Raw genomic sequence first — 48,306 nt, 5'->3', positions numbered from 1 at the left:
AAGGGTTAGCCGCCCACCCGTATCGAGTGTTGATCTCATTGCGGAGCAGGTAACTGCGAACAATATTATGAGGTAAGCGTACACAGAGAATCCAGTAGGCCGTAGGGGAGATCGCGCTCCCTGAAGAGCCGTTACAGCTTCGAAACGTCGTCGAGGTCGCCGAGGGCTTTAACGCACTCGAAGGCAACAGTTCAAGCGGGCACCTGCCCGCTTGTGTATCCCGAAGCCGTCCATCAGGCCATGGGCGAGGAAGCGATTGGTGTATGCATGAGTAGCCCGTCGCGAAAGCGAGTACAACCAAGGAACCGGATGCGGGAAAACCGCACGTCCGGGACTTTGGCGGGGGCGCCCGGTAATGGGCGTTCCTACGCCGGATGCAGTTACCGGCTTGTATCTATCCACTTCAAAGTTTCACGAATATTTGGTACTTTTGTCTTTTGGATTCATAGCTAAGGATAGGGAATATGTCTAAATTTTGGGTGATCGACACGAAGGCAAAAATTGCACCGGAGAGCTCTTATGAGCAAGATGGTAGTGAATGGTACTACGGTCGTTCAATAGTTCCTGCCAAATCAGCTGAGGAGGCGATAGAGCTTCTAAAAATGGCGTTGCGAGATAAGCATGTTGAGGTAAATGCTGTTCTCGCTGTCGTTGAGTATGCTCATCAAAGCTGGGATTCAGATGACGATGAGCTCTACGAAACTGTAGAAAATTATGAGAAATCAAAAGCAAGTAACGAGGTGGTAACTGGCGTATTTGCATCAGGAATGTATTTGGAGAGTGAATAACTATGTCAAAGGGAGCAATGACATTAGCGGAAGGAAGCCAGAAAAATAAATTCAAAACTGATGCCACATTGGTTCTGAATGGCAGTCAAGTGAGAGAGTACGTTTTACGAACAGCGTACGACAAGCTATCCGTTTGGAAAGCAAAGTACGCAGTAAGTGTATCGCCATTTTATCCGCGCCTAAAAACGTCAATTAAAGAAGCTGCATTAATTGATAATGAGATATGGGTTTTCGGTGTTGATGGAACAAATTCCAGTCATATCATTGATGCCGTGCAAATCGCTACTCAGTTTTACCAAGTTAATCCTAAAGACATTCTCAGTAGCATTTATATTAAAAATCTAAATGCGGAAGGCCGGCATGAAGGAAACATGCCATTGTTGGTAAAGCTCAATAAAGCGCTTTATGAAAATACAACCAAGGCGATAGCACAAGCTTGTAAGCACTTCGGAATCAATTCTGGCGTCAATATTCACATATATAGTTCAAATATCAATCCAAAAATTTCAAAGTCTGAGCTTCATGAGGCGCTAAAGGCTGGTGGCGCACGATCAGTAGAAACCGATAGCAGAAAAATTCGTCATAAAGTGGGCAGTAATAATGGCGAAGATTCTGTCCCCCTCGTAAGTAATCTACATGTGGCCGCATTAGACCTTTAAGATCTATTGCATAACGGGCAATGCAGCCAACGGCTAAGTTTGTGCACTTTTTACGCGGTCGCTGCGCTCCCATGATCGCGCAAAAAGCGCACAAACTTAGCCGCGACTGATTACGGCGTTATCGCGCTGGGCAAAGCCCGGCGTATTTTGCGGGGTGAAAGTCCCCGTCGGGTAATGGTTAGCCACCCGCCCGTATCAAGTATTGATCTCATTGCGGAGCAGGTAACTACGAACAATGTATGAGGTAAGCGTACACAGAGAATCCAGTAGGCCGTAGGGGAAACCGCGTTCCCTGAAGTGCTGGCACAGCTTCGAAAGTTCGTTGTGGTCGCTGAGAGTTTTAACGTGCTCGAAAGCAATAGGAAGCATCTGTTAACGGCGCTGCAAGAAAGTGTTACCACATTTTCTTGCAGCGTCGTTGATGTTCGTGCAAACAGGCAGATTTCCTTGATATTCAAGCTTGGTCGTTGACTGCCACACTCAAGCCTTTGCGGTCGTCTCAGAGAAGAGCGTCTCCGCAAATCTGCGATAGCTGTGCAGCGGTCGGCCGAGGATTCGGGTCAGACGCTCGACATCGCCAGACTGGGGGATCATGCCGTCGCTGACATAGCGTTCGGCCATCAGGCGCATTTCATAGGCGGTCCATTTCGGCATGAAGGCCGCCATGTTCTGCTCGAATTCGCTGGGATCGTCGCCGCCATAGCTAACTGGGCGGCCGAGAATTTCCGACCAGATAGCGGCCACGTCCGAACCCGTCAGCGTGTCAGGACCGACCATATTAATGGTGTCAGTAGGCAATTTGTTCGGGGCCTGATCGCGACGGATCAATTCGATCGCGGCAACTTCGGCGATGTCGCGGACGTCGACCATGGCAACACCCTTGCCACCGATCGGCATCGGGTAAACGCTATAGTTGAAGATCACATCCTTAATCATCTGCTCGTTATCGATAAAGTAGGCCGGCCGCAGGATGGTCGCACTGAAACCCATCTGCTCAAGCATACGCTCAGCGCCGTACTTCACCGCAAAATGAGGCACATTGACAGCTTGATCGGCGTCAAATACCGACAGGTAGACGACGCGTTCAACCCCCGCCTCGCGAGCGATGTTCAAAGTGATAAGAGCCTGAGTGAACTCGTCGCCGGTGACGGCATTGAGCAGGAACAGGCTAGTAATGCCGCTAAAAGCATTGCGTAGCGAGTCAATGTCGAGCAAATCGCCTTTCGCGACTTCCACTCCGTCCGGGAATGTAGTCTTGGATGGGTCACGGGTCAGCACGCGCACATGGGCGCCGCGATTGACGAGTTGGTCTACGACGTGGTGGCCGACACGGCCAGTGGCTCCAATTACGAGAATAGTCATGAAGTTTTACTCCTGATAAAAGTTAAGGTGTTGCCTTAAGACGACTCACACTCTATTTGTTTCAAATTCGATCCGATAGATGCTATATTTGGACAGAGTGTCTCACTGGCGGAACATCATGGATCTACTTGCTCTCGCTGATTTCAATCTGGTCGCCCTGCATGGCGGGTTTGGACGAGCTGCACGGGCGACTGGGCGCCCCAAGGCAACCTTGTCCCGTCGGGTTGCCGAGATGGAGAGCAGCCTTCAACTGAGGCTCTTCGAGCGCGGATCGCACAAACTCAAGCTGACTCAGGAGGGAATGGCACTTTACGAGCGGACCAGAACCTTGCTTACCGACCTGGATGAGACTGTCAATGCCATTGCTTCCGGCGCAGCCCGGCCCTCAGGACGCTTGCGCATCAGTGCGCCACTGCTGTTCTGCCAACTCGCGATGGGTAAGCTTGCTGCCGAGTTCGCCGTGAAGTATCCGGACGTGCAACTTGAAGTCACGACAGAAGATCGGCCTGTCGATATGGTTGAGGAGGGTTATGACCTGGTGATTCGTGTGAACCCCGACACGGATGAAAACCTCTACGGGCGCACATTTCTGCGGGATCGATTGGTGGTTGTCGCCAGTCCCGACTTGATACGACCCTCTGTAAATCAACCGGTCCCGGCTGTTGTCCGAGGGTCCAGCCAGCAGACGTCCGTATGGAATTTAATCACGGCTGGCGGGAAAGAGCGCTTGGCAGTGAATCCAGTGCTTCAGCTTTCGTCGATGATCATGGTGCGAGATGCGGTGCGTGCCGGCGCTGGCGCCGGTCTGCTTCCGGTTTCACTGGTCAGCCAGGATCTGGACGCCGGGCGACTCGTGTCCTGGGGTGAAGTCGAGGGCCCGGAAATCGCCCTGTGGGCGCTCTATCCGTCACGCCGGCTGCTCAATGCCCGTGTTTCGGCTTTTCTGGAATTTCTAAAAGAAGTGTTTCCCTCGGGTGAGCCCGAGGAACTCGCTGCGTATGTCGGTGCGTAGCCCTAGCTTCATAGAACTTACATCCTGTATCAATGGGAACATTTGGGCGGCCTTCCGGGATAGTCAGAAAAAATTCGGCGGCTTCGTTCTTCGTGCTGCCTTCCAGCAAGGATTGAACATGAAATTCCTGAGCTACGCTATCGCTCTGCAAAGCTCGCTGTTTCTGGTGCGTGTCGACGTGCCTTACAAGCAAAAGCAGGCGAACGCATAAATGCGCCAATATTTTGAGCGTTATATGTCAGAGCTACCCACAGAAAGTGGATAGTCTATGAAACAGGGAACTGCTATTTGGGTGTCAACTTTTCTTGCACTTGTAGTGCCTTTGGCCATTTTTTATGGCATTGATAGCCCTCTTCAGAAAATCTGCCTTTCGGATGCTAATTGTAGAGTTATAGGGCTAGAGAAATTCCAAAAGTTGATTATGTGTGGCGTGCTTTCTGCATCTACAGTTCTTGTAGTTTTTTATTCACTAAATCGGAAAATTTTACTCAGATTCAGTAAGTCCTTGCTTGTAGCAACGACATTCGTCGGGCTTTTACTCGGACCTGTCAGTGATTCTTTTATAAACAATTACCCAATTTTACTAGGGGTGACATTTTCTTGGATCTTTATCTCAGCCGCGGCAGCGCTAATATCACTTTTGGTGGTAAAATATATAACGAGCTAATGAGCTTCGGGCGGGATAGACGCGCGCCGGACAGCCTACGCTACGCTTCGGCTGCCGGTTATTAGAACGTTATGCAAAAATTAGGAACATCAGCATGAAGTATGTTTTATCTGCACTTATTTTAGGTTTCTCTGTCTCTGCTAATGCAGAAAATGATTCAAATTTTTCAATAGGTCTAGGTTCGGATCATGGGGGAATCGGTGCAAAGTATTCAATAAATCACGGAAAGAATAAGTATTTTGGCTCACTGGGTCTATTAAGTTATGTGGAGAGTTCTGGGGAATCAATCGGCTACGGCTTAGGTTGGGAGCATTTGGTGTCACCTAAAAAAAATGCATTAGGTGTATTTCTGGGTTCCGTAGATTCAAAGCATTTCGGTAAAGATGTTGCCATTTATCAGGGGATTGCTGCAACTTACAATTATTATTTCTCGGGTTTTACTGAAAAATCCTTTGTTATAGGCGCTTCTATATTTTCTGGTACCACCTCAAAGAATGAAGAGTTCTTAGACAAAAACACTAGCGGAGTGAACATTAAGCTAGCTTACCAATGGTAGTGCATAACGAGGCCAAGAACAGCGACAGCTTTTCCGTTGCGGCTTCGCCTCCACTACAAAGCTGCCCGTGTTGGCGGCGTTCTGTGCAACAAAAATTTGATATATGAATTCAAAAAAGAAGCAGAAAAGAAGAAGGCAAGGAAAAGCATGGGTTGCCAACTATAGCGGCAACAAGGTAGTTATTGATTATCAGAGAAAGTTTAAAGTAGAGAAGATAACTGCTATAAACGATTTGCAGGCTATTGGAGTTGATCTAGATCCGGCTGAGGTCGCCAGAGTTAAGATTGATCGGCATTTCTATGGCTACCAGCAAATGAAAAAATCTGACCTTAAAGAAGCAATAAAAACTCTTAAGGGTGAGAGCGAGATTTATGATGAGTTCTATGAGCCCAATCAGTTCTAGGCTTCGAGAGATAGAGGGCCGAGCCTCAGATTTCCAGGCACCCGCACAGAACCATTCGTTCCAGGGGACAGCTTACAAAATGCACCTTTTTGTGTGGTTCGCAACGCTCGCATATTCACGCAAAAATGCACATTTTATAAGTTGCCCCTGAACTCAGCGTTCTGTGCCCAGAGTTACCCGGGAAAAATAGCAAGAAATGGGGAATTGATGAAATGGCGCCTTCTGAATTTTTAGCGTGGTTTGGTGCTTGCGCACTAATAGGGCCTATTCTGTATTTTCAGTTTTTTGGGAGCCCCAGCGAAAAGCATAAGCACCAGAAGGTATTTGGTGTGAAGAGTATTCTTCTGGGCAATAGCTCTGCTGTAATTCCGAAAAAACTGCTTTGCTACTCTTTTGGGATAGCTTTTTCCCTGTTTACGGTAGCACTATTTCTTAATCACAATGGTTATTAGCTGGTGATGGGAGCACAGAACAAGGCCAGTCAGTACGCTCCGGCGCTACGCGCCTCCGCAGGGCGGCGGTATGTGCGTGCATAAGGGCCGGCTTACAATAAGTTCCGATCCAGAGACAAAGCCACCAGTGTATGCGCAATCCAAGTGTCGCCGACGCAAGGGAGGGGCACGGTCGCCAGGTATCGATTACAGTGACCAATGGCCACACCGCGACAGACTGAATGAAGCGACGCGTCGACAGCCAGGAAGGAAAGGTGATCTACGGGCACCGAATGTCCGTGGTGGAGCCGGTATTTGGCAATACAGGCACCAACAAGGGCCTAAATCGATTCACGTTTTGCGGCCTGGACAAGGTCCAGGGGCAATGGCGGATGTTCTGCTTGGTGCATAACATTGAAAAGCTGATGAATTATGGAGCGATTCACTGAGCCAGAAGGCTCTTGACGAAGTCTCTCGATTGACTGCGCAGATTGGATGACTATGTGGAAGGACTGTGTTTAAATCGGGCTCAATGATCAATCAAAATATGGCTGGAAGAGCTGATTCTCCGAAATAGTTTTTCTACAGCCTCGTTAGGTGCGCATGACACAGTCCAGCAAGCTCGAAAGCTACAAGAAGCACATGGCAGCTGTGGGCGTCGGCGAGGCCACTGCGTTCCCGCCTGCCTGGAACCTGCTCTGGTCCTTAGGGGCCAAGGTTCCGCCGCCTCCCTTCCTGGGCTTCGTTCCGCTTGTCCTGATCAGTGGCGGCTTTTTCGGGCCGCTGTTTGGGCTGGGTGTTTGGCTGCTCGGGAACCGCGGGCTACGGGAAATGCCGGCCAGTGAGGCTCTCTGGGTCGCGCTCATCACTGGCGTCGCATTTGGACTCGCCATGGCCGCGTACTATCGCCATCTGGCGCGCAAGCACCGTTTGGGTTCGTGGGCTGCGTTCTCTGCCACCCGGCTGCACACCTAACAATTCGTCCAAGCCGACGCCGCTTCGCGGCCCGGCTTAACTCAGGCGTTCAGGCTGTAGAAAAACTCGAGCACTTCTTGAAGTGGCAAATTTTCCTTGCGAAGAGTGCTTTGAAATGTTTTTCGCCATACAAAGCAGATCCAGAATTCACGTAGGAGCGGGGTTTTCTAGGAAAAATGTAACCAGAACGAAAGGCCGGAGTTTTTCTACAGCCTCGTTATGTCAGGAGTAACATGAATAAGGTGAATCTATTTATTGCGTCACCGGCATTATGCGGTCTTATTCTGCTGGTTGTTTCAATGATAGATTTGGCCCTGTTCAAAGATGGAGTAGTACCGGTGCGTGCGATGTTGGCCTGGGAGCTTCTGCTCGTACTGACTTGTTGGGCTTTAGCTCTATCTGTGTTTATATTTTCGCTTGGACTATTGTTCCTTCGTCAATGGAAACGGCTAGCATTTTCAACGCTAAGCGTATTGGCTATGTTTGCTTTCTATATCACTGCTGGTGTTAATGGAGCTGCTTTTTTGAATGCAACTTAGAGACATCGTTTAGTGTCAACTTTGAACCGCGAGCAGGAATACCACGCGGCGCATCTATACGGGTGTAGTCCGCCTCGGTGCCGCGGATGGCGTCACCGAGTTCGCGGGACATGGAGCGCGCGGACGCAAAGCTATCGGCGTTGAGTTCGGTCATGGTCGGGAATCCACTGCGCTGTCCGGGTTACACCTCCGGACGGATTCCCGAGAGAGTACGATTTACTGCTTCAACCAATAGTCCATTCCGTCGATCGACAGCCGGCGGGGTGGAATAGTAAATCGTCGAGTAGGCTTCGGACTAGTGCTCACGCCGAGAACTCTATCCCCACCAGGCTACAACTCTGCGCCAGGGCCTTCGGGCAATAGGAGTTGCCAGCGGTATTCCTGTCAGTGGCCGAGCAGCAACCGCACGGCAACGCTGAACATCATAATGGCGACTCCCAGATCGAGCAGGCGCCAAGTCGCCGGACGCGCCAGCCAGGGCGAGAGCCAGGCGGCGCCGAGGGCGAGGCCGAAGAACCAGGCCAGCGATGCGCTGGTGGCGCCCAGAGCATAGGCGCCCGGTTCGGGCTGCTGGGCGCCGAGGGAGCCGATCAGCAACACGGTGTCCAGATAGACGTGCGGGTTGAGCAGGGTCACCGCCAGGGCGGTGAGTAGCACCGCGCGACGCGAGCGCGGGCCTGCGTCCGCGGCCTGTTCGAGCCCCTGCGGGCGAAGGGCGCGGAGCAGGGCCTTGAGTCCGTACCAGAGCAGGAAGGCCGCGCCGCCCCAGCGCGCCGCGGCCAGCAGCGCCGGACTCTTCAGCAGCAGCGCGGCCAGGCCGAATACGCCGGCGGAGACCAGCACCGCGTCGCACAAAACGCAGAGCGCGGCCACCGGCAGGTGGTGTTCGCGGCGCAGGCTCTGCGCCAGCACGAAGGCATTCTGCGCGCCGATGGCGACGATCAGCCCGGCGCCCAACAGCAGTCCGTTGAGGTAGCTCTGCCACATATCGATATTCCTCCGGGTTGGCCTGCCGGTAAGCGGTGAGGCGGGCAGTGGTGATGCTGGCGAGTCTGGACCGGACGGTGCTATAAGGAAAACGAATCTTCCTGATTACTCATTAGGAAAATCGATATGTTCGACTACAAGCTGCTCTCCGCGCTCGCCGCCGTGGTGGAGCAGGCCGGTTTCGAGCGGGCCGCGCTGGTACTGGGCCTGTCGCAGTCGGCGGTGTCGCAGCGGATCAAGCTGCTCGAGGCGCGGGTCGGCCAGCCGGTATTGGTGCGGGCGACGCCGCCACAACCCACTGACCTGGGCCGGCGTCTGCTCAACCATGTGCAGCAGGTACGCCTGCTCGAGCGCGACCTGCAGGGCCAGGTCCCGGCGCTCGACGAAGGCGGCCAGCCGGAGCGGCTGCGCGTCGCGATCAACGCCGACAGCCTGGCGACCTGGTGGGCGTCGGCAGTGACCGATTTCTGTGCCGGACACCGGGTATTGCTGGACCTGGTGATGGAGGATCAGGATGTCGGGCTCAAACGCATGCGCGCCGGTGAAGTGGCGGCCTGCGTCTGCGCCGCCGAGCGCCCGGTGGCCGGCGCGCGCAGTGTCGCGCTGGGGGCGATGCGCTACCGGGCGGTGGCCAGCCCGGCATTCATCGACCGCCATTTTCCCGTCGGGGTGACGCCCGCCGCGCTGGCACGCAGCCTGGCCATCGTCTTCGGGCCGGACGATTTTCTCCAGCATCGCTACCTGGAATCGCTGGGCGTTGCCGGTAATTTTTCCTATCACCTCTGCCCGTCTTCCGAGGGATTCGTTCGCCTAACCTCGGGCGGCCTCGGTTGGGGGCTGGTGCCGGAGTTGCAGGTGGCCGGTGAGTTGGCCCGTGGCGAACTGGTCGAGCTGTTGCCGGAGCGGTCGGTGGATGTGCCGCTCTACTGGCACCACTGGCGCAACGGTGGCGAACTGCTGGGTGAGCTCACTCGCCAGCTTTTGCGGGCGGCGGAAGGGCTATTGGTGCGCTGAAAGCGATACTGTTGAATTAAGACTCAGTCCGCTGTAGGAGCCTGCTTGCAGGCGAATTGGAACGGAACTCCGTAGCTGTTCGCCTGCAAGCAGGCTCCTACAAAAGAGGTCCAAATCAACGGCATTGGGCTAGAGGGGGATATCAGGCCGCGAACTCGATTTCCACCAGGCTGCAGCTCTGCGTATAGCCCATCGCCCGCTTGATGGTGGGATACACCGAGGCGGTGGCCACGCAGACCCCCAGTTCGATGCGCTGGGACTTGTCCAGCTGCGCGTCGATGCGCTCCTCCAGTTGTGGATCGATATTGCGGTAGCTGGCCACCGCGGTGGCGAAATCGAAAATATCCTTCAGGTTCTCCGGCAGCCGGCTGCCGCCCTGGAGACAGGCCTGCACCAGCGGCCTCTCGATACCCGCCTCCAGCGCCATGCGCACATTGAGCTGCAAACACTCGCCGCAGTCCGCCACCTGCATCGCCGCGAGTTTGCTCACCCAATAGACCTCCAGCGACAGGAACTCCCGGTGGTAGGACAGCGGGCGGAAGTCGGCGAACTTTTGATAGCCCTCCGGCGAGCTTTGCAAAAACTCCTTCAGGTAGTTCATGTTGTAGCGGTAGTGGCTGGAAAAGCTCTCCAGGTTCTGCAGGTGCTCTTCGGTGGTCATTGTGTTTCTCCTAACATTGGTGAGGAGATCGCATCATCCACCAGCAAAGTTGCCGGTAAAAGTTAGATTCCATCAGCTATTTCGATAGGTAGGCTGTAGTAGTTGCCGTACAGGCGCCGGGCCTCCCGGGCGAACCAGCGCGCGGCGGTGCCCTGGGGTGTTTTGCCGGACCACAGCAGGTCCACGCCCAGGCTCCAGGCGCTCAGTGCGTTGGTCAGGTTCAGTTCCACCAGCTTGCCGCTCTTCAGGAAATGGCGCGCCAGCTCGTAGGGGGCGTTGACCCAGCCCACGCCCTTGCAGGCCAAGTCCAGCGCCTGCAGCAGGGAATCGCTGCTCCAGGTCTGCGGGGACAGCTGCCAGCGGCGGTTGCCCGATGGGGAGGCGGTGATGATCTGCCGGTGCCTGGCCGCCTCGTTGAGGGAGGCGGCGGGGGTCTGTGCCAGCGGGTGGTCTGGACTGGCGAGGGTGAGAATCCGCTGCTGGCCCAGGTTGTTGAAATCCAGTTCGTCCGGATAGCCGTTGCGGGCAGTGACAAAGGCGAAATCCGCACCGCCGTCGGCGATCTGGCGGATGGCCTGTTCGTCGGTGGCGGTGCTGGCGTGGATCTGGGTGTGGGGAAAACGCTCGGCGAAAGCCGCCAGCATGTCATTGAGCTTGTCGGGCATCACCAGCTCTTCAAACAGAACCCGCAGCAGTGGCTCCTCGCCTCGCTGGTAGGAGTCCGCCGCCTGCTGGAAGCGGCGCAGCTGGCCGATGGCCTGGCGCGCCAGCGGCAGCAGCGACTGCGCCGCCGCCGTCGGGGTCGGGTACTTGCCGCTCCGGTCGAACAGCTCCAGCCCCAGGTCCAGTTCCAGGTTCTGGATCTGTGCGCTGACCGCCGACTGGGCGCGCCCCATCTCCCGCGCCACCGCGGAGAAGGAACCCTTTTCACAGGCGGCGACGAAGGTGCGCAGCTGGTCCAGGTTGAGGTTGTTCATTGGGGGGGTCTCTGAGTACGAATTTGTAGGAGCGGCCGCTGGCCGCGACAAATTTGTCCGGAACAAATTTGGACGCCGAAGGCGCCCGCAGGGTGAGCGCCCTGGATGGTGCGAATTAGCAGCAGTGCTACGTAGCCGAGGCCGATCGCGGCCATGGGCCGCTTCCTACAAGAAGGGATATTGCCGGTTCAGGGCTGTTCGTGTTCGGTCAGGTACTGGTTTTTCAGTTTTACGTAATTGTCGGCGGAGTAGCGGAAGAATTCCCGCTCCTTGTCCGACAGCGGCCGCGCCTTTTTACAGGGCGCGCCCACGTAAAGGTAGCCGCTTTCCAGGGTGCGCCCGGGCGGCACCAGCGCGCCGGCGGCCAGCACCACCTCGTCCTCGATCACCGCGCCGTCGAGCACAATGGCGCCGATACCGATCAGCACGCGGCTGCCGACGGTGCAGCCGTGCAGGCAGGCCTTGTGGCCGATGGTCACGTCGTCGCCGATGGTGAGCGGCCAGCCCTCCGGATTGAAGGGGCCGGCGTGGGTGATATGCAGCACCGAGCCGTCCTGCACACTGGTGCGCGCGCCGATGCGGATCCGGTGCATGTCGCCGCGCACCACCGCCATGGGCCAGACCGAGCTGTCGTCGCCGAGGGTGACATCACCGATCACCGAGGACTGCGGGTCGATATACACCCCGTTGCCGAGCTGGGGAAATTTCTCGTTGTCGCCGTCACCGTGGGGACGCAGTGGGGACATAATTCACCTCCTGTACAATGCGTCCCCTATCATAGCCGTATCCATTTATTTGCGCAGGTTGCCGTATGTCCAATCCGCTGTTGACCTTTCCCTTGTCAGATAGCCCCCTCCTTCCACCCTTCGACCAACTGCTACCGGAGCAGGTGGAACCCGCTATCGCTGAATTGATTGAGCGCTGCCGCGCCGAACTGGAGAGCGGCCTGAAGAATCCGGGCTGGGACACCACCCTGGCCCCGCTGGAGGAGGCCCAGGACAGGCTCAACCGGGCCTTTTCCCCGGTCAGCCACCTGAACAGCGTGCTCAGCGGCCCCTGGCGGGCGCCCTACGAAGCGGCGCTGGCCAAGGCCACCGATTACTGGACCGAACTGGGCCAGAACCGCGATCTCTACCGGGTCTACCAGCAGCTGGCCGAGGCGAAGGAATTCACCGGCTGGCCCCAGGCGCGCCGGCAGGCGGTAAAGCTGGGCCTGCGGGATTTCGTGCTCGGCGGTGTGGGCCTGGAGGGCGGGGCGCGGGAGCGCTTCGCCGCCAACAGCCGCCGCTTGGCGGAGCTGGGCAGCCGCTTCGCCAACAATGTGCTGGATGCCACCAACGCCTGGACCTACCACACAGAGGACGAAGCGGAGCTGGCCGGGCTGCCGCAGACCGCGCTCGCGGCGGCCGCCGCTGCGGCGCAGGCGAAGAACCTCGCCGGCTGGCTGATCACCCTGGAGGGGCCCAGCTACCTGGCGGTGATGACCCATGCGGACAACCGCCAGCTGCGCGAGCGGGTGCACCTGGCATTTGTCAGTCGCGCCTCGGAAACCGGGCCCCAGGGCGGGCAGTTCGATAATTCCGCAGTGATGGAGGAGATACTGGCGCTGCGCGCCGAGCAGGCCAAATTGCTGGGCATGTCCAGTTACGCCGAGCTGTCCCTGGCCAGCAAGATGGCCCCGGATTGCGAAAAAGTACTGGAATTTCTCGAGGACCTGGCGGCGCGGGCCAGACCCGCCGCCGAGCGCGAGTTCGCCGAGCTGCGGGAATTCGCCGCGGAAAAACTCGGACTGGAGGCGCTGCAACCCTGGGATATCGCCTGGACCGCGGAGAAGCTCAAGCAGGAGCGCTACGCGGTCAGCCAGGAGGAACTGCGCCCCTATTTCCCCTATGAAAAAGTGCTCGCCGGGCTCTTCGCGGTGGTGGAAAAGCTGTTCGGCGTCACCGTGGAGGGGGACACCTCGGTAGCCACCTGGCACCGCGACGTGCAGTTCTTCTGGCTGCTGCGCGGCGGCGAGCGCATCGCCGGCTTTTATCTCGATCCCTTCGCCCGCGAGAACAAGCGCGGCGGTGCCTGGATGAATACCGTGTGCGTGCGCCGGCAGGGGGCCGCGGGCTTGCAATTGCCGGTGGCCTACCTGGTGTGCAACTTCTCATCTCCCGCTGCAGGCGCCTCTTCTCCCGCTGCGGGCGCCTCACCCGCCGCGGGCGCTTCTGCTTCCGCTGGTGGCGCTCCATCGCTGCTGACCCACTACGAGGTCACCACCCTGTTTCACGAGTTCGGCCACGGCCTGCACCATATGCTCACCCGGGTGGATGTGGCCGAGGTGTCCGGCATCAACGGCGTGGCCTGGGACGCGGTGGAGCTGCCCAGCCAGTTCCTGGAGAACTGGTGTTGGCAGCCCCAGGCCATCGCGATGATCTCCGGTCATCACGAGACCGGCGAGCCGCTGCCGAAAGCGCTGCTGGACAAAATGCTGGCGGCGAAGAATTTCCAGTCCGCCATGTTCACCGTGCGCCAGCTGGAATTCGCCCTGTTTGATTTCCGCCTGCACTGTCGCGACAGCGGCGCCAGCGCGGCGGAGATTCAGCAACTACTGGACTCGGTGCGCGCACAGGTGGCGGTGGTGCCGGTGGCGGAGGAGAACCGCTTCCAGCACGGCTTCAGCCATATCTTCGCCGGCGGTTATGCGGCCGGCTATTACAGCTACAAGTGGGCCGAGGTGCTGTCCGCGGACGCCTTTTCGCTGTTCGAGGAGAAGGGCATTTTCGACCGGGATACCGGCGACAGATTCCTGCACAGCATCCTCGAACAGGGCGGCAGTCGCGACGCACTGGACCTGTTCACAGAATTTCGTGGCCGCGAACCTAAAATAGACGCGCTGCTGCGCCACAGCGGCATCGCGGAGTGCGACGAGACTGCCCATGAGTGAAGACAGTAAAAAACCGGTAAAAAAGCGCTTTATCGCCGGCGCCGTGTGTCCCCGCTGCGGGGAGATGGACCGGATCGTCAACTACCGGCGAGAGGGCAGGAATTTTCGCGAGTGCGTGGCCTGCGGTTTCGAGGACGAAATCCGCCTGCAGTCCGCGCCGCGGGTGCCGGGTACGCGGGTCGACAACCGTGAAACCGCGACAGAGACCGAGGTTCCGGTAAGAATCATTCAACCACCCAAAAAATAAAGCGTGAAAAAATACTATCCACTGCTGGCTTTCCTGCTGGTTATCGCCATCGCAAGTCTCTACGGCCTGGATCACTACCGCGAACTGCGCGAGCGGCAGCGGGAGCAGACCGCGCTGCTGCTGGCCCGCTGCGTCAACCAGGGCATCCTGTCGCTGTTCAAGCTGCAGGCCAACGACTGGCGTGCGCGGCCGGACTTCTACCGGGAGCAAGAGGAAAAGCTGGAAGCGGCGGTGGCGCAGTTGCCGCAGCAACTGCTGGAGGGCAGCCCCTTCGCCGAGTGGCAGGCGGCGGTGGAAATCTGCGGCAAGCTCACCCGTCACAGCAACCTGCAGCACAGGACCATTTTCCGCCCCCTGGGGGAGTTCGCGTCGCGGGAAATATTCGCCCCCACGGCCCTGAAGGACCGCAGGGCCCAGGGCCAGCGCCGGCGGGTCATCGGCAAGCTGCAGGTGTCCGCCCAGGCGGCGGAACGCTACCTGGAGGACTTGCGCGCGGATATCCGCAACCAGGTGAACAGCGGCGGCCTGTCGCCGGAGAGCCGGGAAAAGGTCCGTTCGGAAATCGACGCGCAGGTGCTGGATTACTACCGCCGCGGCAACTTTTCCCCGCGACAGGTCAACGCCCACCTGGAGCGGGTGGCGCGCTACTACCAGCTGCTGGCGGACAACCCGCGCGGCTATACGCTGCGCGGCGGCAGCCTGTACTTCTACGATAAAAACCTGCGCCGGGAGATCGACGATCTCAACAGCGCGATTTTGCAGGGCGAGGCGGAATTCTACGCAAACTGGCAGCAGATACTGCAGCACCAGCAGGTGCGTATCTGAGAAGCTATTCGCAATCGAAATGGCACTTACTTAAGCGAATCCTCTTCGTAGGATGGGCAAAGCGCAGCGTGCCCATCTTCCGCCACGTTGATGGGCACGCTGCGCTTTGCCCATCCTACGAAAAATGCCGGGCTTACGCTTAAGTCAGTGCCATTTGGCTTTGGACGCCCTGATTTATTAGAGCTTGCCGCCCGATTGCTTCGAGCGGTGGCGGCGGCCCGGGGATGGTATCAGGTCGCCGCCGCCGCTTCCTTTGGGTCGAATATCTGGGGCTCGTCCTGGGACGGCTCCACCTTTTCCTCGGGGACCAGGGCATAGCGCTCCCCGTTTGGAAATGTCACGCGCAGATCGAGTTTGCCACCCAACCCCTCGATGAAAGCGACCAGCGTCTGTAGCATAACGCTGCTGACTTCGCTGTTTTCCAGCTTGCTGATAGTCGCCTGTTTCCTTTCCAGTATCCTGGCGATTTCGATTTGTTTCATGCCGCGGCTGCGGCGTAGCTCTGCCAGAGTGTGAGCCACATATTCTTCCGCAAATGCTTCGTCACCTCTGCGGACTACCTCTGGATCGAGTTGTTTCCGTACCTCTGACCAGGGTGTTGTCTTTTTCATAGTGCTACCTCTTAAACCTCACAGGTTCATAGCGCTTTTCGCGGGTAAGTTTATAGCGCTTATCAGGCGCTTACCGTTATTTATTGTTATAGCGTCTTTCTAATTGCAGGTGCCTGCCAAGCGCCTGAATTACTGTCGATCGAGTCGGTCTACTGTTTCGCCCGGCGCTTCCACGTATTCCGCGTAGAGAGCCTCGGCCTGTTTAGTCATAGAGCGATAGAACCTCCTTTTGTTCAGCCCCTGCTTATCACCGGCACACAGGATGTAACCATTGCGCGCCGGATCGAAGACGTAAAAAATTCTGAACACATGCCGCCCGGCACTGACCCGCAACTCTTTAAGGTTGTTCAGTCGGCTGCCCGACACCGTATCCGCTCGCGGCCTGCCCAGGTTTGGGCCCTCGGCCTCCAGCCAGTCGATTGCCTGCACGACCTTCTCCTGTGCCTTGCTCGTGAGACCATGCAGCCATTCGATAAATTCGTCGGTTGTTTCGATGTTCCAGGGCATACGGTCCCTCGTTGTTATTTTCTGCACCCATCCAGTGAGACAAGGATAAATATAGATCACAGGCAATATAGATTGCAAGCTATAGTCCGACAGCCTGCTAGGCTGAGAGATGGAACCTCGAAAAGGAAGCTCGACGGACGGAGTCGATGGAGAGACTCGGGGAGTATCGCCGCAAGCGCGACTTCACACGCACCCGCGAACCCACCGGGGAGGCGCACGGCGACTCGAGTTCCGGGGACCTTTACGTCATGCACAAGCATGCTGCGAGCCACGATCACTTCGACCTGCGCCTGGAACAGGATGGCGTTCTCAAAAGCTGGGCACTGCCCAAGGGGCCGAGCCTGGAGCCCGGCGAGAAGCGCCTGGCGGTGGAGGTCGAGGACCACCCCCTCGGCTATGCCGACTTCGAAGGCGTAATCCCCAAAAAGGCCTACGGCGGCGGCACCGTGATGCTCTGGGATCGCGGCACCTGGCGGGTCAAAGGGCGCCCGAAAAAGGATCGCATCGATATCGAGCTCAACGGCGAGCGGCTGAAGGGAAGCTGGGTCCTGACCCGCATGACCGGCAAGAACCAGGACAGGCAGGGGCGCAACTGGTTGATGATCAAGCGCCACGATGACAGGCCGCGCATGGATGCCTCGCTCAGCGTCGACGAAGACAGCAGCATCGCCAGCGGGCGCAGCATGGCGCAGATCGCCGAGGATCGCGACACCACCTGGACCTCGGGCCACGCCGAGACTTCGGCTCTCCCCGCCCCGCCCGATCCGTCGGAACTCGACGGCGCCCGACGCGCAAAGCTGCCCCGCGGGATCAAGCCGCAGTTAGCCACCCCGGCCCGCGAAGTCCCCTCCCGGGGCGAGTGGATCTACGAGATAAAGCTCGACGGCTACCGCCTGCTGGCCCGCGTCGAGCGCGGCGAGGTCCGCCTGATCACCCGCAATGGCCAGGACTGGACCGGCCGTTTTCCCGCGCTGGCCGAGGCCCTGGAGGCGCTGCCGGTGGATTCGGCGCTGCTGGACGGCGAGGTGGTGGCGATGGACAGCAATGGCATCTCCCGCTTCGGGCGGCTGCAGGAGGCACTCTCCAGCGGCCGCACCGCCCATCTCATCTACCAGGTCTTCGACCTGCCCTACCTCGAAGGGTACGACCTCGCCGGCGTGGCGCTGCTCGAACGCAAACGCGCTCTTGAGGCGCTGCTCGGTGCCGCCGGTATGAAGGGCGGCACCATTCGCTACTCCGACCATCTCGAAACAAAGGGGGCAACTTTCTTCGAGCGTGCCTGCCAACTGGGGCTCGAGGGCGTCATCTGCAAGCGCGCCGACAGCCACTATCAACAGCAGCGCAGCCGCGACTGGGTCAAGGTCAAGTGCGTCAGCCCGCAGGAGGAGTTCGTGGTCGGCGGCTATACCGACCCCGGCGGCGCGCGCCCCGGCTTTGGCGCGCTGCTGATGGGCGCCTATGGCGACGAGGGGCTGGTCTACGCTGGACGCGTGGGCACCGGCTTCAGCCAGCGCCTGCTGGAGCGCCTGGGCGAGACCCTGCGGGCACTGGAAATCGATCGCTCGCCCTTTCACGGCGCCGTGCCGGACAGCCATTCGGTGCACTGGGTGCGCCCCGAGCTGGTGATCGAGGTGGAGTTCACCGAGCGCACCCGGGACGGCCGCCCGCGCCACCCGGTGTTTCGCGGGCTGCGCGAGGACCGGAATCCCCGGGAAATACGCATGACCAACTCCAGGGAGTTGGCCGCCGGCAACGGGGAGGCCGACGAGCGCAAACCCGCCCGACGCAAGGCCGGTGTCAGCCGCAAGGGCGAGACGTCGCTGCTCGGAGTGCGCCTGACGCATCCCGACCGGGTGCTGTTTCCCGAACTGGGACTGACCAAGCTCGATCTGGCGCGCTTCTACGGGCAGATCCAGGACTGGGTTCTGCCGCACCTGGCCTGGCGGCCGCTGGCGCTGCTGCGCTGCCCCGAGGGCCGCGATGGGGAGTGCTTTTTCCAGAAGCATCCCCGCACCGCCATTCCCGGGCGGGTGCCGCGGGTCGATGTGCCCGGGAAGGAGGGCAGCAGGGAGTACCTCTACGTCGAGTCCGCCGCCGATCTGGTCGGTCTGGTCCAGGCCGACACGCTGGAGATCCACCCCTGGGGCAGCCGCATCGATCATCTCGAGCAACCCGACATTCTGGTGTTCGATCTCGATCCGCACGAGGACGTCGCCTGGCGGGAGGTTCTGCGCGTCGCCGGGACCCTGCGCGAGCGCATCGAATCGCTGGGGCTCACGCCGTTTCTGCGCACCACCGGCGGCAAGGGGCTGCACTTGGTAGTGCCGCTGGAACCCGACGCCGACTGGGATCGGGCCAAGGCCTTCGCCCGCGCCATCGCCGAACAGCACGCCAGGGAGGACCCCAAACGGCTGACGGCCAACCTGTCCAAGGCCAAGCGCGAGGGGCGCGTCTTTATCGACTACCTGCGCAACGGCCGCGGGGCCACGGCGGTGGCCTCCTACACGGTGCGCGCCCGCGAAAACGCCCCGGTGGCGGTGCCCATCCGCTGGGACGAACTCAACGGGGCGCTGCGCGCCGACCGCTACAACGTCGGCAACCTGCGCCGCCGGCTCGCGGCCCTGCGCCGGGACCCCTGGGACGGCTTCAGCGAGGCGGCCCGCCCGCTCGACGCGGGGCTGCTCGCATCGGTGGGCGTGCAATGACCGCAAACGGGAGGTGATATGAGCGAAGCACCCTGGTGGCTGGAAGCCGGCCCGGAAATCTGCCAGTCCTGCCTGTGTCCACAATGCCACGGGGAGGACGTCTGATGGCCGCACGGGCGATATGGAAGGGCGTGATCCGTTTCGGCGAGGTGAAAGTGCCCGTCAAACTCTACTCGGCGGTGCAGGACCGCAGCGTGCACTTCCGGCTGTTGCACGCCAAGGATCACTCGCCGGTGAAGCAGGCCATGGTCAACCCCGAGACCGACGAGATAGTTCCCTACGCCGAGACCCGCCGTGCTTACCGTATTGACGAAGGCAGCCTGGTGATGTTCGACCAGGAGGAACTCGATGCGCTGGAACCGGAGTCGGAGCGCGATATCGAAGTCATCCGCTTCATGCCGCCGGAGGCGATCGACCACCGCTGGTACGACCGCCCCTACTACCTGGGCCCGGACGGCAGCGAATCGGCCTATTTCGCCCTGGCCGAGGCGCTCGAGCACAGCGGCCGGGAGGGCCTGGCGCGCTGGGTCATGCGCAAGAAGTCCTATGTCGGCGCCCTGCGCCTGCACCGCGGCGTGCCCATACTGATGTCGCTGCGCCACGAGGAGCAGGTGGTGCCGATGGACGCCCTGGAGCCGCCCAAGGGCAAGGCGCTCGATGCCAGGGAGCTCGACATGGCCCGCCAGCTCATCGGCATGCTGGAGGCCGAGTTCGAACCCGAGGAATATCACGACGAATACCGCGCCCGGGTGCTGGAGTTGATCGAGGCCAAGCGGCAGGGTAAGAGCGTCAAGGTCACCCCCTTCCGCCGCCCCGAGCCCTCCGAGGATCTGTCCAAGGCCCTGGAGGCCAGCCTGAAGAAGGAGCGAAAGCGTGCCTAGCCAACGCCAGAGCAAGCGCAGGTCGAAGGACGAGGCGGCGGGGCGCAAAGAGAAAAAGCGCTTCCACCCCAGCGCCCCCACTTCACTGTGGTCGGGCACCATCACTTTCGGTCTGGTCAGCCTGCCGGTTAACCTCTACCCGGCCAACCGCCCAAAGCCGGTGTCGCTGCGTATGGTCGACCGCGACGGCACGCCGCTCACACGGTGCTACTTCTGCGAGAAGGAGGAGCGCGCGCTCGACAACGACGAACTGGTGCGCGGCTACGAGATCGGGAAGAACGAATTCGTGGTGATCGAGGATCGTGAACTCGATTCGCTGGCCCCCGAGAAATCCCGGGAGATCGACCTCAAGCGCTTCGTCGGCGTCGACGAGATCGACCCGATGTACTTCGAGCGCGCCTACCTGATGACCCCCGACAGGGGTGCCACCAAGGCCTACCGCCTGCTGGCCGAGAGCATGGAGGCGTCCGGGCGTGCCGGCATCGCCACCTTCGTCATGCGCGGCAAGGAGTACCTGGTGGCGATCATCGCCGAGAAGGGCATCCTGCGCGCCGAGACCCTGCGTTTCGCCGAAGAGATACGCTCGCCGGAGGAGATCGGCCTGCCCCGGGAGCGGGCTCCCGATAAGCGGCGCGTGAAGGCCATGGAGAAAGCCATCGCCGCGCTCAGCCGCGAGACCTTCGAGCGCGAGGCACTACAAGACCTGCAGAGCCAACGCATCATCGAGCGCGCCGAGGAGAAGCTGGCGCGGGGCCAGGATGTGGTCCCACTGGAAGAACAGGCGCAGGAGTCCGGGGCCGAACCGGAGCGGGGCGGCGAGGTGATCGACCTGATGCAGGTGCTCAAACAGAGCCTCGCCGAGGGGCGCTCGCCCGGGCAGCAGGAACGAAAAGGTGGCCGGCCCGACCGTGGCCGCCGCGCCGCCCCGAAGCCCGACGGCAAATCGGCTCAGCGGGGAAAGCGCCGCCGCGCCGAACTGGAACGGCTCTCGCGGGACCAACTCTACGAGCGCGCCCGGAAGCTGGATGTCCCCGGCCGCAGCCGCATGAACAAAGCCGAACTGGTCGAGGCAATCGCGGCCCAGCAGACACAGTATTCGTAGGGTGCGCCATGACAGAAAATTGCTCCTGCATTTTCTGCACTTCCGCTGGGCGGCACTCCGCCATCCATGGCGGTCGCGCACCGCCCCGGGCTCGCGCGGGTTTCAGATCTTTTGGTGCGCACGGCGCACCCTACGGCTGGGTCTCAACTCAACAGTATTGTATTCAGCACTGTCTTTTCGCCTGCAGGGCAGGCTCCCACAGCAGACACAGTGCAGACCCTGTGAAAGAGGTGGATCAATGGGAGGTGTCCACCTGCGGCGTCGCCAGCGGCATGCGCAGGGCTATGTCCAGCCGCCCGGCGAAGTCCGGCCACACCCCCGGGGTCTCGATAAAGCGCTGCTTGCACAGGACCAGTGCCACCAGGCTGTCCGGACTCAGCTGCAGACCGCTGAAGCGGCGGCCGACCCGCACGCTGATCGCGTCCAGTTCCGCTGCGAACTCCTCGCCCAACAGTTCGCGCACCACCAGGTTGGCCACCATCGGGTCCATGGGCAGCAGCGGGGTGCCACAGGCGGGTTGCAGCCGGTCGTTGATCTCCTCGAGGGTGCGATGCGCCAGGTAGGCCTCGTCCAGCAGCGCACCCAGACCTGCATGTTCCGGGTGTCGCTCCGGCGGCTCGGCGAAGGCGCAGCAGATCAGTTCGCGCACCGGCGCCAGGTCCAGCCCGGCGGCGCCGCACAGGATTTCCAGCCGCTCGAGCCAGTCCGGCACAGCCTGGACATAGCGGATTGCAAAACTGGTGAGGTGTTTGGGGCCGTCGCCCTGGGGAAGGCGAATACTGCGGTGCAGTCCGGGAAGCGAGCGTCTGAGCGCGCGGCAGAAGCGCCCGCTGTGTCGCTCCAGGGTAACCGCGCGGTCGATGCATCTCCGCATGATCTGATAGTCATCGTACATCGTTACCACTGTCGAACGGTGGAATCCCCTTTTCCGTCCTCCCGCAGCACCGCATAACGCGAAAAAAAGATTACCTTGTACCGTCGCTCCAGTTACGTCCAGGATTTGCTTGAAGTGTAGTAGCGATAGAAAAGTAGTAGACCTATGGAGCGAGCGCCAGTCCACATAAACAGGCTGTACCAGATGCCGTGGTTGCCCCAGGAGCGGGTGAACCACCAGACCGGAAAGAAAACCAGCGCGGTGGCCACAAACATGGTGTCGCGCATCTGCCGGCTCCTGCCGGCGCCGATAAAGATTCCGTCCATCTGGTAACTCCACACCGCGACCAGGGGTAGGGCGCAGAGCCACCAGTAAACCCGCTGTGCCTGCGCGAGCACCGACGGAATATCGCTGAACAGCGGCAGTATCAGCGGCCGGCCGGCGACATAGATAACGGTGATGGCCGCGGCACTGGCCAGGGCCCAGGTCCCCGCACTGCGCACCGTGGTGTGAAAAAGCCGTGGCGACTTCCTGGAGATCGACTCGCCCACCAGGGCCTCGGTAGCGTGGGCGAAGCCGTCCAACGCGTAGGAAGTCATCATCAGCAGCTGCAGCAGAATCGCGTTGGCCGCCAGCACCGCATCTCCCTGCGCGGCGCCCTGGGCGGTGAAAAAAGTAAACGTGAGCAGCAGCAGGCAGGTGCGCACAAACAGGTCGCCGTTGATGCGCAACAGCTCCGTCCAGGGCGCGGGGTCGCGCCAGGGCAAAAAGTCCGGCCGGCGCAACAGGTGCACGAGCCTGGAGAATATCGCCGGTTCGACGCGCCCCAGCAGGCGCAGGCCCAGTACAAAGGCCGAGATATCCGCGCACACCGTCGCCATGGCCGCACCGCGGGCACCCAGTTGCAGGCCGACGATAAGCACAAAATCCAGCAGGATATTGAGGGCGTTGGCGGCTAGCAGGATAAACAGCGGCGCGCGGCTGTCCTGGCGGCCGATAAAGAACCCCAGCAGGGCGAAGTTGGCCAGCGCCAGCGGCGCGCTCAACAGGCGGATCTGCAGATAGGCCAGCGCGTGGGGTCCGGTCTGCTCGCTGGCGTTCATCCAGCGCACGATCAGGGGCAGCAGCGGCGAGGCCAGCAGCAACAGCGCCAGGCCCAGCACCAGGGCCAGCCCGAGGGCGCGCAGCAGCCACTGCTCGCCGCCGTCCGCCGCGCGGGCCACCAGCCCGGTGGTGCCCATGCGCAGAAACCCGAAGGCCCACAGCAGCATGGACATCACGCTCGCGCCTACGGCCACGCCGGACAGGTATTCGGGGGAGGGCAGATGGCCGAGAATCGCGGTGTCCACCGCGCCCAGCAGGGGCACGGAGATATTGCTCAGGATCATCGGCCAGGCCAGGTTCCAGACGCGGGAATGGGGCTGCTCGGCAACCTGTGACTGCTGCATGTAGGCTGTTCTTATGGTTGGCGGTTTAATTGACTTTTCGACGGCGATATGTTCCTTTTAGCCGTGCAGTAGATGCGACAAATGACACAGGTTGTTGGTTGACCCTTCCGGACGACGACATCTGAAGTAAAAAATCTTTAACTAAGAATAACAAGTTGCACTGACGGCAGTATCGCGGGGATTTTTCCCCGCCCAGTGTATGTAGTCTTGTGTTACTACAGCATGTCCACAATTTTTGTGTGGAATTTCTCCGCGGCTGGCATGCCGGCGGCGGGGGGACTCCAGTTATCCGTAACGTCCGACGGCTGAAGATAAGAATAACGAGTTTCCTCGCGGAGACTCGCAACACACGGAGATCTGTAGGCGATGTTGAGAGGCTTCAATCGGCTGTTCGCCTTGCTGGCCACCTCGGTTCCGGCCCATTTCGCGCTGGCGGAAGAGGGGGCGGAGCGCTGGGGGGTCAATATGACCCAGGGAGTAACTGAGGTATCCCGTACCACCTACGACCTGCACATGCTGATCTTCTGGATCTGCGTGCTGATAGGCATTGCGGTGTTCGGGGTGATGTTCTACAGCATGTGGCGCCACCGCAAAAGCAAGGGCTTTCAGGCGTCGCAGTTTCACGAGAGCACCGCGGTCGAACTGGTGTGGACCATCATTCCCACCCTGATCTTGGTCGCTATGGCCGTCCCTGCCACCAAGACCCTCTACGATATCTACGACACCGGGGAAGCCGACCTGGATATCATGGTCACCGGCTACCAGTGGAAGTGGAAATACGACTACCTGGGCTCCGATGTCTCTTTCTTCTCCAACCTCTCCACCCCCCGCGCACAGATCGACAACCAGCTGCCGAAAGGCCCGGACTACCTGCTGGAAGTGGACGAGCCGCTGGTGGTGCCGGTGGGTAAGAAAATCCGGTTTTTGCTCACCGCCAACGACGTAATCCACGCCTGGTGGGTACCGGAGCTGGCGGTGAAAAGAGACGCCATCCCCGGCTTTATCAACGAGGCCTGGACCCGCATCGAAGAGCCCGGCATCTACCGTGGCCAGTGCGCTGAACTCTGCGGCAAGGACCATGGCTTTATGCCCATCGTGGTCAGGGCGGTACCGGAGGCGGAATACACCGCTTGGTTGGGCGAACGCGCCGAGGCCGCGGCCAAGGCCAGGGAACTCACCGAGAAGACTTTCACCTTCGACGAACTCTACGCCCAGGGTGAGAAGGCCTACAACCGCACCTGTGCCGCCTGTCACCAGCCCAACGGCCAGGGGGTGCCCGGCGCCTTCCCGGCCATCGCCGGTTCCAAGTTCGCCACCGGGCCGCTGGACGGCCACCTGGATATTGTGATCAACGGTTCGAAGAAAAACCCGGCGATGCAGGCGTTCGGCGAACAGCTCTCCGAGGTGGACCTGGCGGCGGTGATCACCTACCAGCGCAACGCCTTCGGCAACAATATGGGCGATACGGTTCAGCCCATCGACATTCTCAATTTTAAGAATAAGCAGTAAGCGCGGAGAGGAAATTCAGTATGGCACACGGTCCTCAACCTGGATTCAAGCGGTGGCTCTACACGACCAACCACAAGGACATCGGCAGCATGTACCTGTGGTTCAGCTTCGCGATGTTCCTGCTCGGCGGCTGCATGGCGCTGGTGATCCGCGCCGAGCTGTTCGAGCCCGGCCTGCAAATCGTGCAGCCGGAATTCTTCAACCAGATGACCACCATGCACGGCCTGATCATGGTGTTCGGCGCGGTGATGCCGGCCTTCGTCGGCCTCGCCAACTGGATGATTCCGATGATGGTCGGCGCTCCGGACATGGCGCTGCCGCGCATGAACAACTGGAGCTTCTGGATTCTGCCCTTCGCCTTCGCGATGCTCGTCTCCACGCTGTTCATGGAGGGCGGCGCGCCCAACTTCGGCTGGACTTTCTACGCTCCGCTGTCCACCGAGTATGCGCCGCCGAGCGTGACCTTCTTCATCTTCTCCATTCATATCATGGGTGCCAGTTCGATTATGGGCGCGATCAATATCATCGCCACCATCCTCAACATGCGCGCGCCGGGCATGACCCTGATGAAGATGCCGCTGTTCGTGTGGACATGGCTGATCACCGCCTACCTGCTGATCGCGGTGATGCCGGTACTGGCCGGCGTGGTGACCATGATGCTGATGGATATCCACTTCGGTACCAGCTTCTTCAGTGCCGCCGGCGGTGGCGACCCGGTGCTGTTCCAGCATGTGTTCTGGTTCTTCGGCCACCCGGAGGTGTACATCATGATCCTGCCGGCGTTCGGTATCGTGTCGGCGATCATTCCCACCTTCGCGCGCAAGCCGCTGTTCGGCTACAGCTCCATGGTGTACGCCACCGCATCCATCGCATTCCTGAGCTTTATTGTGTGGGCGCACCATATGTTCACCGTGGGCATGCCGATTGCCGGCGAGCTGTTCTTCATGTACGCCACCATGCTGATCGCCGTGCCCACCGGGGTGAAGGTGTTCAACTGGGTCAGCACCATGTTCCGCGGCTCCATGAGCTTCGAGACACCGATGCTGTTTTCGATAGCCTTTGTGATTCTGTTTACCATCGGCGGATTCTCCGGGCTGATGCTGGCGATCGCACCGGCGGACTTCCAGTACCACGACACCTATTTCGTGGTGGCCCATTTCCACTATGTGCTGGTGCCCGGCGCCATCTTCTCGATCACCGCCGGGGTTTACTACTGGCTGCCCAAGTGGACCGGCAACATGTACAACGAGACCATGGGCAAGGTGCACTTCTGGCTGGCATTCGCCGGCCTCAACCTGACCTTCTTCCCCATGCATTTCGTCGGCCTCGCCGGCATGCCGCGGCGGATTCCCGATTACGCGCTGCAGTTTGCCGACTTCAACCAGATCGCCAGCGTGGGCGCCTTCCTGTTCGGCGCCGCGCAGCTCGTGTTCCTGTTCAATGTGGTTCGCACGGTGCAGGGCGGCAGTAAAGCCACCGACAAGGTCTGGGAGAACCCGGAGGGGCTGGAGTGGACGGTGCCTTCGCCCGCTCCCTACCACACCTTCAGCACACCGCCGGCCGTGCGTTGACGGGGCTGTGATCGATGCGGTGGAGTGAAAACGCAAAAGTAACTGTCCAGATGCTGGCGCTCGCCGCCGGCATGCTGGTGTTCGCCGTTTTCATAATGCCGCCGCTGTACGACGCCTTTTGCGAGGTTACCGGCCTCAACGGCAAGACCGGCGGCCGCTACGAGGCGGTACCCGCGGCGGTGGACAACAGCAGGCTGGTCACCGTGCAGTTCGTTGCCAGCAACAACGAAAGCATGCCCTGGAGCTTCAAGCCCAGTGTGGTTTCAATGAAGGTACACCCGGGAGAGGCGATGGACACCGTCTTCCTGGCCGCGAATCCCACCGGCCGGGACATGATCGGCCAGGCGATACCGAGCCTGGTGCCCTTCAAGGCCGCGGCGTATTTTCACAAAACGGAGTGCTTCTGCTTCAACCAGCAGCTACTCAAGGCGGGGGAGAACGCGGAATTGCCGCTGCGCTTTATCGTCGATCCGGACCTGCCGCCGAGCGTCAATACCATCACCCTTTCCTATACGCTGTTCGATGTCACGGAAAGAGTTAAACCTGAATCTTCGGCTTCATTCGCCCTGAAACCACAGATTCAGGTTCCAGGCAATAACAACAAATCCGACCCCCAGCGAGAGGGATAAAAAACTATGGCCAGTGAAAGCAGCTACTATGTGCCCGAGCAGTCCCGGCTGCCCATATTCGCCACCATCGGTATGTTTATGACCGCCTTCGGTGCCGCCAGTTGGATCAACGGCGGCAGCGCCTATATTTTCTTCGCCGGCGCCCTGGCCATGGCGACGGTGCTCTGGTTCTGGTTTTCCGCGGTCATCAAGGAAAATATGGCCGGCCTGAACAGTGAGCAGCTGAAGCGCTCCTATGTTTGGGGCATGGGCTGGTTTATTTTTTCCGAGGTGATGTTCTTCGCCGCCTTCTTCGGAGCCCTTTACTATATCCGCACTTTCGCGCTGCCCTGGCTGGGCGGCGAGGGCGATCGCGGAAGCTCCAATATGCTGTGGCAGGGTTTCGAAAACACCTGGCCGCTGATGGTGACTCCGGACGCCGCCGCCCACGGCGACGCGGCCCGGTTTGTCGGTCCGAAAGGTATCATCGATCCCTGGCACCTGCCGCTGATCAACACGGTAATCCTGCTCGCCTCCAGCGTCACCGTGCATATTGCCCATGTGTTCCTGAAGAAGAACAAGCGCACCGGTTTTAACCTGTGGCTCACCGCCACCGTTGCCCTGGGTGCACTCTTCCTGTTCTTCCAGGCAGAGGAATATTACGAGGCTTACAAGCACCTGGGCCTGACCCTGGAGTCCGGTATCTACGGCACCACCTTCTTCATGCTGACCGGCTTTCACGGCGCCCATGTGACCATGGGTACCATCATGTTGCTGATTATGTTGCTGCGCTCGGTGATCGCCCAGCACTTCAAGCCGGACGATCATTTCGGTTTCGAAGCGGCCAGCTGGTACTGGCACTTTGTGGACGTGGTCTGGGTGGGCCTGTTTATTTTCGTCTACGTACTCGGTGCCTGACGATCGTTGTAGGAGCGGCGGGGCGGCCATCCGCCATGCCCGCGATCGGCGGTGAATTTGGCAAAGGGCAATCGCGGGCATGGCCCGCTCCTACAGAGAGAATGACTTAATATTTATCCGCCCAGGGCGCAGTATTGGAAAGGATTCCGCTGTCAAAGCCATACCAGATGGCCAGCAGCAACAGCGCCGCCATGGTAATGCGGATACCCAGGGCGTAGAGGGTGCGCTTCGACTGCGGTGCGCCCATGTCGCGGAGCAGGAAAAACAGCGCGCTGGACAGGCTGGCCAGCACCGCGAGAAACAAAAACACAATAACGATTTTCAGCCACATATTATTATTCGCCACTTGTTGTAGAAGATCGGCATGACGGTACACCCCCCCGCAGCGCAAGCGAAGACGGCCAGTGTAGCACTGATTCACAACTGGCCTCTCACCCTGCTGAGCGGCCTGCTGCTACCGGTGTTGCTGGGATTGGGCCTGTGGCAGCTGCAGCGCGCGGAGGAAAAGGCGCAGCTGAATGCGGCCATCGACGCGCGCCTGTCCGCGCAGCCGCGGGAGCCCGCCGGGCTGGACGCACTACAGGCCTATATGCCGGTGCGCCTGTCGGGTTACTACCGCGATGAGATCCGCTACCTGGACAACCGCACCCGCAACGGCCGCGTCGGCTATGAAATCCTGCAGCTGTTCGTCTCCGGGAAAGAGCGCTGGCTGGTCAACCGCGGCTGGGTGCCCGCGGGTGCGGACCGCGGGCAGTTGCCGGAAGTTGCCTGGCCGCGGGTGGCCAAAGTGATCACCGGCTTTCTGTATCCGCTCGATGATACCGGCGAAGTGCCCGCCGGGCCGCGGGTCCAGAGCGCGAATCGCGCCCTGGGCAGGGAACTGGCGCTGGCACGGCCCGCCTGGTCCGTCCGCCTGAGCGCCGATTCCGATACCGCGCTGGTGACCGGCTGGCAACTGGTCAACAGCCCGCCCCAGCGCCACACCGCCTACGCGGTACAGTGGTTCGCCATGGCGGCCGCGCTGCTGTTATTGTGGCTCTTCGCCGCCACGAACCTGCCGCGGAAGCTGCGCAAAAAATATAGAGCCTGCCCACAGGCGGACAGCGATTAGAGGTAAACCACTGTGAACAACAACGACAACCCAGCCACAGAAGAAAAGCCTACCGGTGCCGGCCGCTTCCAGGCCGTTTCCGTGATCGCCTCGGTGGCGTTGCCGATGCTCGCCGCCTATATCGTTTTCCGCACCGGCGTCGGCATGCCCGAGGGCACGGTCAACCAGGGAGAACTGCTCCAGCCCCCCCGCAGTATCGAGCATCTGCCGCTGTTGGAGCCCGGTGGTGCGCCCCTCGATCTCCTCTCGGAAAGCCCCAAGTGGCGCTACCTGATCCTTCCCGGTGGCGACTGTGCGGCGGAGTGTGAGAAGCTGCTCTACACCACCCGGCAGGTCCATATCCGCCTGGGAGAAAAGGCGGACAGGGTGGAGCGGCTGCTGGTCAGCGCCATCCCTCTGAGCGAGGAACGTCGCGCCGAGTTGCGGGAACAGCATCCACGTCTGCGTTTCGCTGTGCAGGAATCGGCGGCACTGGATGGGTTATTGCGCGATACTAATCGCCCCCGCCTGGAACGGGCCAGCACCCTGCTGGTAGACCAGCAGGGTTTCGCCATGATGGTGTACGACAATCACCACAACGGTAATCAGCTGTTGAAGGATATCAAGCGGCTGTTGAAGTACTCCTACGACAAATAGGCAGGTCTATTTGCGGGCTGCCCCCTAAGGGAGACGCACAAGGAGGCGCGTCACAAGAAGTAACCGGGAGAGAAGCATGCACAATTTCGCGACGGACCCCACCCAAGCCGCAAGGCCCGACTGGCGCCTGCGTCTGGCCCTCGCCGGCACGGCCCTGGCGGTGGTGGTAGTGGTGCTGGGGGCCTTCACCCGCCTGGCGGATGCCGGTCTCGGTTGCCCGGACTGGCCCGGCTGCTACGGACATCTGACCTGGCCCGCTGAACATCACGAAATCGAAGCCGCCAACGCCGCTTTCCCCCACGCCCCGGTAGAAACAGGAAAAACCTGGCCGGAAATGGTACATCGCTATTTCGCCGGCATGCTGCTGCTGCTTGTGGGCGGGCTCACGGTCATGGCCTGGCGCCGCCGCGGCCAGCGTGCTTTTATACAGATCCATATCCTGCTGGCGCTGATACTGCTGCAGGCCGCTTTCGGCATGTGGACGGTCACCCTGAAACTCTGGCCGCAGGTGGTTACCGCGCACCTCCTCGGCGGCATGGCCACACTCTCCATGCTGTGGCTGATCGTGGAACGGTTGCGCAACTCTCCCCCAAATGAGGGCCGTACCATTCCCGTGCACGAATTCCGCATGCTGCAGAAAATCCGCCCCCTGGCATTTGTCGCCGTGGTTGCGGTTGTGCTGCAAATCGCCCTCGGCGGATGGACCAGCTCCAATTATGCCGCGCTGGCCTGCGCAGACTTCCCCACCTGCCACGGCCAGTGGTGGCCGCAGACCGATTTCCGGAAAGGTTTCGATCTCGCCCAGCAGATAGGCCCCAATTATCTCGGCGGCGCGCTGGAAAGCGATGCGCGCACCGCGATACATATCACGCACAGAATCGGAGCGCTGGTTGTAAGCCTGTTGGTACTCACCCTGTCGGCCCTCGCCTGGCGCGCCGGTTCGCGCCGCTGGGCCGTCGGTCTGGCCGGCGTCCTGGTCCTGCAGGTCTGCCTGGGTATCGCCAACGTGGTGATGTTCCTGCCGCTGCCGATCGCCGTTGCCCACAACGCCGGCGCGGCCCTGTTGCTGCTCGGGTTGCTGACATTCTGCTATCGGATTCAGACGGCACAGGCTGCGGGTGCAAGAGAGAGTTCTTTCGAAAAGGCGGGTGAGCACGAAACTGCTTTGGCGGGAGGCCTATGAAAATGGAGTGTCTGGGAGTTGCCTACGCGGTTGCCCAGCGGAGGGGCTCACCATCGTCGGAGGCTTCGCCGAGCGGGCCACCCAACCTGGAAGATAACTGCTCACCCCTGTAGGAGCGGGCCATGCCCGCGAACAGAACCCGATCACGGGCATGTCGGATGGCCGCCCCGCCGCTCCTACAGGGTGGCTTGCTCAAGCCAATGCAGGTAGCTGGAAGATAATAACGAGGTGAAACCATGAGTCTACAAACCGCCGCAATGAGTCGCGCCAGCTGGCGCGACTACTACGAACTCACCAAGCCGCGGGTGGTGATGCTGATGATCCTCACGTCGGTGATCGGCATGCTGCTGGCGGTGCCGGGTATGGTGCCGCTGGATATCCTGATACTCGGCAACCTGGGTATAGCCCTCTGCGCCGGAAGCGCGGCGACGGTCAATCACCTGGTGGACCGGCATATCGATCTCAAGATGGCGCGCACCAGCAACCGTCCGGTGGCGCGGGGGCGGGTCGAACCGCAAAAGGCGCTGGTCTTCGCACTGCTGCTCGGTTGCGCCGGCATGTATATCCTGCTCGCGTTCGTGAACGCGCTCACCGCCTGGCTGACCCTGGTTTCCCTGCTCGGCTATGCGGTTGTCTACACCATGTTTTTGAAGCGCGCCACGCCGCAGAATATCGTGATCGGCGGCATCGCCGGCGCCGCGCCGCCACTGCTGGGCTGGACAGCGGTTACGGGTGATCTGCACGGCCACGGCCTGCTGCTGGTACTGATCATTTTTGCCTGGACGCCGCCGCATTTCTGGGCACTGGCGGTGCACAGGCGTGAGGAATACGCCAAGGCGGATATCCCCATGCTGCCGGTGACCCACGGCGTCGCTTACACCAAGCTGCATATCCTGCTCTATACCTTCGTTTTGTTAGCCGTCAGCCTGCTGCCCTTCGCCACGGCGATGCTCGGCTGGCTCTATCTCCTCGGCGCCGTGGTGCTGGGGCTGGGTTTTGTCTACTGGGCGGTGGAAATGTTGAGGGACAAAAATCCTAACGCGGGTATGGAGACCTTCAAGTACTCCATCATCTACCTGATGGCGCTCTTCTGCATCATGTTGCTGGACCACTATTTGATTGCGGTGTAATCCCATGGCCAATGAACCTACAGCGGAGCAAAAGCGCGGTATCCTTCTAACCGTCGCGGTATTGGTGCTGTTTATGCTCGCCGTACTCGCCGGTTTCCTGCACAAATTGAACCAGCCGCGGGTGATCACTGATTCCGAGCTGCGCGCCAATGGCGCGGTGAAACTGGAGCGCCCGCGAATACTTGACGAGTTCGAGCTGTTGGCGGACAGCGGCGGAGTATTCCGCACTGCCGAGGATCTGGGCGGCCGCTGGACACTGGTGTTCTTCGGCTTCACCCATTGCCCGGACATCTGCCCCACCACCCTGGCCACCCTCGACAGCTTCTACCAGTCCCTGGACGAGGAGACCCGCGCGGACACCGATATCCTGCTGGTTTCCGTGGACCCCAAGCGCGATACCCCCGAAAAGCTGCACGACTATGTGCGCTACTTCAACGAGGACTTTCGCGGAGTCACCGGTGAATTCCTCGACCTCAAGCGCTTTGCCAACCAGCTCAACGTGCCCTTCAACAAAGTGCCGCTCGAGGATGGCCAGTACACCATCGACCACGGCTCCCAGGTGGTACTGATCAATCCCCGCGGCCACTACCACGCCTTTTTCAGTGCGCCACTGGACCCGGCAAAAATGAAGCTGACTTACCGGTCCATGCGCGCCACCTTCAACGGCTGAATTCGCAACCGACAGGCAGGACGTGATGTCCCTCGAGCAAAGGACTGAATATCACCAAGGGGCGTTCGGCCTGAAGCGCCTCGGCTATAATTATCTGCTGCCGGCCGCGCTGTTGTTGCTCTGCGCCATTCCCTTCGGCCCTATCGGTGCCGCCGCGCCATTTATTTGGCTTTCCCTCTGTGCAATCGAAGCCCACAGCGGCTGGAAGCGTGCGCTCGGTTACCTGATTGCCGCGCTGCTGATGTTGGTCGCCGCCCTGGGCATCCTGCCTGGCGGAGCGCGTATTGAACTGCCGCCAAGCTACAGCGACGCTGCGGGCAACACCATCTACACCAGCTTCAACCCGGGCAAGGCGGTTATCGCGATAGCGGTGGTTGCATTTATGGTGCGGCAGCGCTGCTGGCTAAAGCGGAGCGACTTTCCCTATATCGCCACCGCCAGTGTTCTTCCGTTTCTCTGTGGATGGGCAGTGATTGGCCTGTCGCCAAAGTTCGATATTGCCGTCGCCGTTGCCGCCCTGATCAATCTGCTGGTGGTGTGCATTAGCGAGGAGGGCTTCTTCCGCTGGGTGCTGCAGCGGGGCACGGAGGAGCTGTTTGGGCGCTGGCGCTGGATAGTGGTGTTGTTGGTAACAGCAATATTTACCTTTCTACACACCGGTTGGGCGGCCTCGCCAGTGGCGTTGAGCCTGGTGGCTTTCGCCGGATTCTGCTACGCAATGCTCTGGTATCTGCGCCGCAACTTTTGGGCCTGTGTGCTGGCCCATTGGGGCGTGAATACCCTGCACCTGTTTTTGTTGCCTTATCCATTGCCCGTATAAGACGCGTACCAGGATAGGAAGTAACTTATGAACAAACACGAAAAGCTCAATTATGTGGAGTTTCCGTCAGAGGATTTGCCCGAAACAAAAGCCTTCTTTGAAAAGGCCTTTAGCTGGACTTTTGTAGACTACGGTCCCGAATATACGGCGTTCTCCAATCAGGGACTCGATGGTGGTTTCTTCAAGGCGGATATGAATTCGTCGACGGAGAATGGAGCAGCGTTGCTGGTTTTCTACAGCAGCGATTTGGAAAGCACGCTGGAGAAAGTAACCAAAGCCGGCGGCGAGATAGTAAAGCCCATATTTTCCTTTCCGGGCGGCAGGCGCTTTCATTTCACCGAGCCGTGCGGCAATGAATTTGCGGTATGGTCAGATAAGGAGCTGGACTGAATGCCGCTAAGTTAAGGGGGCCGGGCATTTTTGTAGGGTGGATAAGCGAAGCGCATCCACCAGAAGCCGGCTGCTGGAGTGGTGGATGCGCTTCGCTCATCCACCCTACATCGGGCCAATTACGCTTAACTGAGTGCCATTGGGGGCTGGACTGACCGGAAATATCTGTAGGAGCGGCCGCTCCTACAAGGTTATCTGCAAGTGATTTCGCCATGCTATGGTAACTTGCGGAAAACGAGTGCTGGCAAAGGAGAGCTTCCACTTATGAAAGGCATAATGTTGATCGGCCTGCAGGCCAGTGGCAAATCCTCCTTCTATCTCGAAAAGTTCTACCGAACTCATATCCGTCTGAACCTGGACATGCTGAGGACTCGGCACAGGGAGAAAATCCTGTTCAGTGCTTGTCTGGAAGCGAAGCAACCAGTAGTGATTGACAATACGAACCCGACCCGAGAGTGCCGGCGGAGATATATCCGCGACTTCAAGAAGTACCGCTTCGAGGTCGTGGGTTATTACTTTGCTGTCGGCCTGGAGGAATGCCTGCAAAGAAATGCCCTACGGGAAGGGAGGGAGCGTATACCGGAGGTGGGACTCAGAGCGACCTATGGCAGGCTTCAGCCGCCCGCGTATGCAGAGGGCTTCGATCAGTTATACCGCGTAACTATTGAAAACGATATTTTCAAAGTGGAAGACTGGCGGGAAAGGGTTTGACGTAACTGCTCACCCCTGTCCCCTGTAGGAGCGGGCCATGCCCGCGAACTGAGCCCGATCGCGGGCACGTCGGATGGCCGCCCCCGCTCCTACAGGGTGGCTCGCTTAAGCCAATGCAGGCTCCCTTGAGTGAGTAGTTACGGTTTGACAAAACCTGCTCGCCCACCATATTCACAATCCCAGTTTCATTGGCCGATATCCCCTATTGTTTGCGCCCGGCTTCCCGCTGAACAAATCGGCGACATTAGGCGCTAAATTCCTCATTTTTCTGCGAAAACTCATTATCCCCGCTTCAGTGTGATGAAGTCGGTCTTACCGATATTGTCAAAGTGGTATACCACTCCTTCCCCACTATCAAACCAAAGGAAAAAGAAAATGCCTCTGCTTGACAAGTGCACAACGGATTTACTCGCCCGAGTGACGGGCAAGTTTTCGGTGCTGCTGTTGACAGCCCTGCTCGCCGCCTGTGGCGGAGGCGGAGGAAGCAGCGATGACGATGGCAGCAGCTCTTCCAGCAGCAGTTCGAGCAGCTCTTCTTCCTCAAGCGGTTCCTCTTCTTCAAGTAGCTCTTCCTCCTCAAGTGGTTCGTCCTCGAGCAGCTCCTCGGGGGGCTCGACCCAGGCGTGCGATGCCGGCACCAGCAAAACCGACTGGGCCACTTCCTGCCCGGTTGAGTTCAGCTGCCTCAGCGGTGAGTGGCAGGCGCCCAAGGACGGCAGCGAGACCGGCGCGCCACTGCGACTGGAGAGCGAGCATTTCGCATTCTACTGGCCCGACGGCACAAACATTACGATAGAGGACGCACAGAAGGCCGCCGATACCCTGGAAATGGTCTGGGACAACTATTTCGGCGAGATCATCGGTTTCCCCCAGCCCTACTGCGACAGTGCGACCAAGTGGAAGGGGGCGATTCATTTCGACAATGACTTCCCCTTTTTGGGCGGTGGCTGGGGCCGCAATGGCATCTCTTACATGGGTATGTGGGTCGGGCCGTCTGCCGCCAATGATGCCTGGGTGCTCGCCCACGAATTCATGCACGGCGTGCAGTCGCTGACGCCGGCCTTCCCCGAATGCGGCGGCCAGGGCTGCGGGATCTACGAGAGCCACGCCAACTGGATGCCACACCAGATTTTCCGAGACGACGCGCACTGCTCGGAAATGCTGGTAAACAGCAGCCATCTGCACTACGGCAACACCCGCAACCGCTACTGCAACTGGCAGATCTTTGAATATATCAAGGACAAGCACTGCCCCAGTGCCATCCACGAGATGTGGACCAGCGAAGCGCCGGTGGGTCAGCGCGATCCCTGGCAGAAACTCATGTACACCCAGGGTTGGGGCATCGAGCAGCTCAACGACCTGTTTGGCGAGTGGGCCATGCACAACGTGACCTGGGATTACCAGAATCCCGACGGTTCCGACCAGGGCGCCGTTTACCGCAACGCCTACGGTCCGATCACCGACACCGATTCCAATTACAGCCAGCGCAGGCTGCGTCTAACGCAACTGGAAACACTGGACGACAACTGGCAGCAGAACCGTCGCTTCAGCTCCCCCTATTACTGGGCGCCGCAGCGCTGGGGTTACAACGTGATCCAACTGAAGCCGGAAGACAACGCGGCGAGCGTGGACATCCGCTTCCGTGGCGTAACCCAGAGCGGCGCCGACTCCGGCTGGCGCTGGGGACTGGTGGCGACGGACTCCAATCTGGCCAATCCGCGCTACAGCCGTTTGCAGAGTGGCACCGACAGCGAGCTGTCCTTCTGCATCACCCCCGGCGAACAAGTCTTCCTGGTAGTGTTGGCCGCGCCCACGGCCTACCAGAAAATCACCTGGGAGCAGCCCATGGACGGCACCCCCTATCCCAGTATCTACCGCTATCCCTATATGGTGGAAGTGCAGGGCGCCTGGCCGGACGGTTTTACCAACGGCACCCGCGACGCCTGTCCCTCCGGTACCCAGCGCCACAGCAACGGCGGTGGCTGTGTCGTTTCCGGCATCCCCGACTCGGTATACGTCGGCCCCTACGCCCAGGTACTGGGCGGGAATGTGAGCGGCGATGCGCGCATCGAGGACCAGGCGGCGATTATCAGCGGCAATGTGAGCGGCGGCACAGTCGGCGCCCTGACCACCCTGGGTGTTCGAGCCAATCCCCACCACGGGCCGGCGAGTTTCAACGTGAGCGACAACGCCACATTGCTGTCCACCTTCTATCCTATGGGCTGGTTTACCAATAACGCATCCGTGAGCGGCTCCGCGGTTTATATCGGCGACCTTGAAGTCACTGCCGGCAGCAAAACGCAAAACACCTTTTATGGTTTGGTGGATGACGACACCACCGGTGTGAGCAGTGCCACGGAAGTCACCGTTGCTCCGCCATATCAGTGGCGCGATTAACCCCGCAAACATCGATAATTGCCTGTAGGAGCGGCCCATGGCCGCGATCGGACTCCGGTACTCGTAGGAAGTCAGATCGCGGCCATGGGCGGATGGCCGCCCCGCCGCTCCTACAGGGGGGGAGTAGTTACAAAACAGGAGGAATCTCCATGCAACCGCGTATTACCGTTCTGACCATTGGCGTGGACAACCTGGAGCGGTCCCTCGCTTTCTATCGCGACGGCCTGGGCCTGCCCACGGAAGGCATCGTCGGCGAGGAATTCGAGCACGGCCGGGTGGCTTTTTTCGAGCTGCAGGCCGGCGTGAAGCTGGCGCTCTTTCCCCGTGCCGATATCGCGCGCGACGCGGCCATTCCCCAGGCCGGACCCAGTGCCACGGAATTCACCATCGGCCATAATGTCGGCAGCAAAGAAGAGGTGGATATCGCGATGGAACAGGCCAGGGCGGCCGGGGCCGGAATCGTCAAGAAGGCGCAGGCGACCTTCTGGGGCGGTTATGCCGGATACTTTCAGGACCCCGACGGCCACCTGTGGGAAGTGGTTTGGAATCCGGCCTGGGAAAGTGAAACAATGTAGAAACGGCTTCCTATTATGGACAAATTTATGCAGTCGGCCCTCGACGAGGCCAGGAAGGGGCTGTCGGCGGGCGGCATTCCAATCGGCTCGGTACTCGTCTGCGATGGAAACATCATCGGCAGGGGCCACAACCAGCGTGTGCAAAAGGGAAGCGCCGTACTGCACGCGGAAATGGATTGCCTCGAGAACGCCGGCCGCCTGACGGCGGCCGAGTACCGCAAGTGTACGCTTTACTCCACCCTGTCCCCCTGCGATATGTGCAGTGGCGCCATTCTTCTCTACGGAATACCCAAGGTGGTTATCGGCGAAAATAAGACTTTCAAGGGCCCCGAAGAGTATCTTCGATCGAGAGGCGTTGACCTGACCCTCGCGGACAGTGTCGAGTGTAAAGAGCTTATGAAAGCGTTTATCGAAGCCAGACCGGAACTCTGGAATGAGGATATAGGCGTCTGACCGTGAGGTGTGACGCCCTGCTCAGATCCGCCGCGGAAACCAGTTCTCCGAAATCCTCGGCTACACCGAAGAACCCCTCGCCTCCTGCGACTTCAACCACGACTCCCGTTCCGGCATTGTCGATGCGAGCCAGACGCGGGTGGCCGGTGGGCCGGTGGTCACTTGGTTAAAGTTTTGATCTGGTTTGATAACGAGTGGGGGTTTGCTAATCGGATGGTGGATGTGAGTGAAAAACTCATTGCCCGATAATTTTTTTCTGCCCGTCTCTTGTTCATATTGATGATATTTTCAACGACTGTTGACAGCTGATACAGGTAAGACAGTGGTGTGATGAATCTGTTATCGATCTGTAGTGGTCGTGTTATCAAAAAGCTCTTCCAATTCTGTGGAGAGTCGTTAACCTTCCGTACTCAGGTTTATCGTGCCCACAGTAGAAAAGCTGTTCGGGAGTTCAACAAAACCTGCCGATGGCTCGAATGAGAATATTGCGTGAATTCGGATAACAGTGAATAGATAAAAAGAATTGGAGTTTGAGTGTACAGGGACTGTGGAATGTATTGGTTAAGCGTAATTATCGGGGCTTGTTTTCTGTTTATCTCTGCATCTTTGCAGGCGAGTGTTTCTGGCCCAAACAAAAGCAATACCGGCACCTATACGATTTCCTATTCATGGAATAAGTCATCTAATCCGAATTTTCTCTACGTGTCTCCTGATGCGAAGCTTGAAGAAAGGAAAAATGGTGCGCTAAACCGCACTTTCTCGGTGTCAGGCTACTCCGGCAGCAGGTCGATTTCGGTAAGTAGTACAGGTGTTTACACTTATGAATTAAAAATAACCAAGGCCGAGTGTGCCAATATTATCGATGGGTTTCCTCCCCAGTGTGGGGGCTGGGGGCCAACGCAAACCTACAGTGATGGTACCCATACAGTCAATGTGGCTATCAAGCCCAAGGTTCCTGCCAGCATCGGGTTTGATGCCAGCACCGTGGAAGCGGGCAGTATCGACAGAAATGGCAAGTTCAAACTGAAATGGAGCGCAGCAAGCACGCCTCCCCTTGTTTCTGGATACCAGTGGTGCCAGGAAACCAACGGAGCCTGGGATTATTCGAACCCGGTTAACTGTCCTACCGTCAGTAGCGGTACCTATTCAAGAAATATTGGTGGCAGCAATGGCTTGGCTGAGGGAAGCTATCGATACCGTGTGCGTGCCTATGCGCAGGCGGGCAGTTTCAGAACGTACGGCAATTGGCGCACATCTGCGTTGATCACTGTTGCAAAGCTTCCGAATCCAGTAGGGGAGATTACCACCAATCCCAGCAGTGCCACTCAGGCGGGCACATTTGACCTGGAGTGGCAACCAGTTACTGGCAATTTCCCAACAATAAGCCATTATAAGCTGGAATGGAGTTTCAACGGCAGCACCTTTAGCACCTCCGCGCCCGGTAGCAGCAGCCTGCCTGCCACATCCACGCCGAATCGGGAAATTCCTCTGGGGCAGGGAGTTGAGGGCGACTATCGTTTCCGGGTGAGCGCCTGTAATGTCAACGGTTGCGGAAACCCGTCGCCGGTGAAACAGGTAGCAGTCAACACGCCACCAAGACCACCGAGTAACCTGTCTGCCACCCGCAACGGGCAAACGATCAACCTGGCCTGGACATCTTCTCCTTCCACAAACGCCGTGCGTCACGAGTTCCGGGTCAACGGTGAATCGTGGCAGCAGGCCCCGACCAATGCTGCCGCCAGTCAACAGGTCAGTTCCTATGGCGAGTATGACTTTGAGGTCCGCGCCTGTAACGCCCTTGCTGTGGCCCCAAACTGCTCGTCGATCATCAGTGTTACCCATGACTATGAAGACCCTATAGCCAATGCACCCGCCTGGGCCAAGGTGGCCGGCTCCGGTTTCGAAATCGTAGACAGTGGGATCAGCAACCCGACGGTGCCGGTGCATGAGTATGTCGGCGCTGTCGCCGGCAGTGGCGGTGTTTCCGGTGGGGCGGCGAGCTATCAGATTCCAGTTACCGCACCGCCCGGCAGAAACGGGCTTAAGCCCGAGGTTGCCCTCAGCTATTCCAGCCGCGGTGGCAATGGCGTCTTGGGCATGGGATGGAGCCTGAATGTGGGATCTGCTATCACCCGCTGTCCGCAGACGTTGGCACAGGACGGTAACAAGATACCGGTACTCTACAACGGCGATACAGACCGGCTCTGCCTGGACGGCCAGCGCTTGCAGCTGGTCAGCGGCGTCTATGGTGATTCGGGTGCTGTCTATCGCACGGAACTGGACGATTTTACCCGTATCACCCAGAGCGGCCATATTAACAGTAGTTCATCTTCATTTACGGCGGAGTTGCGCAATGGCCGCAAGCGCTATTACGGTCTTAGCACTGACAGCCGCCATAGGCCTTTGGGGCGTGCACAAACACTCAGTTGGGCGGTCTCGCGGGAGGAGGATCGAACTTCCACTCAAAACTCCATCAATTATCAATATACCCATTTTGGCAATGGCGAATACCAACTGAGCAACATTTACTATTCGGGGACTGGCGCAACCAACGGAAACCGTCGCATCGAGTTTGTCTACCAGGCCGGCAGGCGCCCGGACCCGTCATCGAGTTATTTGGCCGGTGGGCTTACCCGGCAAACCAAGCGGTTGGGTACAATAAAAATCCATCTCGCTGGCGAAACCCTGCGTGAGTATCGCCTGAGCTACCTGCTTAGCAGCCTATCGAGCCGCTCCTTACTGCAGAGCATAACGGAGTGTGGGCTGAGTAATTCAACTTTCGAGTGTTACCCGGCGACAGAGTTGGAATGGGCGGAGACCACAAGCCAGCCGGCGGTTGAGAAGATTGGCCATCGCAACGCATCACCCAACTACACGGAATCCTCCCAAGGCATTACCCCCATCCTGCAGGACAAAATGTGGATCACCGGCGTAGAACCGCGCGGCGATTTCAATGGCGACGGCGTCAGGGACTGGCCCGGTTACTTTATATCGGCAGAGGGGGAGCTAAAGGGTACCTTCCCCGCGCAGTCGGAGAGCTGCTACGCCAACCAGTATGCGTTCGGCCACCAGTGTGTCGAGATCGATATGAACCAGGATGGTATTACAGACGGCTGGAGAAAACGCAATGGGAGACTGCAAATAGCGCTGTCCGCCAATGGCGGAAACAACCTCAACTGGCAGGATACACCTATAGCGCTTGTGGACTACGACCGTATCGTTAATGCTGATGATTACAACGGCGATGGTTGGCCTGATATATTTGTGCTCAAGGATTCCGGCTCCCAGGGCGAAGATTACCTCTACCTGCATTTACACACCGGCAACCCCAGTGCGCCCTATAACAATACGAGAACCCTGGTCGCCACCTATGGCTGGGATCAGAATGCAAGGCTACTCACCAAAAGTATCCAATTTATGGGAGACATGGATGGGAACGGCTTACCTGACCTCATGATCTCTGACACGGTGATCAACCTTGAGCAAGTGGGAGACGTGTCATCTCCTCACCCCAGGCCCACACATATCCTCTACGCTGTACAAAATGGCAGCGGGGTCACTTTTGATCAGGTGTCCACAGGTACTGACTTGCCGAATATTCGCAATCAAAGCGACTATTATTTCTACTACTTTGTCGATATCAATGGCGATGGACTGCCGGACTGGTTGAACTGGCGTGGGGCGTACGGCGGCTTGTATTATCGCCTGAACAAGGGCGGTAGACAGTATGGCGACTGGGTGAGTCTCGGCCTGTCGGATGAGTTGGCCACAAGGAATTACAAATACCCCGTAGATGGTTTTGAACTCAGGGGAATCAATTCCCTCCGCTACTCCTCGGCGTTCAAACAGATGGATGTCGATGGTGACGGCAGGACGGAACTGATATTTCCCGGTGATATCCTTGTTGAGAGCTGCCTGAAGCTGTACCACAATGGCTTCTTAACAGATTTTTGCGGGAGCCAGCTCTATGGTTTTTACGATACCACACCGGGCAGCCAGCTGATTCCCGAGAATATCCCCGCGGAGGAGTGGGATCATAGTATTTACCGGTTCAATGCCTTGAAATTCTCGGAACAGCCCGATGGCACTTTTAAGGCTCAGATCGTTAATACCGATTTTATTGGCCATGCGCATCAGTCCAGAGTAGTGGATACCTATGGCAATGGGCTCCCGGACCTGGTTTTCATGCACGGTTGTCCCGACATCTTATCGGAATGGACAGAGTGCTGGTTGCAAAACGAAACCGGAGAAATGGCCGGCAAGCCTAAAGGTTTCTATATGAATCGCAATCGCGGTTCCGCAGCTGGCAACGAACGCTACGAACCCACCGACATGCTGACCGCCGTGGAGAACGGCCTGGGCCTCCGCGACGAATGGCACTATCGCCCCCTGTCCTCCCGCGACGACCGCTACCACTCCGCCGCCAAGCCCTTCTACGACCGCGGCGGCTACCTGGACAGCCTGCCGGCGTCCGTGCGGGACGATCACTTCGAGTTCACCTCCAGCATGTACGTGGTGGCCGAGCACCGCCAGTCTAACGGTGTCGGTGGCCTGAACCGCAAGCAGTACCGCTACAAGGGCGCTGTCTTCAATAATAAAGGCCGTGGCTTCCAGGGTTTCCACAGCATTATCGAGGAGGATCTCGCGGCCGATATCGAAACGCAAAGCGATTTCCACCAGATATTCCCCCTGGCCGGCAAGCTGCACAAACAGCGCAAATGGAAACTTGGCGACCGCACCGCGGACAGCTCCGGCATTCAGCCTTTCGAGGAGAGCAGCTTTGAATGGCAATTCTGGCCCAAAGGCAGCCACGGTTCTCCGGTCGTGGTGGACACCTTGACGGACAAATGGTCCGTCGCCGCCAACGATCCCTATTTCGTCGGCCCCAAGGAAGAGCGAACCGTCCACCGCACCCTGACCCGTTCCGGCAGCACGCGCACCGAGCTGTACACCCGGACCCAGACCCGCAGCTTCGACCAGTGGGGCAATGTCCTGCTGGCGGAGAACCGCTACGAAGAGGCGGGCAGCACCCATATCGTCTCCAGCACCACGGACACCCGGTATGTGGCCGCGGACCAGGCCAACTGGTGGCTCAACAAGCCGCTGAAGCAGACCATCACCAAACACGCCATCCAGAACCGGTCCGGCGTCAGCATCGCCGCCAGCACCGACGCGGAGCAATCGGTGGTGGTGGACTACCTGCTCTGGGACGACAACGCCCGCAAACCCAGGCGGATCAAGACCACGCCCTCCAGCGGCAAATGGACCCAGGTGGACACCGTCTACAACAGCCACGGCCTGCCCAGCAAAGTCACCACCACCGCCGAGGGCGAGACGGCCTCCCGCACTGTGGAAACCACCGCCTTCAGCAGCGACGGCTACTTCCCCAAGACCGTGAAGAACGCCCTGGGTCACACGGCGACCACCATCACCAACCCCCGATTCGGCAAACCGGACTCGGTCACCGACGCCAACGGCCTGACCACCGATTACGAGTACGACGCCTTCGGCCGTGTGATCACCGAGACCGCCCCCAGTGCTCTCGGCTTCAAGATGGCTCCCGATACGCATATGGCCCTGCAGTGGTGCAACCCCTGCAACAGCGCCCCGAACGCCGTCTACAAAACCATCCGCCAGCAAGCCGGCACGCCGGACAAAATCACCTACCACGACAGCCTCGGTCGGGTAACCCAGGTCGAAGTCCAGACCTTCGACGGGACCGACTGGATAGTGACCAAAACCGAGTACAACACACTCGGTCAGGTCACCTTCGAATCCGTGCCCCACTACGCCAGCAGTCCCAACAGCTACGGCACCCGCTACCCGGACTACGACACCCTCGGCCGAGCCCTGCACAAAACCGTCGACCAGACCAACGGCCAGCAACTGGCTATCCGCTACACCCACGAACAGGGCAGCGGCTTCACCACCGACATCCAGGTCAACGGCCGCAGCATGAGCCGTACCTACAACGGCCTGCAGCAACTGATCCAGACCGTCGACGCCCTCAATGGCACCACCGAGTACGCCTACGACGGCGCCGGCAATCCCATCGTGCTGCAGGACGCCGCCACCAACCGCATCACCGCCAAATACAACGCCCTGGGCCAGAAAGAGTGGGTGGACGACCCCAACATGGGCGCAAAGTCCTTCACCTACACCGGCTTCGGTGAAGTGGAAACCGAAACCGACGGCAACCTGGACATCACCAGCTACATCTACGACCGCCTGGGCCGTATAAAGACCCGCAGCGTCAACGGCGTGGCCGAAGCCAGCTGGACTTACGACACCGCCGCCAACGGCAAAGGCCTGCCGCACACCGAGCAGAAAAGCGACGGCGGCTTCACCCGCAGCTACCACTACGACGCCCTCAGCCGCCCGGACCAGGTCACCACCCATATCGATGGTGAGGACTTCCTCACCGTCCACCACTACGACACCAACTACGGCCGCCTCAAGGGAATGACCTACCCCAGCGGCCTCACACTGCGGTACAGCTACAACAACACCGGCTACCGGTTCCGCACCAGCAACGCCGCCAGCGGCTACACCTACCGGGAAATCACCCAGATGGACCCCTGGGGCGAATGGGCATTTGCCAACGTCGCCGCCGGCCACTACACCCTGGGCCGGGACTTCCACGCCGAAACCGGCCAGATGGCCGGTACCGCCTTCGACAGCCAGGTGCAGAGCCACCAGACCCTCGCGTACGGCTATGATGACTTCGGCAACCTCCAGGAAAAGACCGTCCAGCTACCCAGCGCCACCCCCGCACTGAACACCGAGACCTATGTCTACGACGCCCTAAACCGTCTCGACTACAGCACCAGGACCGACGGCCCCGGTATCGACTACGACTACGACGCCGTCGGCAACCTGCTGAAGAAAGACGACTTCGCCACCAGCTACAGCTACACCGGCAGCAGCGGCGGCCCCAACGCGGTCAAGAGCGTTACGCTCACAGGGGGAGGCAGCAGGACCTACGGCTACGACAACAACGGCAACCGCACCCACGAGAACGGCGCCCAGAACATCTGGTACAACGCCTACAACAAGCCCACGCGGATCACCAAAGGCAATGCCGACCTGCGGTTCTTCTATGGTGCCAATCAACAGCGCTACAAGCAGATCAACCAGACTGCAAACAAGACCACCGTCTATATCGACAAGACGTTCGAGAGGATTACAACGGAAGGAGAGACCAAGTACCGGCACTTCATTGAAGACATAGCGGTGGTTACCACCACAGAGACAGCCAGCGACACCACGCACGAGATAGGCTTTACCCATAGGGACCGTCTGGGCTCGACAGTGGCCATCGGTGATCAAAGCGGCAACCTGCTGGAAACCCACAGCTTCGACCCATTTGGGAAGCCGCGGCTGGGCAATATCACCGACAAACTGTCCAGTATGCTCGACAGCCAGTACACTACCCGGGGCTTCACGGATCACGAGCATCTGGATGATGTCGAGTTGATCCATATGAATGGGCGGGCGTATGATTACAACCTTGGTCGGTTCCTCAGCGTAGACCCGATAATCCAGAGTCCGGGAAACTCCCAGTCGCTGAACCCATACAGCTATATTCTGAATAATCCACTGGCAGGGAGAGATCCCAGTGGCTATGCGTGTACCGGTTCACGGATTAGTCGTGGGACTTGTGATCAGACCGGGGCCAAAGTTATCAATTACAGCTCTGGCTCTGGGAACAAGCAGGAGCAAAAGGTCAGTAACGGCATTAACCATGCGAAGTTTGAGCAGGGGGTTGCTCAGGCTGCCGACTTGATGGCGCTTGGGGCGCGGGACAATGTCCAAGAAAGTGCAGGCTCAGGCTCTAGTGCTGAACTGACCGGTAGCAGCTCTGGTTTCAATAACGAAAGTGGTAAAAATAGCTACGGCTTAAACCTTACTCAAGAAGAATATTTGCAAGCTGTAGAAGATGGTATTTGGGAAACCGCTCCTGTTATGGATAAGGGGTTTAAAAATAATTCCGAAGTTAAAAAAGCGGCAGCTAAAGTTAATGCCCGTCAGGCGACTAGTAATGGTGATGTTGTATCTCCCGATGCGTATATTGATTTCCTTCAAGGTGTTTCCGAGGCAACAGCGTCAGCAAATATTAATGTGATAGGTGAAAAGTTCCTGATGATGGCGCAAAACTCAGAAGGGCAAGTTATTGTTACAGATATTGGTATTTTACCGGCTCAAGGAGGAGTGATTCGAACCGCTGGCGCGTCAGCGATTGCTCATGTTCATTATCGAGGTTTAGAGCAAAGGCCTGGCCCGGGTGATCACAGTTCTGTAAAAGCTTATGGTAAGCCTAGTTTTGTGATTGGCGCGAGAGGTAAGAAAATTTGGGAAGTCGGGCGAATATCCCAAAAGTATAAATATAGGCGGGTTGATACTGAAGAACTTGGGCGTTGGAGAACTCTGAGGGGGGCCAGATAGTGAAACAGAGATTTTGTTTTAGGTTTTTAGTTGGATTCTTAATGCTGTTTAGTTCGATATCCTGCCTTTCAGTCGAAAAAATATCTGAGGTGTTACTAATTAAAGGTTCGCCGAAGTCAGCTTCGCTGTTATCAGAGGATTCTGGCAAGCTGGAAGGTGAGTCTCTTCTTGTTGCTAATCAATATAAAGTGAGGCTTGAATCTGTAGCCCTTGTAAAAGGCAAGGGGAATATCACTAAAGAGGTTACAGTTCAGCTTTCGGCAAGTCATATAGAGAGTGTTACGGGTGAAGAAGAAATTTTTGTTGTTCTACAAAAGTTAGATGATGGATCGTTAGAGGTGCTCTATTGGGGGGTACCACAAAACATTATTTGTGTTCCTAATGATCTTATGACTAATGCAAATCTGGAAAGAAGCTTCAATGCATTTAATAGATATGATGGTTTTAAGTGTTCTTCATTTAAGTGAATAGTGTAGTTTCCAGACAAGCTGTCAGGGAGTTCCTGGCGAGGGGAAATATACAGGCTCTTAGGGAGTTTTTAAGTGCGAGAGATGGAAGCGTGGCAAAATCTGGTACTCAAGCAGATATTGCAGCATTACAGGCGCAAGCGACATCTATGGGGCGAGGCTTAAAAATAAAGGATGCAGGCAAGCCTCCCTGCGTCTGGCGATCAGTACTCAAACCCTGATTACATGCTTCCGCATACCATTTTTACGGGAAGGGTTTCCTTTAATACCTTCCGCTCTCTATACCCCAATGTTGCATAAATTTCCGGCATTTAGCACCAATAACGCTATAAATATAGGGGTTTAACGCCGTTTAAGCGCTGTCGGAGAACTTCACCGACGGTGAACTCTTGCGACAGGCAAAATAAGCTGATTTTTTTTCATGAAAATTTACCCAAAGACAAGAAAGCGGCCTGCCATTTCCGGTAAAATTGGAGGTGCAAACCAAAACCAATAACCGAAAACGGAGACCGCTTGCCGTGAAGTGTAGCAAGGCTGACACAATTTATAAATCCCATCGTATTCCAAAATTGCGTTTTGAAAATCAACAACTGACTTCCTACTCTGGCCTGGTCATTTTTCAGCGCCTCTTCGCCCTCCTTGATCTCAGAGAGCGCTTGCGCCTGTGCTTCCGTCATTTAGCTGTTAGCCCTATCTTTGGCTATGGGCGCATCATTTTGCTGTTGATCGTTCATTTCTTGATCGGATTTCGCCGGCTACGCGATACGCGCTTCTACGCCGATGATCCGATCGTTAAACGGGTAATCGGTCTTAAAAGACTCCCGGATGTCGCCACCATCAGCCGTGCCCTGGCCGGTGTGGATGACTCGAGCGTAGCGGCTCTCCAACAGCTACTTCGGCAGATGGTGCTGGATCGATTGACCGCTCTGGAGTTAAACACCGTGACCCTCGACTTCGATGGTTCAGTCATTGGCACTGGCCGCTTTGCCGAAGGCACTGCCATCGGATTTAATCGCAAGAAGAAAGGCCAACGCAGCTATTACCCACTCTTCTGTACCATCGCCCAGACCGGGCAGGTATTCGATGTGTTACATCGTTCCGGCAACGTCCATGATTCCAATGGTGCCCAGGCGTTTATCCAAAGCTGTATCCAGCAAGTGCGCCAGTCACTTCCCGGGGTGCGTATTGAAACCCGTATGGACGGGGCCTTCTTCAGCGATGCCATTGTACAAATGCTCGACGAGATAGATGTCGAGTACACTATCTCCGTCCCCTTTGCGCGTCTGGCTGCACTGAAAGAGAAGGTGGAGCGCCGCCGGAAATGGGATTCCGTCAACCAAGACTGTGACAGCTTTGAGTTGCTGTGGAAACCTGAATCATGGGATCGTCGCCATCGATTTATCGCGATTCGCAAACAGGTTCGCATCCAGTTCAAGGGCCCGGTGCAGCTTGATCTGTTTACTCCCTATGAATATGGTTTCGACTTCAAGGTTATTTTGACCAACAAATCTTTCACTCCCGCCAAGATACTCGCCTTTCACAATGGGCG

The 48,306-nt window shown here is 58.6% G+C and carries 45 protein-coding genes and 1 pseudogene; 35 read left to right on the top strand and 11 right to left on the bottom strand.

Features of this window, described 5'->3' with window-relative positions; genetic code table 11:
- Positions 1–464 precede the first annotated feature (464 nt).
- Together ACRC0P_RS17535 and ACRC0P_RS17530 are read left to right on the top strand one after the other, a co-directional pair.
- Positions 465–788 (top strand): hypothetical protein, encoded by a 324-nt coding sequence (locus ACRC0P_RS17535; RefSeq protein ID WP_438632595.1) that lies wholly within the window; start codon positions 465–467, stop codon positions 786–788.
- Between the two features lie 2 nt (positions 789–790).
- On the top strand, positions 791–1,447 hold the full coding sequence (locus ACRC0P_RS17530; protein ID WP_438632594.1) for a hypothetical protein: 657 nt from the start codon (positions 791–793) through the stop codon (positions 1,445–1,447).
- Between the two features lie 480 nt (positions 1,448–1,927).
- Here the strand turns inward: ACRC0P_RS17530 and ACRC0P_RS17525 are convergent, their stop codons facing one another.
- Positions 1,928–2,809 carry an SDR family oxidoreductase gene (locus ACRC0P_RS17525; protein WP_438632593.1) on the bottom strand — a complete coding sequence of 294 codons (882 nt, stop codon included), beginning with the start codon at positions 2,807–2,809 and terminating at the stop codon, positions 1,928–1,930.
- A gap of 118 nt (positions 2,810–2,927) precedes the next feature.
- On the opposite strand from ACRC0P_RS17525, the gene ACRC0P_RS17520 reads away from it, so the two are divergent.
- The 7 genes from ACRC0P_RS17520 to ACRC0P_RS17490 all read left to right on the top strand — a co-directional run bounded on the left by ACRC0P_RS17520 (position 2,928) and on the right by ACRC0P_RS17490 (position 7,392).
- The gene (locus ACRC0P_RS17520) at positions 2,928–3,821 is read left to right on the top strand and encodes a LysR family transcriptional regulator (RefSeq protein WP_438632592.1); all 894 of its coding nucleotides are present in this window, start codon (positions 2,928–2,930) and stop codon (positions 3,819–3,821) included.
- Positions 3,808–4,032, top strand: coding sequence for a hypothetical protein (locus tag ACRC0P_RS17515; RefSeq protein ID WP_438632591.1), 225 nt, complete (start codon positions 3,808–3,810; stop codon positions 4,030–4,032). Before ACRC0P_RS17520 ends, ACRC0P_RS17515 begins: the two co-directional genes overlap by 14 nt.
- A gap of 550 nt (positions 4,033–4,582) precedes the next feature.
- A complete protein-coding gene (locus ACRC0P_RS17510) occupies positions 4,583–5,044 on the top strand; it encodes a hypothetical protein (protein WP_438632590.1) in 462 nt (153 codons plus the stop codon).
- 103 nt (positions 5,045–5,147) lie between these two features.
- A complete protein-coding gene (locus ACRC0P_RS17505) occupies positions 5,148–5,447 on the top strand; it encodes a hypothetical protein (protein WP_438632589.1) in 300 nt (99 codons plus the stop codon).
- Between the two features lie 673 nt (positions 5,448–6,120).
- Positions 6,121–6,327, top strand: a complete 207-nt coding sequence (locus ACRC0P_RS17500; protein ID WP_438632588.1) for a transposase — start codon at positions 6,121–6,123, stop codon at positions 6,325–6,327.
- Between the two features lie 154 nt (positions 6,328–6,481).
- On the top strand, positions 6,482–6,853 hold the full coding sequence (locus tag ACRC0P_RS17495; RefSeq protein WP_438632587.1) for a DUF6404 family protein: 372 nt from the start codon (positions 6,482–6,484) through the stop codon (positions 6,851–6,853).
- A gap of 233 nt (positions 6,854–7,086) precedes the next feature.
- Positions 7,087–7,392: a hypothetical protein gene (locus ACRC0P_RS17490; protein ID WP_438632586.1), complete on the top strand. Its 306-nt coding sequence runs from the start codon at positions 7,087–7,089 to the stop codon at positions 7,390–7,392.
- Here ACRC0P_RS17490 and ACRC0P_RS17485 read toward each other — a convergent pair.
- Together ACRC0P_RS17485 and ACRC0P_RS17480 are read right to left on the bottom strand one after the other, a co-directional pair.
- Positions 7,361–7,546: a hypothetical protein gene (locus ACRC0P_RS17485; protein WP_438632585.1), complete on the bottom strand. Its 186-nt coding sequence runs from the start codon at positions 7,544–7,546 to the stop codon at positions 7,361–7,363. The genes ACRC0P_RS17490 and ACRC0P_RS17485 overlap by 32 nt on opposite strands.
- A 230-nt stretch (positions 7,547–7,776) precedes the next feature.
- Positions 7,777–8,379: a LysE/ArgO family amino acid transporter gene (locus ACRC0P_RS17480; protein WP_438632584.1), complete on the bottom strand. Its 603-nt coding sequence runs from the start codon at positions 8,377–8,379 to the stop codon at positions 7,777–7,779.
- Between the two features lie 126 nt (positions 8,380–8,505).
- Here ACRC0P_RS17480 and ACRC0P_RS17475 point away from each other — a divergent pair, with 126 nt between their 5' ends.
- Positions 8,506–9,393: a LysR family transcriptional regulator ArgP gene (locus ACRC0P_RS17475; RefSeq protein ID WP_438632583.1), complete on the top strand. Its 888-nt coding sequence runs from the start codon at positions 8,506–8,508 to the stop codon at positions 9,391–9,393.
- Positions 9,394–9,535: 142 nt separating this feature from the next.
- Here ACRC0P_RS17475 and ACRC0P_RS17470 read toward each other — a convergent pair whose 3' ends face one another.
- The 3 genes from ACRC0P_RS17470 to ACRC0P_RS17460 form a co-directional block, all read right to left on the bottom strand.
- Positions 9,536–10,054, bottom strand: a complete 519-nt coding sequence (locus tag ACRC0P_RS17470; protein WP_438632582.1) for a hypothetical protein — start codon at positions 10,052–10,054, stop codon at positions 9,536–9,538.
- Between the two features lie 62 nt (positions 10,055–10,116).
- On the bottom strand, positions 10,117–11,031 hold the full coding sequence (locus tag ACRC0P_RS17465) for a LysR family transcriptional regulator (RefSeq protein WP_438632581.1): 915 nt from the start codon (positions 11,029–11,031) through the stop codon (positions 10,117–10,119).
- A gap of 188 nt (positions 11,032–11,219) precedes the next feature.
- Positions 11,220–11,777 (bottom strand): gamma carbonic anhydrase family protein, encoded by a 558-nt coding sequence (locus ACRC0P_RS17460; RefSeq protein ID WP_438632580.1) that lies wholly within the window; start codon positions 11,775–11,777, stop codon positions 11,220–11,222.
- A gap of 65 nt (positions 11,778–11,842) precedes the next feature.
- Here ACRC0P_RS17460 and ACRC0P_RS17455 point away from each other — a divergent pair, with 65 nt between their 5' ends.
- The 3 genes from ACRC0P_RS17455 to ACRC0P_RS17445 are packed head-to-tail and all read left to right on the top strand — an operon-like array spanning position 11,843 to position 15,035.
- Positions 11,843–13,963 (top strand): M3 family metallopeptidase, encoded by a 2,121-nt coding sequence (locus ACRC0P_RS17455; RefSeq protein ID WP_438632579.1) that lies wholly within the window; start codon positions 11,843–11,845, stop codon positions 13,961–13,963.
- Positions 13,956–14,210: a YheV family putative zinc ribbon protein gene (locus ACRC0P_RS17450; RefSeq protein WP_438632578.1), complete on the top strand. Its 255-nt coding sequence runs from the start codon at positions 13,956–13,958 to the stop codon at positions 14,208–14,210. Before ACRC0P_RS17455 ends, ACRC0P_RS17450 begins: the two co-directional genes overlap by 8 nt.
- Positions 14,211–14,213: 3 nt before the next feature.
- Positions 14,214–15,035: a hypothetical protein gene (locus ACRC0P_RS17445; protein ID WP_438632577.1), complete on the top strand. Its 822-nt coding sequence runs from the start codon at positions 14,214–14,216 to the stop codon at positions 15,033–15,035.
- A gap of 230 nt (positions 15,036–15,265) precedes the next feature.
- Here the strand turns inward: ACRC0P_RS17445 and ACRC0P_RS17440 are convergent, their stop codons facing one another.
- Both ACRC0P_RS17440 and ACRC0P_RS17435 read right to left on the bottom strand, forming a co-directional pair.
- The gene (locus ACRC0P_RS17440) at positions 15,266–15,646 is read right to left on the bottom strand and encodes an XRE family transcriptional regulator (protein ID WP_438632576.1); all 381 of its coding nucleotides are present in this window, start codon (positions 15,644–15,646) and stop codon (positions 15,266–15,268) included.
- Between the two features lie 129 nt (positions 15,647–15,775).
- Positions 15,776–16,153, bottom strand: a complete 378-nt coding sequence (locus tag ACRC0P_RS17435; RefSeq protein ID WP_438632575.1) for a type II toxin-antitoxin system RelE/ParE family toxin — start codon at positions 16,151–16,153, stop codon at positions 15,776–15,778.
- A 146-nt stretch (positions 16,154–16,299) separates the two neighbouring features.
- Between ACRC0P_RS17435 and ligD the strand changes: the two genes are divergently transcribed.
- From ligD to ACRC0P_RS17420, 3 genes are all read left to right on the top strand, one after another.
- Positions 16,300–18,858, top strand: coding sequence for a DNA ligase D (ligD, locus tag ACRC0P_RS17430; protein WP_438632574.1), 2,559 nt, complete (start codon positions 16,300–16,302; stop codon positions 18,856–18,858).
- Between the two features lie 104 nt (positions 18,859–18,962).
- Entirely contained in the window at positions 18,963–19,739 is a 777-nt protein-coding gene (locus ACRC0P_RS17425) for a non-homologous end joining protein Ku (protein WP_438632573.1), read from the top strand.
- Positions 19,732–20,841: a non-homologous end joining protein Ku gene (locus ACRC0P_RS17420; protein WP_438632572.1), complete on the top strand. Its 1,110-nt coding sequence runs from the start codon at positions 19,732–19,734 to the stop codon at positions 20,839–20,841. The genes ACRC0P_RS17425 and ACRC0P_RS17420 overlap by 8 nt, the downstream gene beginning before the upstream one ends.
- A gap of 235 nt (positions 20,842–21,076) precedes the next feature.
- Here the strand turns inward: ACRC0P_RS17420 and ACRC0P_RS17415 are convergent, their stop codons facing one another.
- Both ACRC0P_RS17415 and ACRC0P_RS17410 read right to left on the bottom strand, forming a co-directional pair.
- Complete coding sequence (locus ACRC0P_RS17415) at positions 21,077–21,736, bottom strand: hypothetical protein (RefSeq protein ID WP_438632571.1); 660 nt, start codon at positions 21,734–21,736, stop codon at positions 21,077–21,079.
- A 92-nt stretch (positions 21,737–21,828) separates the two neighbouring features.
- The gene (locus ACRC0P_RS17410) at positions 21,829–23,163 is read right to left on the bottom strand and encodes an MATE family efflux transporter (RefSeq protein ID WP_438632570.1); all 1,335 of its coding nucleotides are present in this window, start codon (positions 23,161–23,163) and stop codon (positions 21,829–21,831) included.
- A gap of 366 nt (positions 23,164–23,529) precedes the next feature.
- Between ACRC0P_RS17410 and coxB the strand changes: the two genes are divergently transcribed.
- From coxB to ACRC0P_RS17390, 4 genes are read left to right on the top strand one after another with little or no spacing between them, the layout of a single operon-like run.
- Complete coding sequence (coxB, locus tag ACRC0P_RS17405; protein WP_438632569.1) at positions 23,530–24,672, top strand: cytochrome c oxidase subunit II; 1,143 nt, start codon at positions 23,530–23,532, stop codon at positions 24,670–24,672.
- A 20-nt stretch (positions 24,673–24,692) separates the two neighbouring features.
- Positions 24,693–26,243, top strand: a complete 1,551-nt coding sequence (gene ctaD, locus ACRC0P_RS17400) for a cytochrome c oxidase subunit I (RefSeq protein ID WP_438632568.1) — start codon at positions 24,693–24,695, stop codon at positions 26,241–26,243.
- Positions 26,244–26,257: 14 nt separating this feature from the next.
- On the top strand, positions 26,258–26,872 hold the full coding sequence (locus tag ACRC0P_RS17395; protein ID WP_438632567.1) for a cytochrome c oxidase assembly protein: 615 nt from the start codon (positions 26,258–26,260) through the stop codon (positions 26,870–26,872).
- A gap of 6 nt (positions 26,873–26,878) precedes the next feature.
- Positions 26,879–27,769, top strand: coding sequence for a cytochrome c oxidase subunit 3 (locus tag ACRC0P_RS17390; protein ID WP_438632566.1), 891 nt, complete (start codon positions 26,879–26,881; stop codon positions 27,767–27,769).
- A gap of 106 nt (positions 27,770–27,875) precedes the next feature.
- Here ACRC0P_RS17390 and ACRC0P_RS17385 read toward each other — a convergent pair whose 3' ends face one another.
- Positions 27,876–28,100 carry a DUF2909 domain-containing protein gene (locus ACRC0P_RS17385; protein WP_438632565.1) on the bottom strand — a complete coding sequence of 75 codons (225 nt, stop codon included), beginning with the start codon at positions 28,098–28,100 and terminating at the stop codon, positions 27,876–27,878.
- Positions 28,101–28,133: 33 nt separating this feature from the next.
- On the opposite strand from ACRC0P_RS17385, the gene ACRC0P_RS17380 reads away from it, so the two are divergent.
- The 15 genes and pseudogenes from ACRC0P_RS17380 to ACRC0P_RS17310 form a co-directional block, all read left to right on the top strand.
- Positions 28,134–28,880 carry an SURF1 family protein gene (locus tag ACRC0P_RS17380; protein ID WP_438632564.1) on the top strand — a complete coding sequence of 249 codons (747 nt, stop codon included), beginning with the start codon at positions 28,134–28,136 and terminating at the stop codon, positions 28,878–28,880.
- A 12-nt stretch (positions 28,881–28,892) separates the two neighbouring features.
- Positions 28,893–29,516 carry a hypothetical protein gene (locus ACRC0P_RS17375; RefSeq protein ID WP_438632563.1) on the top strand — a complete coding sequence of 208 codons (624 nt, stop codon included), beginning with the start codon at positions 28,893–28,895 and terminating at the stop codon, positions 29,514–29,516.
- Positions 29,517–29,592: 76 nt separating this feature from the next.
- Positions 29,593–30,699 carry a COX15/CtaA family protein gene (locus tag ACRC0P_RS17370; RefSeq protein WP_438632562.1) on the top strand — a complete coding sequence of 369 codons (1,107 nt, stop codon included), beginning with the start codon at positions 29,593–29,595 and terminating at the stop codon, positions 30,697–30,699.
- 236 nt (positions 30,700–30,935) lie between these two features.
- On the top strand, positions 30,936–31,829 hold the full coding sequence (gene cyoE / locus ACRC0P_RS17365) for a heme o synthase (protein ID WP_438632561.1): 894 nt from the start codon (positions 30,936–30,938) through the stop codon (positions 31,827–31,829).
- A 4-nt stretch (positions 31,830–31,833) separates the two neighbouring features.
- The gene (locus tag ACRC0P_RS17360) at positions 31,834–32,499 is read left to right on the top strand and encodes an SCO family protein (RefSeq protein ID WP_438632560.1); all 666 of its coding nucleotides are present in this window, start codon (positions 31,834–31,836) and stop codon (positions 32,497–32,499) included.
- A 25-nt stretch (positions 32,500–32,524) separates the two neighbouring features.
- Positions 32,525–33,319, top strand: a complete 795-nt coding sequence (locus tag ACRC0P_RS17355) for a lysostaphin resistance A-like protein (protein ID WP_438632559.1) — start codon at positions 32,525–32,527, stop codon at positions 33,317–33,319.
- Between the two features lie 27 nt (positions 33,320–33,346).
- Positions 33,347–33,709: a VOC family protein gene (locus ACRC0P_RS17350; protein ID WP_438632558.1), complete on the top strand. Its 363-nt coding sequence runs from the start codon at positions 33,347–33,349 to the stop codon at positions 33,707–33,709.
- Between the two features lie 276 nt (positions 33,710–33,985).
- Positions 33,986–34,420, top strand: a complete 435-nt coding sequence (locus ACRC0P_RS17345; protein WP_438632557.1) for an AAA family ATPase — start codon at positions 33,986–33,988, stop codon at positions 34,418–34,420.
- A gap of 417 nt (positions 34,421–34,837) precedes the next feature.
- On the top strand, positions 34,838–36,817 hold the full coding sequence (locus tag ACRC0P_RS17340) for a DUF6055 domain-containing protein (RefSeq protein ID WP_438632556.1): 1,980 nt from the start codon (positions 34,838–34,840) through the stop codon (positions 36,815–36,817).
- 149 nt (positions 36,818–36,966) lie between these two features.
- Positions 36,967–37,392: a VOC family protein gene (locus ACRC0P_RS17335; protein ID WP_438632555.1), complete on the top strand. Its 426-nt coding sequence runs from the start codon at positions 36,967–36,969 to the stop codon at positions 37,390–37,392.
- Positions 37,393–37,407: 15 nt separating this feature from the next.
- Positions 37,408–37,845 carry a nucleoside deaminase gene (locus ACRC0P_RS17330; RefSeq protein WP_438632554.1) on the top strand — a complete coding sequence of 146 codons (438 nt, stop codon included), beginning with the start codon at positions 37,408–37,410 and terminating at the stop codon, positions 37,843–37,845.
- Positions 37,846–37,897: 52 nt separating this feature from the next.
- A pseudogene (locus ACRC0P_RS17325) lies at positions 37,898–38,094 on the top strand (hypothetical protein); the annotation flags it as partial.
- Positions 38,095–38,397: 303 nt separating this feature from the next.
- The gene (locus ACRC0P_RS17320; RefSeq protein WP_438632553.1) at positions 38,398–46,290 is read left to right on the top strand and encodes an RHS repeat-associated core domain-containing protein; all 7,893 of its coding nucleotides are present in this window, start codon (positions 38,398–38,400) and stop codon (positions 46,288–46,290) included.
- Positions 46,290–46,757: a hypothetical protein gene (locus tag ACRC0P_RS17315; RefSeq protein ID WP_438632552.1), complete on the top strand. Its 468-nt coding sequence runs from the start codon at positions 46,290–46,292 to the stop codon at positions 46,755–46,757. Before ACRC0P_RS17320 ends, ACRC0P_RS17315 begins: the two co-directional genes overlap by 1 nt.
- A gap of 476 nt (positions 46,758–47,233) precedes the next feature.
- On the top strand, positions 47,234–48,306 hold a 1,073-nt coding region (locus ACRC0P_RS17310), incomplete at its 3' end, for a transposase (RefSeq protein WP_438632551.1).

Origin of the sequence: Microbulbifer sp., from assembly GCF_051659245.1 — a bacterium.
In the GTDB taxonomy this organism is placed as follows: Bacteria; Pseudomonadota; Gammaproteobacteria; order Pseudomonadales; family Cellvibrionaceae; genus Microbulbifer.
This window is presented reverse-complemented; position numbering and strand designations above follow the sequence as displayed.

Excerpts from the sequence above, each read along its gene's own strand:
- ACRC0P_RS17535 (WP_438632595.1), top strand. The coding sequence starts at position 465 with ATGTCTAAATTTTGGGTGATCGACACGAAGGCAAAAATTGCACCGGAG.
- ACRC0P_RS17530 (WP_438632594.1), top strand. The coding sequence starts at position 791 with ATGTCAAAGGGAGCAATGACATTAGCGGAAGGAAGCCAGAAAAATAAA.
- ACRC0P_RS17525 (WP_438632593.1), bottom strand. The coding sequence starts at position 2,809 with ATGACTATTCTCGTAATTGGAGCCACTGGCCGTGTCGGCCACCACGTC.
- ACRC0P_RS17520 (WP_438632592.1), top strand. The coding sequence starts at position 2,928 with ATGGATCTACTTGCTCTCGCTGATTTCAATCTGGTCGCCCTGCATGGC.
- ACRC0P_RS17515 (WP_438632591.1), top strand. The coding sequence starts at position 3,808 with ATGTCGGTGCGTAGCCCTAGCTTCATAGAACTTACATCCTGTATCAAT.
- ACRC0P_RS17510 (WP_438632590.1), top strand. The coding sequence starts at position 4,583 with ATGAAGTATGTTTTATCTGCACTTATTTTAGGTTTCTCTGTCTCTGCT.
- ACRC0P_RS17505 (WP_438632589.1), top strand. The coding sequence starts at position 5,148 with ATGAATTCAAAAAAGAAGCAGAAAAGAAGAAGGCAAGGAAAAGCATGG.
- ACRC0P_RS17500 (WP_438632588.1), top strand. The coding sequence starts at position 6,121 with ATGAAGCGACGCGTCGACAGCCAGGAAGGAAAGGTGATCTACGGGCAC.
- ACRC0P_RS17495 (WP_438632587.1), top strand. The coding sequence starts at position 6,482 with ATGACACAGTCCAGCAAGCTCGAAAGCTACAAGAAGCACATGGCAGCT.
- ACRC0P_RS17490 (WP_438632586.1), top strand. The coding sequence starts at position 7,087 with ATGAATAAGGTGAATCTATTTATTGCGTCACCGGCATTATGCGGTCTT.
- ACRC0P_RS17485 (WP_438632585.1), bottom strand. The coding sequence starts at position 7,546 with ATGACCGAACTCAACGCCGATAGCTTTGCGTCCGCGCGCTCCATGTCC.
- ACRC0P_RS17480 (WP_438632584.1), bottom strand. The coding sequence starts at position 8,379 with ATGTGGCAGAGCTACCTCAACGGACTGCTGTTGGGCGCCGGGCTGATC.
- ACRC0P_RS17475 (WP_438632583.1), top strand. The coding sequence starts at position 8,506 with ATGTTCGACTACAAGCTGCTCTCCGCGCTCGCCGCCGTGGTGGAGCAG.
- ACRC0P_RS17470 (WP_438632582.1), bottom strand. The coding sequence starts at position 10,054 with ATGACCACCGAAGAGCACCTGCAGAACCTGGAGAGCTTTTCCAGCCAC.
- ACRC0P_RS17465 (WP_438632581.1), bottom strand. The coding sequence starts at position 11,031 with ATGAACAACCTCAACCTGGACCAGCTGCGCACCTTCGTCGCCGCCTGT.
- ACRC0P_RS17460 (WP_438632580.1), bottom strand. The coding sequence starts at position 11,777 with ATGTCCCCACTGCGTCCCCACGGTGACGGCGACAACGAGAAATTTCCC.
- ACRC0P_RS17455 (WP_438632579.1), top strand. The coding sequence starts at position 11,843 with ATGTCCAATCCGCTGTTGACCTTTCCCTTGTCAGATAGCCCCCTCCTT.
- ACRC0P_RS17450 (WP_438632578.1), top strand. The coding sequence starts at position 13,956 with ATGAGTGAAGACAGTAAAAAACCGGTAAAAAAGCGCTTTATCGCCGGC.
- ACRC0P_RS17440 (WP_438632576.1), bottom strand. The coding sequence starts at position 15,646 with ATGAAAAAGACAACACCCTGGTCAGAGGTACGGAAACAACTCGATCCA.
- ACRC0P_RS17435 (WP_438632575.1), bottom strand. The coding sequence starts at position 16,153 with ATGCCCTGGAACATCGAAACAACCGACGAATTTATCGAATGGCTGCAT.
- ligD (WP_438632574.1), top strand. The coding sequence starts at position 16,300 with ATGGAGAGACTCGGGGAGTATCGCCGCAAGCGCGACTTCACACGCACC.
- ACRC0P_RS17425 (WP_438632573.1), top strand. The coding sequence starts at position 18,963 with ATGGCCGCACGGGCGATATGGAAGGGCGTGATCCGTTTCGGCGAGGTG.
- ACRC0P_RS17415 (WP_438632571.1), bottom strand. The coding sequence starts at position 21,736 with ATGTACGATGACTATCAGATCATGCGGAGATGCATCGACCGCGCGGTT.
- ACRC0P_RS17410 (WP_438632570.1), bottom strand. The coding sequence starts at position 23,163 with ATGCAGCAGTCACAGGTTGCCGAGCAGCCCCATTCCCGCGTCTGGAAC.
- coxB (WP_438632569.1), top strand. The coding sequence starts at position 23,530 with ATGTTGAGAGGCTTCAATCGGCTGTTCGCCTTGCTGGCCACCTCGGTT.
- ctaD (WP_438632568.1), top strand. The coding sequence starts at position 24,693 with ATGGCACACGGTCCTCAACCTGGATTCAAGCGGTGGCTCTACACGACC.
- ACRC0P_RS17395 (WP_438632567.1), top strand. The coding sequence starts at position 26,258 with ATGCGGTGGAGTGAAAACGCAAAAGTAACTGTCCAGATGCTGGCGCTC.
- ACRC0P_RS17390 (WP_438632566.1), top strand. The coding sequence starts at position 26,879 with ATGGCCAGTGAAAGCAGCTACTATGTGCCCGAGCAGTCCCGGCTGCCC.
- ACRC0P_RS17385 (WP_438632565.1), bottom strand. The coding sequence starts at position 28,100 with ATGTGGCTGAAAATCGTTATTGTGTTTTTGTTTCTCGCGGTGCTGGCC.
- ACRC0P_RS17380 (WP_438632564.1), top strand. The coding sequence starts at position 28,134 with ATGACGGTACACCCCCCCGCAGCGCAAGCGAAGACGGCCAGTGTAGCA.
- ACRC0P_RS17370 (WP_438632562.1), top strand. The coding sequence starts at position 29,593 with ATGCACAATTTCGCGACGGACCCCACCCAAGCCGCAAGGCCCGACTGG.
- cyoE (WP_438632561.1), top strand. The coding sequence starts at position 30,936 with ATGAGTCTACAAACCGCCGCAATGAGTCGCGCCAGCTGGCGCGACTAC.
- ACRC0P_RS17360 (WP_438632560.1), top strand. The coding sequence starts at position 31,834 with ATGGCCAATGAACCTACAGCGGAGCAAAAGCGCGGTATCCTTCTAACC.
- ACRC0P_RS17355 (WP_438632559.1), top strand. The coding sequence starts at position 32,525 with ATGTCCCTCGAGCAAAGGACTGAATATCACCAAGGGGCGTTCGGCCTG.
- ACRC0P_RS17350 (WP_438632558.1), top strand. The coding sequence starts at position 33,347 with ATGAACAAACACGAAAAGCTCAATTATGTGGAGTTTCCGTCAGAGGAT.
- ACRC0P_RS17345 (WP_438632557.1), top strand. The coding sequence starts at position 33,986 with ATGTTGATCGGCCTGCAGGCCAGTGGCAAATCCTCCTTCTATCTCGAA.
- ACRC0P_RS17335 (WP_438632555.1), top strand. The coding sequence starts at position 36,967 with ATGCAACCGCGTATTACCGTTCTGACCATTGGCGTGGACAACCTGGAG.
- ACRC0P_RS17330 (WP_438632554.1), top strand. The coding sequence starts at position 37,408 with ATGGACAAATTTATGCAGTCGGCCCTCGACGAGGCCAGGAAGGGGCTG.
- ACRC0P_RS17320 (WP_438632553.1), top strand. The coding sequence starts at position 38,398 with ATGTATTGGTTAAGCGTAATTATCGGGGCTTGTTTTCTGTTTATCTCT.